The following is a 57,671-nucleotide window of genomic DNA, read 5'->3' as shown; positions in this document are numbered from 1 at the left end:
CACCGGGTCACGAGGTGTACTCTCTTTAACCGTTCCCTCTTCATTACCGTATACCGAGGTCGAACTGGTAAAGATAATGCGCGGGATATGGTGCGCCAGCGCCGAGTCTACGATCTCCTGCACCGCCTGATGGTAAAAATCTTCCCCCGGGCCACTACGACGCGCCGGTAAGGTAATCACCAGCGCATCAACGTTCATTAAGGCATCGAGGTCATCGGCCTCGCATACCAACTGTGGGTCGAGCCGCAACGGATAGCTATCAATCCCGCACATCCGTGCTGCTTCCACACCGTCCTCAGTCGTTTTACTGCCGGTCACCTGCCAGCCACGCGCCATCAACGACAGCGCTAGCGGCATACCCAGCCACCCTAAACCGACGATCGCCACTTTCTTCATTGCGCTATCTCCTGGTTCTTGCCGCACTACCTTTATAAGGCTACGCCACCACGATAAAACTGACAATTTATAGTCGCTACATGAATTGATTTAATGAATGTAAAAAGCGCTTGCGTTCAATGACAAAAGTGGTTTAGGTTAAAAGACATCAAGTGAATAGTCATTCAACGAGAAATTTATGAGCCGCGTTCAATTTAAACACCACCATCATCACCATCACCCTGACTAGTCTTTCAGGCGATGTGTGCTGGGAGACATTCAGATCTTCCAGTGGTGCATGAACGCAAGAGAGCCCCCGGAAGAGATCTTCCGGGGGCTTTTTTTTGAACCAAATTCAGCAGGGTAATGAGGAATAGAGAATGTTAGATAACAGCCGTTTACGCATAGCTATGCAGAAATCAGGTCGCCTGAGCGATGATTCACGCGAATTACTGGCCCGTTGTGGCATCAAAATCAATCTCCACACCCAGCGCCTGATTGCGATGGCGGAGAACATGCCAATCGACATCCTGCGCGTACGTGATGACGATATCCCTGGCCTGATTATGGACGGCGTCGTTGACCTCGGCATCATCGGTGAAAACGTGCTGGAAGAAGAACTGCTGAGCCGCCGCGCACAGGGCGAAGACCCGCGTTACTTTACCCTGCGTCGCCTGGACTTCGGCGGCTGCCGTCTGTCTCTCGCCACCCCGGCGGACGAAGCGTGGAACGGCCCGGCCGCGCTCGACGGCAAACGTATCGCCACCTCTTACCCGCACCTGCTGAAGCGTTACCTCGACCAGAAAGGCATCAGCTTTAAATCCTGCCTGCTGAACGGTTCCGTTGAAGTTGCCCCACGCGCTGGCCTTGCCGACGCCATTTGTGACCTGGTCTCTACCGGCGCAACCCTGGAAGCCAACGGCCTGCGGGAAGTGGAAGTGATGTTCCGCTCTAAAGCCTGCCTGATTCAGCGCGACGGCGAGATGAGCGAAGCCAAACAGCAGCTGATCGACCGCCTGTTAACTCGTATTCAAGGCGTGATTCAGGCTCGCGAATCGAAATACATCATGATGCACGCGCCAACCGAGCGCCTGGATGAAGTCATCGCCCTGCTGCCTGGCGCTGAACGCCCAACCATTCTGCCGCTGGCAGGCGATCAGCAGCGCGTCGCGATGCACATGGTGAGCAGCGAAACCCTGTTCTGGGAAACCATGGAAAAACTGAAGTCCCTGGGTGCCAGCTCTATTCTGGTGCTGCCGATTGAGAAGATGATGGAGTAATCGCCATGAGCTTCAATACCCTGATTGACTGGAATAGCTGTAGCCCCGAACAACAGCAAGCGCTGCTGATGCGCCCAGCCATCTCCGCCTCCGACAGCATCACCCGTACGGTGGCCGAGATTCTGGACAACGTCAAAACCAACGGTGATAGCGCGCTGCGTGAATACAGCGCGAAGTTTGATAAAACCGAAGTCGGTGCGCTGAAAGTCACCGCAGAAGAAATTCAACAGGCCAGCGGCCGCCTGAGCGATGAGCTCAAGCAGGCAATGCAGGCGGCGGTTCGCAATATCGATACCTTCCACACGGCGCAGATCCTGCCGCCGGTGGATATCGAAACCCAGCCGGGCGTGCGCTGCCAGCAGGTTACCCGCCCTATCGCCTCGGTTGGCCTTTATATTCCCGGCGGCTCCGCGCCGCTGTTCTCTACCGTATTAATGCTGGCCACCCCGGCACGCATCGCGGGCTGCAAAAAAGTGGTGCTCTGTTCACCACCGCCGATTGCCGATGAGATCCTGTATGCCGCGCAGCTTTGCGGCGTAGAGAACGTCTATAAAGTCGGTGGCGCGCAGGCGATTGCCGCACTGGCGCTGGGCACCGAATCCATTCCGAAGGTCGATAAAATCTTCGGGCCAGGCAACGCCTACGTTACCGAAGCGAAACGCCAGGTCAGCCAGCGCCTCGACGGCGCGGCGATTGATATGCCCGCCGGCCCGTCTGAAGTGCTGGTGATTGCCGACAGCGGCGCCACACCAGATTTTATCGCCTCTGATCTGCTGTCTCAGGCGGAGCACGGCCCGGACTCCCAGGTGATTCTGCTCACCCCAGACGCGAAGATTGCCGAAGGCGTTGCCGTAGCCGTAGAACGCCAGCTTGCCGAACTTTCCCGTGCCGACACCGCGCGTCAGGCGCTTTCCGCCAGTCGCCTTATCGTGGCAAAAGATCTGGCGCAGTGCGTGGCTATCTCTAACGCCTACGGTCCTGAACACTTAATTATTCAGACCCGCAATGCCCGTGAGCTGGTTGATGACATCACCAGCGCCGGTTCGGTCTTCCTCGGCGACTGGTCGCCAGAGTCCGCTGGCGACTACGCCTCCGGGACCAATCACGTGCTGCCGACCTACGGTTACACCTCGACCTGCTCCAGCCTTGGACTGGCCGATTTCCAGAAACGGATGACCGTACAGGAACTGTCCCGCGAAGGCTTTAGCGCTCTCGCCGCGACGATTGAAACGCTGGCCGCCGCCGAGCTGCTGACCGCCCACAAAAATGCCGTCACCCTGCGCGTAAACGCCCTGAAGGAGCAAGCATGAGCATTGAACAGTTAGCCCGCGACAACGTTCGCGCCCTGACCCCGTATCAGTCGGCCCGCCGTCTTGGCGGCAAAGGTGACGTCTGGCTGAACGCCAATGAATACCCCACGGCGGTGCCTTTCGAACTGAGCCAGCAGACGCTGAACCGCTACCCGGAGTGTCAGCCTAAAGCGGTGATTGAAAACTACGCAGCCTACGCGGGCGTGAAGCCAACGCAGGTGCTGGTCAGCCGCGGTGCGGACGAAGGGATCGAACTGCTGGTGCGCGCCTTCTGTGAGCCGGGCCGCGATGCGGTGCTCTTCTGCCCACCAACCTACGGCATGTACAGCGTCAGCGCCGAAACCATCGGCGTAGCGTGCCGCACCGTACCGGCCAAAGCCGACTGGCAACTCGACCTGCCAGCGATTGCCGATAGCCTGACCAATGTGAAAGTGGTCTACGTCTGTAGCCCAAACAACCCGACCGGGCAGATTATTAACCCGCAGGACTTCCGCACCCTGCTGGAGATGACCCGCGATAAAGCGCTGGTCGTTGCCGATGAAGCCTATATTGAGTTCTGTCCTGAGGCGACGCTGGCAGGATGGCTGGCGGAATATCCGCACCTGGTGATTCTGCGCACCCTCTCGAAAGCGTTTGCTCTGGCTGGCCTGCGCTGCGGCTTCACGCTCGCCAATGAGGAAGTGATTGCCTTGTTAATGAAGGTGATTGCTCCGTATCCACTGTCGACCCCGGTTGCCGATATCGCCGCCCAGGCGCTTAGCGCGCAGGGGATTGCCGCAATGCGCGAGCGCGTGGCGCATATCTTAAGCGAGCGCGAATACCTGGTGGAGGCGCTGCGCACCATCGACTGCGTTGAGCAGGTTTTTGATTCCGAGACCAACTACGTACTGGCTCGTATCAAAGCCTCAAGTAGCGTATTTAAATCTTTGTGGGATCAGGGCATTATCTTACGAGACCAGAATAAACAACCTTCTTTAAGCGGCTGTTTGCGCATCACTATCGGCACTCGTGCCGAGAGCCAGCGCGTGATTGACGCTTTGAAAGCGGAGACCGTATGACCCAGAAGTTTCTCTTTATCGATCGCGATGGCACCCTGATTTCTGAACCACCAAGCGACTATCAGGTAGACCGTTTTGATAAGCTGGCCTTCGAGCCGAACGCTATTCCGGTCCTGCTGCAGCTGCAAAAAGCGGGCTACAAGCTGGTGATGATCACCAACCAGGACGGGCTGGGTACCGCCAGTTTCCCTCAGGCAGACTTCGACGGCCCGCACAACCTGATGATGCAGATCTTCACCTCTCAGGGCGTGGTTTTTGACGATGTGCTGATCTGCCCGCACCTGCCGGCCGACAACTGCGAGTGCCGCAAGCCGAAAACGCAGCTGGTCACCGCCTGGCTGGCGAACGAAGTGATGGACACCGCCAACAGCTACGTGATTGGCGATCGCGCCACTGACCTTGAGCTGGCGACCAACATGGGCATTACCGGCCTGCGCTATAACCGCGACACGCTGAACTGGGCGATGATCGGCGAACAGCTGACCCGCCGCGACCGCTACGCGCACATCGAGCGTAATACCCGCGAAACGCAGATTGACGTGGAGGTGTGGCTCGACCGTGAAGGCGGCAGCAAAATCAACACCGGCGTCGGTTTCTTCGACCACATGCTGGATCAGATTGCCACCCACGGCGGTTTCCGCATGAACATCACCGTGAAGGGCGACCTGTATATCGACGATCACCACACCGTAGAAGATACCGGCCTGGCGCTTGGCGAAGCGCTGAAAGCAGCGCTCGGTGATAAGCGCGGCATTAACCGCTTCGGTTTCGTGCTGCCGATGGATGAATGCCTGGCGCGCTGCGCGCTGGATATCTCCGGCCGCCCACACCTGGAATATAAAGCTGAATTCACCTACCAGCGCGTAGGCGACCTCAGCACCGAGATGATCGAGCACTTCTTCCGCTCGCTCTCTTACGCGATGGGCATCACGCTGCACCTGAAAACCAAGGGCAAAAACGATCACCACCGCGTAGAAAGCCTGTTCAAAGTCTTCGGCCGTACTCTGCGCCAGGCGATTCGCGTAGACGGCAACACCCTTCCCTCCTCAAAAGGAGTGCTGTGATGAACGTGGTTGTCCTTGATACCGGCTGCGCGAACCTCAATTCCGTGAAGTCAGCGATTGCCCGCCACGGCTACGAGCCGGTGGTCAGCCGCGACCCGGAAGTGGTACTGCGCGCAGATAAGCTTTTTCTGCCGGGCGTCGGCACGGCGCAGGCCGCCATGGATCAAATTCGCGAGCGCGAACTGGTTGAGTTGATTAAGGCCTGTACTCAGCCGGTTCTGGGAATCTGCCTTGGCATGCAGCTATTAGGCCGCCGCAGTGAAGAGACTAACGGCGTTGACCTGCTCGGTATCATCGACCAGGACGTGCCGAAGATGGCCGATTTTGGTCTGCCGCTGCCGCACATGGGCTGGAACCGCGTCTACCCGAAAGCGGGCGACCGTCTGTTCCGCGGCATTGAGGACGGCGCGTACTTTTATTTCGTCCACAGCTACGCCATGCCGGTCAACGAGTACACCATCGCCCAGTGCAATTACGGCGAGCCGTTCACCGCCGCCGTGCAGAAAGATAACTTTTACGGCGTGCAGTTCCACCCGGAGCGCTCAGGTAGCGCAGGCGCGCAGCTGCTGAAAAATTTCCTGGAGATGTGATGATCATTCCGGCTTTAGATTTGATTAATGGCACCGTAGTGCGTCTCCATCAGGGAGATTACGGCCAGCAGCGCGACTACGGCAACGACCCGCTGCCGCGTCTGCAGGACTATGCGGCGCAGGGCGCGGAAGTACTGCACCTGGTCGATTTAACCGGCGCAAAAGACCCGGCCCAGCGGCAGATTCCCCTGCTGAAAACGCTGGTTGCTGGCGTAAAGGTGCCGGTTCAGGTTGGCGGTGGCGTACGTACTGAAGAAGACGTTGCCGCCCTGCTCGACGCAGGCGTAGCCCGCGTCGTTGTTGGCTCAACGGCAGTGAAATCACCGGAAGTGGTCAAAGGCTGGTTTAAACGTTTTGGCGCCGAGCACCTGGTGCTAGCGCTGGACGTGCGCATTGATGAAAACGGCACTAAACAGGTGGCGGTCAGCGGCTGGCAGGAAAACTCCGGCGTGACGCTGGAAGAACTGGTTGAAACCTATCTGCCGGTTGCCCTACAGCACGTGCTGTGCACCGATATCTCCCGCGACGGCACGCTGGCAGGCTCTAACGTTTCGCTGTATGAAGAAGTCTGCGCCCGCTATCCGCAGGTGGCATTCCAGTCTTCCGGCGGCATTGGCGACCTCAATGATATTGCCGCCCTGCGCGGCACCGGCGTGCGCGGCGTGATTGTCGGACGTGCGCTGCTGGAAGGTAAATTCAACGTAACGGAGGCCATCCAATGCTGGCAAAACGGATAATTCCTTGTCTTGATGTGCGTGATGGTCAGGTCGTTAAAGGCGTGCAGTTCCGCAACCACGAGATCATCGGCGATATCGTGCCGCTGGCAAAACGCTACGCTGACGAAGGCGCTGATGAGCTGGTGTTCTACGATATCACCGCTTCCAGCGATGGCCGCGTGGTCGATAAAAGCTGGGTTTCCCGCGTTGCCGAGGTGATTGATATTCCGTTCTGTGTCGCCGGTGGCATCAAGTCCATCGACGATGCCGCGCGCATTCTCTCGTTCGGTGCGGACAAAATTTCCATCAACTCCCCGGCGCTGGCCGACCCGGAGCTGATTACTCGCCTGGCAGACCGCTTCGGTGTGCAGTGTATTGTGGTGGGGATTGATACCTGGTTTGATGCCGACACCGGCAAATATCATGTTAATCAATATACCGGCGACGAAAGCCGCACCCGTGTGACCCAGTGGGAAACTCTGGACTGGGTACAGGAAGTGCAAAAACGCGGCGCGGGCGAAATCGTGTTAAACATGATGAATCAGGACGGCGTGCGTAACGGCTACGACCTGGCACAACTGAAAAAAGTGCGCGACGTCTGCCACGTCCCGCTGATCGCCTCCGGCGGCGCAGGCACCATGGACCACTTCCTGGAAGCGTTCCGCGACGCCAACGTCGACGGCGCGCTGGCCGCATCGGTGTTCCATAAGCAAATCATTAATATTGGTGAACTAAAAGCGTACCTGGCAGCACAGGGCGTGGAGATACGGGTATGTTAACTGAACAACTGGACTGGGAAAAAACCGACGGACTGATGCCCGCCGTTATCCAACACGCGGTATCCGGCGAAGTGTTAATGCTGGGCTATATGAACCAGGAAGCGCTGGCTAAAACGCAGGAAACGGGCAAAGTCACCTTTTTCTCGCGCACCAAACAGCGTCTGTGGACCAAAGGCGAAACCTCCGGTCACTTCCTGAACGTGGTCAGCATCGCGCCCGATTGCGATAATGACACGCTGCTGATTCTGGTGAACCCTATCGGCCCAACCTGCCATAAAGGCACCTCGAGCTGCTTCGGTGACACCAGCCATAAATGGTTGTTCCTGTATCAGCTTGAACAACTGCTGGCCGAGCGTAAAACCGCCGATCCGGCAAGCTCCTACACCGCCAAACTGTACGCCAGCGGCACCAAGCGCATCGCGCAGAAAGTGGGTGAAGAAGGCGTGGAGACCGCGCTGGCCGCCACGGTGCACGATAAGTTTGAGCTGAAGAACGAAGCGTCTGACTTAATGTATCACCTGCTGGTGCTGCTGCAGGATCAGGAACTGGATTTGACCACCGTTATCGATAATTTGCGCGAACGGCATCAGTAATCCCCCTCCCCGAACCCGGCCAATCCGCCGGGTTTTTCATTTAGTCCTCATTCCGATAACCCTGATGGCATATAACGATTATATTTTTTCGCTAACAGACGGTATGATCGCGCCCAGTAGGGATGTTCGCATCTGAATAGATTGAAGGATTACTATGAAATATTTGGTCACCGGCGCCGCAGGGTTTATCGGTTTTCACGTCAGCCAGCGCCTGCTTGCTGCTGGTCATCACGTTGTCGGACTCGATAATCTCAATGATTATTATGACGTCAGCCTGAAGCAGGCGCGTCTGGACCTGCTGCAATCGCCGAATTTCCATTTTGCGAAAATCGATCTCGCCGACAATGTCGCCATGGCAGAACTGTTTGCCGATGCGCAGCTTGATCGCGTCATCCACCTGGCCGCTCAGGCTGGCGTTCGCTATTCGCTGGAAAATCCGCACGCCTACGCGCAGGCGAACCTGATTGGGCATCTGAATATTCTGGAAGGCTGCCGTCACAACAAAGTCCAGCACCTGGTGTACGCCTCCTCAAGCTCGGTCTACGGTCTGAACAGCAAAATGCCGTTCTCGACAGACGACAGCGTGGATCATCCGGTATCGCTGTATGCCGCCACGAAAAAAGCCAACGAGTTGATGGCACATACTTACTCCCATCTGTACGGCCTGCCGACTACCGGACTGCGGTTCTTTACCGTCTATGGCCCGTGGGGCCGCCCGGATATGGCGCTGTTCAAGTTCACCAAAGCAATGCTGGAAGGGAAAAGCATCGATGTGTACAACTACGGTAAGATGAAGCGCGACTTCACCTACATTGATGACATCGTAGAAGCCATCATCCGCCTGCAAGACGTTATTCCTGCTGCCAATAGCGAATGGACCGTCGAGACCGGCTCCCCGGCAACCAGCTCAGCGCCATATCGGGTTTACAACGTTGGCAACAGCGCGCCGGTTGAATTAATGGACTACATTACGGCGCTCGAAGAAGCGCTGGGTATTGAAGCAAAGAAAAATATGATGCCGATGCAGGCCGGTGACGTGCTGGAAACCAGCGCAGAGACGCAGCCGCTGTACGACCTGGTGGGCTTCCGCCCGCAGACTTCGGTGAAAGAAGGCGTGAAAAACTTCGTGGAGTGGTATCGCGAGTTTTATAAAGCCTAAAAAAAACCCTCTGACGAGGGTTTTTTCTTTCGTGGCCCGGCCAAGCGCAGCGCCGCCGGGAGCGGCGCTAATACTCTCGCTTAATCATTCCCAAACAGATCGCGCGTATAAACCTTCTCTTCCACGTCCGCTAACTCTTCAGCCATACGGTTAGAGATAATGACATCGGCTTCTTGTTTAAAGGCATCAAGATCGCGCACCACGCGGGAGTTAAAGAACTCGTCTTCCTGCATTACTGGCTCATAAATAATGACCGGAATACCCTTCGCCTTGATACGCTTCATAATCCCCTGAATCGAGGACGCGCGGAAATTATCAGAACCGGACTTCATAATCAGCCGGTAAACCCCCACCACCTTCGGCTTGCGGGCCAGAATCGAGTCGGCAATAAAGTCTTTACGCGTACGGTTGGCATCAACGATAGCACCAATGATGTTGTTCGGTACCGACTCATAGTTCGCCAGCAGCTGCTTGGTGTCCTTCGGCAGGCAGTAGCCGCCATAGCCAAACGACGGATTGTTGTAGTGATTGCCAATGCGCGGATCCAGACATACACCCTCGATAATCTGACGGGAATTCAGCCCCAGGCTTTCCGCATAACTGTCCAGCTCGTTAAAGTAAGCCACACGCAGCGCCAGATAGGTATTCGCGAACAGCTTGATAGCTTCCGCTTCTGTCGAATCAGTAAACAGCGTTGGAATATCTTTCTTAACTGCGCCTTCCTGCAGCAGCGCCGCAAAACGCTCAGCGCGTTCTGAACGCTCACCGATAACAATGCGGGATGGGTGCAGGTTGTCATACAGCGCACGCCCTTCACGCAGGAACTCCGGCGAGAAGAAGACATTATCGATGCCCAGTTGCTCTTTAATGGAATTGGTAAAGCCAACCGGAATGGTCGATTTGATAATCATCACCGCTTTCGGGTTGATTTCCGTTACATCACGAATAACCGATTCTACGCTTGAGGTGTTGAAATAGTTGGTTTTCGGGTCGTAGTCGGTCGGCGTGGCGATAATCACGAAATCGGCATCACGGTAAGCGTCATGCTTATCGGTCGTCGCGCGAAAATTCAGCGACTTTGTTGCCAGATACTCTTCAATCTCTTTATCGACAATCGGCGATTTCTTCTGATTCAGCATATCGACTTTGGCCTGCACGATATCCAGCGCCACCACTTCATGGTGCTGAGCAATCAGGATGCCGTTAGACAAACCTACGTAACCTGTTCCTGAAATAGTTATCTTCATTCGTTGTGTAACTTCTTCTGGTTAAATATGTAAGGTTGAACACGTCGCCGGTAGGTTGGCGTATCGGGTCAGCATAGCGCCAGTATATCGTGATTTAGTGCAACGCAGCCTATCAGACCTGACTGAATCCCATTTTTAGACAATAAAAAAGCCCGGAGGAGCGCTCCGGGCCTGCATTTAGCGGTGAACTAATTCAGATTAATCCAGCCATTCGGTGTGGAACACACCCTCTTTATCAGTGCGTTTATAGGTATGCGCACCAAAGTAGTCACGCTGAGCCTGAATCAGGTTCGCTGGCAGTACCGCAGAGCGGTAGCTGTCGTAGTACGCGACGGCTGCAGAGAAGGTTGGAACCGGAATACCGTTCTGAACCGCATAGGCAACAACGTCACGCAGTGCCTGCTGGTATTCGTCAGCGATATTTTTGAAGTACGGTGCCAGCAGCAGGTTTGCAATGCCTTTATTCTCAGCATAGGCGTCGGTGATTTTCTGCAGGAACTGTGCACGAATGATGCAGCCCGCGCGGAAGATCTTCGCGATTTCGCCGTAGTTCAGATCCCAGTTGTACTCGTCGGACGCAGCACGCAGCTGAGAGAAGCCCTGCGCGTAGGAGACGATTTTACCCAGGTACAGTGCACGACGCACTTTCTCAACGAACTCTGCTTTATCACCAGCCAGTTTAGCCTGCGGGCCAGACAGCACTTTAGATGCTGCAACGCGCTGGTCTTTCAGGGAGGAGATGTAACGTGCGAACACGGATTCGGTGATCAGGGACAGCGGTTCGCCCAGATCCAGAGAGCTCTGGCTGGTCCATTTACCAGTACCTTTGTTCGCTGCTTCATCCAGAATCACATCAACCAGGTATTTACCTTCTTCGTCTTTCTTGGTGAAGATATCTTTGGTGATGTCGATCAGGTAGCTGCTCAGCTCACCTTCGTTCCACTCGGTAAAGGTGGTTGCCAGCTCTTCGTTAGAGAGATTCAGGCCACCTTTCAGCAGAGAGTAGGCTTCAGCAATCAGCTGCATGTCGCCGTACTCGATACCGTTGTGAACCATCTTCACGTAGTGACCTGCACCGTCGGCGCCGATGTAAGTTACGCACGGTTCGCCATCTTCAGCAACCGCAGCAATCTTAGTCAGGATCGGAGCAACCAGTTCGTACGCTTCTTTCTGGCCGCCAGGCATAATGGATGGGCCCTTCAGTGCGCCCTCTTCGCCACCGGACACACCGGTACCGATGAAGTTGAAGCCTTCAGCGGACAGTTCGCGGTTACGGCGAATGGTGTCCTGGAAGAAGGTGTTACCGCCATCAATGATGATGTCGCCTTTATCGAGGTACGGCTTCAGGGAATCGATGGCAGCATCGGTGCCCGCGCCCGCCTTCACCATTAACAGGATACGACGTGGGGTTTCAAGAGACTCGACGAACTCCTTGACCGTATAGTGAGGAACCAGCTTCTTGCCTGGGTTCTCAGCGACAACTTCTTCGGTTTTTTCACGGGAGCGGTTGAAGATGGAGACGGTATAACCACGGCTTTCGATGTTGAGCGCCAGGTTGCGCCCCATCACTGCCATACCGACTACGCCGATCTGTTGCTTGGACATTACATACTCCTGTCAGGGGATGGTCACCGCGCGAGTGGCGCACGGCTTGAAATGTGGGTTAGATGGTAACTCAGGTCACGCTTAAGTGGATAGCGGAATGTGCCTTGTTTTATGCTACTAGATTAATAAATTTGTTATGCATGTTCTGCTAAAAGCAAGGACCTTTCACAATCTGTATAAAGAATGGCTTACCATTCAGGAAATACTTTTGCATGCGTTGAATCAAACGGTCCTTCTTTCACTTCCACCATAAGTGCATTATTGGAAATACATTCAACACTATGAATATCTCCTGGTGAAAATTCGACAATACTAATTCCTGTATTTTCACCCACTAGAAAAGTATCGATAATGCCACCATGAGTGTTATACAAACATATTTTCAAACATCCTTGTATGACAATAAACATTTCCCATTGGTGTGGCAATTCATGATAGTGTGGTTCAACAAAGCTACCTTTAACAAGCGAAATAAGAAGTCGTTGTACTTTTTCTTCATGAGTATTATGCATAAGAAAATGAGATCGCAAACGTACTGATTTGGTTGCCTCTTTATGCAATAAATCTAATTGTGCCCTCTCAATTAAACGCATCGTGAAGCCTCCAAGCGCATCTCAATATTTCTTGCTGCTGACTCAACTGAGAATTCATCTTTCAGTAGTGCCCGAGCATTTTCACCATACTGGTTACGAATATCATCTTTGTTAAGAAGTAATAATGCTGAATTATAAAGCTTATCATCCTCACCATTAATATGGATGAATCCAGAGCAGCTATCATTAACTATATCAAGAAGATCATTCCCAACATTCACACTACCCAATATTGGCAACCCCTGCACCATATAGCCAAGTAATTTCCCTGGAAAATTGTGGGATGAGTGACGAGCAGAAAGAGAAAATAAACCCACATCAACTTCAGAAAGTATATACTTGAATGTGTTTTGGTCTACCGATGGTAAATAAGTATAATTACTTAACGCCCACTCCTTGGCCAGCTTATTAATTAATTGAACTTCATCACCCTGACCTATAAACAAAAAATGAGCATTTTCATGTGCTGTCATTTTACGTGCAAGTCGCATCAAATTAGCCATATCTTGAGCATGGCCAATATTTCCACCATAAAAATAAATAACTTTTTTCTCAAGACTTAATTTAGTTCTGATAGAAACATAATTATCCGGCAAAACTACTTGAGTTAATGATGCCCAATTACGAAGTACTTCACAAGGAAAGCCTTTATTTGTTTCAAGGAATATCTCAAGATTCCTCTCTGACATTAACCCTATTCTATCTGCCTGACTGTATGAGTACTGTTCAAAGAAACGAAAATACCGTTCGATCAATGTTCCTGATTTAAGCAGGCCAGCATCAATAGCCCATTGAGGAAACATATCTCTTAATATTAAATAAGATGGGCATTGGCACCTTATTTTTATTTTTTTCACCACCCCCCCCCAAAATATCGATGGTGAATAATAAATAATGCCATCAAAAGTATCTTTATCAATATGGTCTTTAATTGAACTCCATGCGCGATAAGACAATAGCGTCTCATTTATCGTACGCTTGATTTTTCCGATATCTTTTAAAGCACCACTTTTAAATCTCCAGATTTTTATACCGTCAAATGTCTCTATCTGTATTTTCTCGTCTACAGCTATATCAGGGGTTATTACTGTGACATTATTCCCGTTAATCGCTAATTCACGGGCCAACTCATGAAACATTTTAGCACCTACACGAGTGCTAAATGGTAAATAGTCATCAATAATTAATGCTAGCTTCATTAGTATTCTTTCCAAACAACCCTTTTAATATAATCCGTGTATGAATGAATAATTCTAACAACCTTATCTGATACATTTGGCATACTATAATCCTGAACTGGGCGGAGTAGACGAGTTTCCCCACGAGGTTGAGTAGATAGTATATCAAGTGCCTGTAAGACTCGGTCAGACTCGAGCCCAACCATCATTACTGATGCTTCCTCAAAACCCTCTGGGCGTTCGTGAGCTTCACGAATGTTCAAGGCAGGGAAATTCATGATTGAGGATTCTTCAGTAATGGTTCCGCTATCAGAAAGCACAGCTCGTGCATTTTTTTGGAGGTGGTTATAGTCGTGAAAACCCAAAGGTTTCAACAATTGAATATTTGAATGGAAATTGATGCCTTGAGAATCTATACGGTTTCTTGTTCTTGGATGCGTAGAGATAATGACGGGTAAATTATATTTTTCGGCAATGACATTCAGAATATTAGCTAATTTTATTAGTTGCCTTGGTGAATCAACATTTTCTTCACGATGAGCACTGACAACGAAAAAACTTCCGGCTTTTAAATTTAGTCTAGTCAAAATATCGGAAGCGTCGATTTGGGGCATATAATGAGTTAGGACCTCAAACATTGGACTACCTGTTTTTATGATCCTATCAGCTGGAATCCCTTCTGCTAAAAGATATTCTCGGGCAATATCACTGTATGTCATGTTAATATCAGCAGTATGATCAACAATACGTCTATTCGTTTCCTCTGGTACTCGTTGGTCAAAGCAGCGATTACCTGCTTCCATATGAAAAATTGGTATTTTACGACGTTTAGCCGGTATTGCTGAAATGCAGGAATTCGTATCTCCCAATACAAGCATTGCTTCTGGTGATTCGCATTCCAAAACTTCATCAAACTTTATGATTACCTGCCCTATAGTTTCCGCAGCGTTTTTTCCAGCCGCATTGAGAAAATAATCAGGTTTACGAACACCAAGGTCATTAAAGAAAACCTCATTTAACTCAAAATCATAATTCTGGCCAGTATGAACTAGTACATGCTCACAGTGCTGATCAAGTTTAGCTAGTACCCGTGATAAACGGATAATTTCGGGGCGTGTACCAACAACTGATATTATTTTCATTTTTTTCATTATAGTGGTCTCGCGATAGTATCTGGTTTTTCACGATCAAAAATCTCATTTGCCCAAAGCATTACAATGAGAACATCATCGCCAACATTTGTTATATCATGACTCCAACCTGGGGCAGTCTCAGCAACCTGAAATTCATCAGAAGAAATAATTAATTCATAACGTTCTTTTGTGACAATGTTTTCAAATCTGAACAATGCCTTACCATTGATCACCAAAAACTTCTCGTTTTTTGTATGATGATAATGTCCACCACGAGTTACCCCGGGATGGGCAGTAAAAAAAGAAAATTGCCCAGACGTATGGGTTTTCAACATTTCGCAAAAAACACCACGATGATCAGCGTATGAAGGTACCTTATAAGCGAATTGATCAGCAGGAAGATAACTTAACCATGTAGAATATAGTGCACGTACAAAACCAGATCCAACCTCGTCAATTAACAATGTTGTCCGACTTTTTTTAAACCTAATTATTAAATCAGCAACTTCACCCACAGTTTTTGTATAAACAGGTTTAATCTGTTTATACCCACTATCTGTATTCTCTGAAAGAAGGTTTACTGCATCAGAACATACATCATCAATATAAATAAGGTTTACCGATGCCTGTGGGTTATTGATCGATATGTCCATATCCCTTGCAATATTGTAGCAAAATGTTGAAACAAATGAATTATAATTAGGTTTGCACCATTTACCAAAAATATTATGATATCTATAAATATAATGTTTAGCGCCAGAAATTGAAGCATATTTTTCAATATGCTTTTCAGCTGCTGCCTTGCTTTTTCCATAAGCATTATCAAATCCAGCCTGAATGGAAGAGCTAAACATAATGGGAGTAATTTTATTGTTCTCAAACAAAATATTAACTATTCGTTTGGTGAAATCGTCATTTCCAGTAACGAATTCATTGTCGTCCTTCGGACGATTAATGCCGGCAAGATGGTAAATGAAGTCAGCCGAGCATAGTCCACTAATTAATTCATCTTCTGTCGAATTTCGTGTTATTTCAATTAGATCATTATATCCAGCCTCAAGGAGAAAAAGACTTAGATTACGGCCAATAAATCCATCTGCTCCAGTAATGAGGATTTTCATTTTATGAGTCCAATTCGTATTGTTCACCAGCACATAATGCTTGAATAAAAGGTAGTTTCAGTAACAAAATTTTCATCGCATCTACATCAAGTCGTTGTGTATTATGTGAGTTATAATCTTCAACTTCAGATATACGGCTATCACCATGTTCTACATACTTTCCGTAGTTTAAGTCACGAAGATCTGGTGGTACACAATAGTAATTTCCCATATCAACAGCAGCAACCATTTCTTCTCTACTTAATAATGCTTCATAGAGCTTCTCCCCATGACGTGTGCCGATAATATTTACCGGATGCTCCTGAACTTTTAACAGTTCTTTTAGTGCGATAGCCAATGTTTCTATTGTCGCAGCAGGTGCTTTCTGTACAAAAATGTCACCGTTTTTACCATGTTCAAATGCATATAGAACTAAATCTACTGCATCCTCTAATGTCATCATAAAACGGGTCATATTTGGGTCAGTGATAGTTAAAGGTTTTTTCTCTTTAATTAGATCAACAAACAATGGGATAACTGACCCTCTAGATGCCATCACGTTTCCATAGCGAGTACCACAAATAACTGTTTTCTTGCTATTAACATTACGAGATTTTGCAACCATAACTTTTTCCATCATGGCTTTCGAAATTCCCATTGCATTAATTGGATAAACGGCTTTGTCAGTACTCAGACAAACAACACGCTTTACTTCATTCGCGATAGCAGATTCAAGAACATTTTCTGTACCTATTACATTTGTTTTAACTGCTTCCATTGGATGGAATTCACATGATGGAACCTGTTTTAAAGCTGCCGCATGATATATATAGTCAGCACCGCGACTTGCATTAAGAACACTTAAATAATCTCTTACATCGCCAATATAAAATTTTAACTTCTCATTATTATACTTTTTCCTCATATCATCTTGTTTTTTTTCATCTCGGGAAAATATCCGAATTTCCTTTATTTCGGTATTTAAAAAACGTTCCAAGACAGCATTACCAAATGAACCAGTACCACCAGTTATCAACAAAATCTTGTCAGTAAACATTATAACTCCTTAATACAAATAATTAGGCATGCTTGGAAAGGCAAGTTAAATAATTGACCGCTCGCTCTCTAGATGAAGGGAATTTTTTATACTGTTTAATTCCATCTTCGATTTTGCCCAGAAATAATTCTTCACTACTGAATGCAGTTTTAATTTTATCGGCAATATCATTCTCATCATATGGATCAAAATAAATTGCAGCATTATGACATACCGTATGGGCAAACGATAAATCAGAGGTTAGTATAAGTCGTTCCATAAACATTGCTTCTAAATAAGACGCACTAAAACATTCTAAAAGCGTCGGCAGGAAAAGGGCATCACATAACTGATAAAGTACTGGACACTGTTTAACAGAGACAGTGTCGACAACAATAACTCTTTTTTTTAAATGTTCAGGTATCACATTGGTAAATGATGTTGGCACCGTAAGTACAAATTTAAAATTTTCTGGCAAAAGTTCAACCAGTCTACTGATCACACCTAGATTTTTATGTGGATAATTGTGGGTGATAGTTAAAAGCCATATTTCATTATCTTTTTTGGTTGGCAGTCTTTTTATTACGCTATGGTCATATGCTGATAAGTCTTTAAATATAGCATTTAGTGTATTAGAAACAGTATGTACATTGCATTCAGAAATACTTAAAAGCTTTACTACTCTATTTTTGACATCTTCCGTTTCTGTAAAAATAATATCTGCATTTTTTCTATAAAAATACGGTTGAAGAAATTTCAATAAGCGAGTTTTCATCCTTGCTGGTAATGAGAGTTTTGGCATAATTTTACTCGTATCGTAAATTAACCAAGGCAAAGCGAAACCAACTGCATGTTTTACATTTTTTGGGCTCCAATAACTAGGCCCGAAAATTGTAAATACGATTGTTATGTTATTATTCAAGACAAGAGAGTCTAGTTGCTTTCTAGCCTTAAAATTTAATATCTTTGATGGTGATGAGTCTATCAGAATGCATTTACTCTTCGACTCATCCCCCAACTGTAACATGACTATAGGAGATACAGCTGCTATAAAATCGGTTTTTATCTGCGTAAGTTCGTCGATAACAGATACAGCGACCTGCACTCCCCCACCTACATATAAGTTACTAGCATTTATCATTAATTTCATTATTCAATCCTAGCTATTTAATTTATTACTTCATTCATAAAGATCATCGCTGCAATTAAAAATAAAGTCTCATATCTATTCAAATTTACAAAGATGTCTTTTTTTATACACAGCTATTGCGATGACAGTAGTAATAAATAACTTTATTATTATACTCTTTACTTCATTTATCTCATTAAGGTATCGAACAATAAAGTAAAACAGTAATAGTAAGCTAGAAAAACCAATCAGTAAAAATATACTAATTATTCTTTTCCTAAGTATCAAGGATACAATGAAATAATGGAATAATGAAAGTGCTAGATATGAAAAGACAGTAGCCCATGCTGCACCAGAAATGCCGTACACTGGAATTAGATAGTAATTTAGGACTACATTAATCAGCATTGCACTTACTGTGCCCATAGAAATTAAAAGTGTTTTTTTCATATAAAAAGTAAAGTTCACATAACATAAATATATATGTATAAGTGCATTGCCTAAAATAATAATCGGTATAATAGAAATGCTATCCATATAAGCATTCCCAGCTAGCACAACAACCATTTCCTTTGAATAAAGCATAGCCATTAGCGTTAAAACAGCCACTACGAATGAACTTTTATAAACATTTATTCTAATATCTAAATGATTATTCGAATCTAAAAGTCTATATAATCTAGGTTGCCATGATGAATTCCATGCCATAATAACAACAATAATTCCCATAGCAATATTATAAGCAAAAGAATATATACCTGCAGCACTTGTTCCTAATTCTCTCGCAATGATCAATCTATCGGCTTGCGAAAGGAGAGAATTAGAAAGCACATGGACAATAAGTGGAGCACTAAAAGCCACTGCCGAGACAAAATATTTTATATTAAATTTGAAAACAGCAATTTTTCTTATTTTATTTATTACAAAAATAAATAATAGCAAACTCACAATCAGTTGAGATAAAACTTTTGATAAGTATTTATCGTTTTGTAAAAAAAATGCAATGATGAATATTAAAAAAACCTCAGAAACCTTACTCACAACATTTATTTTCACAAAGTCATTGCTTAATCTTGCACCTTGTAAATAACTAGTATATATGTATATGTAGCTTAACAACACACATATAATAATTACCCAATGCAAATCATACTCTGTGATTGCCAATATTTGAGATAACGGTTTAGAAAAGAATAAACATCCAATGATAAGTATAAATTGAACTATGGTAAGTCCAATTAAAACAGTTCCTAGGTAACTTGGGAAATCAACATCCTGCTTCATATAAGAATTAAGAATCGCATTCTGTAGATTCAGACTAATAAATACATATAGTATCATTACCGCTGCATTAATTAATGACATTCGCCCATAATCATCTGAACTCATGATTCTAGACAACAATGGCAATGAGAGAAACATAAATCCTTTTACGAGCAAATCACCCAAAAAATAATTATAAAAATCCTTAACAGTCTTGCTATCTCCACTCATTTAATACTACTCAAATATGAGTTAATTTGACGTTTTGCCATTATCGTACCATCATACATCGAAGCACCACAATTAAAGCGCGTATAATTATCAACCATGTTCTCAATTGCTTGTTTTAGAGAGTCTGGATTTTTTGCATCAAAGATAAGTCCATTTGTATTATCAATTAAGTCGCAGTGACATCCAACTTTATTGCTAACGATTATAGGTAATCCCGCAATTAGAGCCTCTTCTACAACCAATCCCCAAGGTTCGGAAACTGATGGAAGGATAAAACAATTATGATTTTTTAAATACGCAATTACGTTCCTATTTTCTACATATCCCTCAAATTTAATATTTTTAGTGGCTTTATTTTCGAGTGTGCTTTTCAAATCACCATCACCAATAATCGTTAATTCATATGGTAGTACTGAAAAAACATCAATGAGCATCTCAATATTTTTTTCTTTTGAGAGTCGACCTATGTATATAAATTTAAAATGTTGTTTATCGTAATATATTTTTTTATTATTATTTTGTTTTTTTTGATAATTAGTTATACCCACACCATGAGTAACGATGCTCTCTCCCTTGAAGCCAGCTTCATCTAATATTTTTTGCTGTAAAATTCCTGAAGGATATGCTTTTGACATTCGATTTATAGCTAATTTTTTCAAAAACCAAGCTAAACCTGTTATTTTAGTCTCCATAATACTACTTTCAATGACAATGGCATTTTTTTTTCGCTTACTCAAAAATGACAAAATGGTGGCCTCACGAGTCTCCCATCCAGAATAAACAATCATTTTATAATCAATAAATAATATTTTTTTTATCAAATAAAAAAATGTCTTGATTTTACTTCTGTTTTCATAGCTCTTAGAATTTAAAAAGCAATGTTCAAAATCAATATTAAAACCATAGAAATCATTTTCTCTTATGTTCGATTTTTCAGATATAAATATTACATATATATTAATTAATTTATTCAACTCGTTAAACAAATTAACTTTATAAAACGCAGGTATATTTGTTATAAATACTGCATCATATTTATTTTTTTTAGAGCTCATTTAACATTAGCCTCCATTCAGCAATAACAGCTTTTTCACTAAACCGCTCTATTGACAATATACCTTTCTCTTTCATTTCATTCCGAACATTATCATTATTCATCAAATAAGATATAGAACTTGCTAGTTCATCTATATTTCCAACAGGAACTAATATTCCATTCCCATTGTTAATAATTGTTTTTGGGCCCGCAGGACAATCATAACTAATACATGCTAAGCCATGGCTAAGGGCCTCGACCAAGACCATTCCTAAACCTTCAAACCTTGATGACAAAATAAAAATTTCAGCTTTCGCATACTGCATTTCAATTTCATTCTGAAATGGAATTATTTCATAATTCTCTATTTTCAACTTTGAAGCTTGGTTAATAAGGTTATCTTTTTCTTCCCCATCACCAATAATTCTCAAAAACCAACCATCTGTGTTAGCTCGCGCCCATGCTTCTAGCAAAAGATCAAAACCTTTTTGATATGAAAGTCTTCCAATCGCTAGAACAATTTTAGAGCTACATGTAATGGGAGAAATTCTAGAAATTACTGACTCTTGTTTATAAACTATATTAGGGATTATTTTATGTTTATTCTTTGGTAACCATGATAAATATTTAATACTATCTTCATCAGTTAATGAAACTACAGCTGATAACTTCGGGTATAACAATGTTCTTATTTTTTTTAAAATAAAATTCCCTACATCATGCTCAAAGTGTTCAATAGCTATTATTCTAGCATCATATTTTCTATTTAATCGATACAATAGAATCGACATTTTTATATCACAAGATATAAAAATATCTTTTTTTGTTATATTAATATTTAACTGATTTAACTCCTTCAGTTTTCTGTTAATATATTTAATATCAAAAAGCCCTCCTTTCAAAAAACCAAGCCTCCGATTGTACATGCTAATTTCATTTTTGTTCAGAGTCAAAACATTGACATCTTTAACTGGAAAAAATGATAATTCCTCTTGGTTTTTATATAAACTGACAATTGTTACTTCATAATGTTTAGCTAACCCATTTGCTAAAGATATGGTAACCCTCTCAACGCCTCCTTTTGCGCTAATATCACCTAAAAATAAATAGATCATAATAATTTACTATTCATCAGTTCAACAACCCTTTTACTATTTTGATCATCATTATAATAATTTATTAGCGAATTTACTTGCATTCTTTTATCCTTATATGGATCATTTGCTTTTTGCAATATAAGCAATACTTCAAGCAATGATGTCTGATTTTCAACTTTATGCCCTGGAGTCCAAAAATCAAAAGGTTCCAGTGTAAACCCACCTCTGCTTTTCCTATAATTAGCAACATCAGGAACCAAAAAAACAATTGGTCTATTTAAGATCAAATAATCAAAAAACATAGAGGAATAGTCAGTAATTAGTATATCTGCAATTGCCAACAATTGATTAACATCAATATTATGATTTAATAGCGTATTTGTTTTTATAATTGTTATATTTGATGTTAAGCTCTCTATATTTTTAAAATAGTTTTCTTCATAAGGATGTAGCTTTAGTATAAGGTGATAATCATTTTTGAGTAAAAATAAATCTAACTCTTTGATAGAAAAATCCTTTACCCGCAGGAAATTATCATCACTGATACAGTCACCATCTGAATATTTTATATTTTCATCATTTATTCTGAATGTTGGCGCATACAATAATATTTTCTTCTGGCGACTTATATTTAAACCTAGCTCTTCAATTTTTAATGGTTTAAATAGAAAATCATTCCGTGGTTGTCCAGTCACATATATTTCATTTGCTTTCTCTCTGAAACTAGCAGATATAATAGACCGCATAATTTCTGATGTTGCAATACGAGTAGCTGAATAGTCTTTCATCCCTATATAATCAAATTCACCTAAATATCCTATTTTTTTAAATGGCATACCGTGCCATAGACTAATATAAACCTGATTTTTTGAACTTGCTCCAATCATTTCATTGTGTGTTGTCACAACAATTTTACTAGTAAAGTAATAATACAGTTCTTTTATTGTTCCTTTCCTTACACATTTGAAATAATACTTATCCTTTTTATCAAAATAACAATTACCTAACGACCATATGATTTCATATGACATTTGTTTATTGTATATATAATCGCTAAGTGCTTTACCATTCCCAGCATAGTCCGGTTTACTTTTAAAAAAAACTCTATTCTTATTTTTAGGAATAAAATAGCTTATTGTGGATAAAATAAAATTTAATATAGATTTTAAATTTTCTTTCATTTTTTTTCTCGATAGCAAGCTCATTTGATATCATGACCTTGCTATAATTGATATTTTAATTCAAATTAAACTCTTTTAATATATATGTCGGTTGTATTTCACTTTTTTCAATTTCTTCACGTTTCGTATCCCCAGATAGCACTAATACTGAGTCTATCCCAGCATCTACCGCCATTCTTATATCTGTATAAAGCCTATCTCCAATCATGACCATGTTTTTTTTATCTACAGTTTTTGATATATTCTGAATCAGATCAATATTTGGCTTTCCAAATATTTTATAAGGATAAACTCCCGTAGTTGAACTCAACATATCAATAATAACTCCTGCATCTGGTATTGGCCCACATTCAGAAGGGCAGAAGACATCACAGTGAGTAGCAATATAATCTACCCCTTTGTTAATTAATCTACATGTTGTCATAAGCTTAGAATAGGTCAGTTCTGTATCATAGCCAACGATAATAAAGTCAGGGTCGTCTTCAGATATTTTATAACCTGCCTCAACTAGATCACTAATTAATCCATTGGTACCCAAGACATATACTTTTTTAGCTTCTGTACTCTTCAAAAAAGCAATCACGCTATCCGTAGATAAATTAATATCGCTAATATCACACTTTATACCAAATCCAATCAATTTCTTATAATATTCATGTTTGCTTTTGGAGGAGTTATTTGATAAAAAACGAACCATTTTCCCTTCATTTTTAATGTGATTAATTGTATTAACAACATTACTTAGTACTTTATTCCCGACATAAACAGTCCCATCTAGATCAAAGCAATAACACTGATAGTCAGCCAGTTTTTTATTTAGTTGCGAAAAAATTTTATCTGCTGCAGCCAAATCATCATAGTTATCAATTTCGACCCAGGGCATTTTATCAATATCATAGGCCTGAAAAACAAGTTCCTGCGAGCGAAATAATCTCTGCATTGCAATTTCGGTCCAATCTTTTTTATTATTTTCCTGAACTATAATTCGCTCCATTTCATCAACAAATCGACTTGATGACACTGAAGAAAATTTATAGAAATCGATTGAACAACCTATTGATAAATTGCTTTCAATGTTTTTAGATATATCTGATATGAATCCATCCTCGTTAACAGCTACTTTCATCGATTCATCATTATATAGACCTATATCAACAGCGATCAGATTATCTCGCGCATCTGAAACTAGGTTTTTAACTAGATCATCTCGAACAGCCAAATCAGCATTATTCAGTATAAATGATTTGCCTCTGATATATTTCTTTAAAAGATACAGTGAGTACATATTATTTGTATCTTCATAAATTTCATTTTCAACTATTGTAATATTTAAATCACGAATATGCTTACAATGATTCTTTATTTTTTCACCTTCATAGCCTACAATGATATATATATCTTTAATTCCTGCATTCCGGTATGAATTAAGTTGATAATCCAATATAGGCTTGCCCGCAACTGTGACCAAACATTTAGGTTTATCATTAGTCATCGGTCTCAATCGAGAACCTACTCCAGCGGCCAATATCACTCCAATCATGTTATGTTAATCTCCATAGTTCTATAGATTATATTTTTGTAATATTCTTTCAGGAAAGAAACAACACATCAACCCTTTGTAAAAGATCAACGTGTTTAAATTCTTGATTTTATCCGAACACTACATTAAATAAGATAATATCTTAGCATGATATTGCGACATTTAAAAAATCTCAATATCCTAAGATAATGAATGAAAGAAACAGCAACGCTACCGCCCCTGGCTCAAAAGCTACCAGTTCACTGCAGATGGTTACATTTTCAGGCGAAGCAAAGCTTTCTTTGGGGATGCGCTATCTTGATAGACAAATTAAATAGTCAGTGTACGATAAATCATTTACTACGCTTTAATATACTCACTCACTTATAGAAACTAAGTTATTAGCGATAGCAGCACCAAATAAATCAATATTCAAATACTGCTACCACCCATTACGTATAATAAATTTTACTAGGTTACGATTTAAGTAATTCTTCAATCCCTTTCCTGAACTTCGCCCCATCCTTCACATTCCGCAACCCATACTGCACAAACGCCTGCATATACCCCATCTTCTTCCCGCAGTCGTAGCTCTCGCCCGTCATCAGCATCGCATCAACAGACTGCTTTTTAGCCAGTTCGGCAATCGCATCCGTTAACTGAATACGGCCCCATGCCCCAGGCACGGTTTTCGCCAGCTCAGCCCAGATATCGGCGGAAAGAACATAACGCCCAACGGCCATCAGATCTGAATCCAGTTCCTGCGGTTGATCCGGTTTTTCGATGAAATCAACAATACGGCTCACCTTGCCTTCAGATTCCAGCGGCTCTTTTGTTTTGATTACAGAGTATTCAGACAGATCGCCCGGCATACGTTTTGCCAGCACCTGGCTACGTCCTGTTTCGTTGAAACGAGCCACCATTGCAGCAAGGTTATAGCGAAGCGGGTCAGCGCTTGCGTTGTCCAGCACGATATCCGGCAGCACAACCACAAATGGGTTATCGCCAACGATCGGATGGGCGCAAAGGATAGAGTGTCCCAGACCCAGCGGCTGAGCCTGACGAACGTTCATGATGGTAACGCCAGGAGGACAGATAGACTGAACTTCAGCCAGCAGTTGACGTTTTACACGTTGTTCCAGCAGCGCTTCCAGTTCGTATGAGGTGTCAAAGTGGTTCTCCACCGAGTTCTTCGATGCATGCGTTACCAGAACGATCTCTTTGATACCTGCAGCAACCACTTCGTCAACGATATACTGAACCATTGGCTTGTCGACGATCGGCAGCATCTCTTTGGGAATCGCCTTCGTGGCAGGGAGCATATTCATGCCCAGACCCGCTACCGGAATGACTGCTTTCAAATTAACCATTATCTTGTCCACCTATATTCGGTTGCTGAATTATAGCGATTAAACATGTTTAATCCACCCTGTTTTCTCATAGTATCTCTTTGGGTTAGGCGAAATCTCTGGATATAGTCCGAGAATGGGCAGGGAAGTTGCCGCTAGCGGCGCGGCAGCGTGAAATTAAGCCGTTCAGAATTAACAACATGTTGATCAATAAGGTCGATATCCACCGACGGCTGCCCCTTCTCGTTAACGGCGTTGACGTGCGCCAGCGACAGCAGCGTATCCTGTTTGGCCATAAATTTACCGCGCACATCCTTACGCAAGTCAAAGTTGAGCGACAGCGCTGGCTCACGCGCTGCTACCTGCATCACATTGATATTACGCATGAAAATATGCTGTGGCTTGTTGTGCAGCGCCAGCGAGGCATAGCGCAGATTCAGGTTGGTGATAGAAACGAAGGACTGTGCGTTGCCTGAGGAGATCTGGATCCCCCGCAGCTTAGTATCTGCCTTCTCATTATTAATCTGTATATTATTCAAACGGAAATTTTGCGGTATCGACAAATAGTTACCTTTGATAACACCATAGCCGATCAGCATTCCCGCGCTATTAACCATATCAACACCATCGATAACGAAATTATCACATCCGTAGATCGCTACGGTGGCGTTATCTATTCCCGCCTGCTTGCTGAATTCCGGGGTGATATTACTGGCCTTGACGTTGCGAATAATAAAATGCTTTCCGTTCTCAACGTGCACCAGCTGGCGGCAGTTGCTGCCGGTGATGTTGGCAACCACAAAGTGCTTAACCGCCTGGTCTTCCGGGTAGCCGTTATCGTAGGTACTGCCCGCGAGGCCAATGCCTATCCCCCAGTTTACCTTGCCGTTGGTGCAGTCGATATGGTCGATGACATGGTCAGAAATGAGGATATTGCTGTCGTTTATCGCCACGTTCCATTCGATGGCGTCGCCCTGCAGGTAGCTGAAATGGCAGTGGGTGATGCTGACGTCCTGCCACTGATTGTGGTAGCCCTGGCGGAGAATACCGTAGTTCGCTTTGGTGACGGTGAGGCGGGTAATGTTAAGATTTTGCATCTGCTGCTTGTCTTTGCCGCCGATGAATATCTGCGCCACCGGGCCGTAGCCGCTCATGGTCAGCCCTTCAATCGTGCAGTCGCCACCGCGGACGTCGAGGGTGATGTTATAGAGACTCGCCTCGCCGCTGCCGCTAATTTTACAGCCCTGTTGCAGGATAAACCGCCCGCGGCCGTTGCCCTTTAGCGCCCCAGCAACCGCCAGCGTTTTGCCCGGCGGCACGGTGATGGCGGTGTTGATATTGTCGCAGGTCACGCCAGCAGGAACGGAGACCGTATCCGCCTTGCTGAACGCCTCGTTAAACGCGCGGATCCAGTCACCGTCACGATAGAAATCACGAATATCAGCCGCTGCAGATTGCCCTGCCGCGCGGGCGCGGTCGACGGGCAGCAGCGGCAAGGCGGCCAGCGTCGCGCCGGCCGTCAGAAAGTGTCGTCGGGTTAAAGTACGCATGGCACCTCCTTAGCAAAGCGTGTACAGCAGGTGGGCGAGCTGTTGGTTGATCACCTGCTGGTTAAAATCGGTTTCCACTTTTTCACGAGCCCGCTCAAGTACGGGCTGGAGGCTCTGCGCATCCATCCGCCCTAATGCTTTCAGCTTGTCAGCCAGCGCCCGTGCGTCGTTCTCGGCCACCAGCCAGCCGGAATCCCCGGACTCAATCAGCTCCGGGATCCCACTGTGAACGGTAGAGAGCACCGGGATCCCCACGGCCATCGCCTCCATTAGCGCCACCGGAATCCCCTCCATATCGCCGTCCGCGCCGGTCACCGACGGCAGCAGGAACACGTCGGCTTCATCAAGCATCATTTTCACTTCATGACTCGGTTTAAACCCCGGCATCTCCACGCGGTCTTCCAACTGATACTGTTCAATCAGGGTTCGCAAACGCCGTTCCCACGGGCCGATGCCGAGAATGCGGTAGCGAAAGTTGACTCCCTGCGCTTTTAGCTGGCGACAGGCTTCAATCGCCACGTGCAGCCCTTTTTTCTCGGTCAACCGGGCAACGGAGATAATCTGTAGACAGTCGTCCGGCGCTTTCAAAGGCCGTAATGAGAAACGGTCCATATTCACCCCCATCCGCGAGACGGTGATTTTATCCGCCGGGCAGCCCATCGCCTGTAGCCGTTCAGCCCACAGCTGGCTAATCGGCAGCATCATGTCGCCGCGCCGAAAAAGCTGCTGATACTCCCCGCCATAGTGGCTGAGTACTTCGCGGCTGGAGATATCAATACCGTGGAAGACGGTAGCAATTTTCCCGTCAATCACCCCTAGCTCGCGCAGCTTGGCCGCCGTTACGCCCGCCGGGCCAAAGTGGGCGATAAAGATATCGGCCACAATTGGCGCCGGCGTGCGGCTACAGATGGTGGAAAGAATGAGATTGCGCGCCTCTTGCCCATAGCGACGCGTATTCAACGCCCGCCAGACGGCGGGACGGTGCAGGCCGCGCAGGGTGCTGAACGCACGGTAGCGCAGTTTTTCCAGCGCGCTGGCGGGTTCGTCCTGTAACCAGCGGACCTTCTCCGCCAGCCGGTACTGGGTGTAGGCGGTATGGGTGTTGGTGAGGTCGCCCTTTTGCAGCGCGACAATCTCTACCTCATGGCCCATATCGATAAACGCCACAATCTGGTTCAGGACGAAGGTCTCTGACGATAACGGGAATTTCAGCAGAAAGAAGCTGACTTTCATCGGCCCTCCCGAATACGGCTGAGCACCGATTCAATCATGCTAAAGCCTTTCTGACGCTCGCCTTCTACCGCCGTCGCCACCTTCTCACCCAGCGCCGGAAGCTGGTTCAGAATATCGGCCACCACGCCCTGCATGGAACCATCCAGCAGGTGGCGAATGTCGATAGCCATCTCCGGCATCCCAAGCTGCTGCATGATGCCCGCGGATTTGTGCTCATAGTTAATGGCAATTGCCGGGGTGCCAAAGTTCATGGAGATAATCGCCGAGTGCAGACGCGTGCCGATGGTCAGCTCGCAGGAGGCGAGGATCTTGCCGACCTCCACGTCGTTCAGTTCATCCATGGCGATATGGAAGTGTTCGCGGTTTTCGACGTACTGCGCCATGCGTAACGCCACCATGCGGTCATCACGGTTGTAGCGGTCGATGCTGGTACAGGTCGAGAGCGCTAATACCTGATAGCCGTCGGCAATCATCCGGTTCACCACCTCGGCAAAGGCTTTTTCGTAGGCCTGCTGGGTGGTGCCAAGGCGTGTATCGAACGGCTCCAGCTCGCGCAGCGTAATCGCGACGGTTTTGCGCTGCGCGGTCAGGTTCAGCCAATGCTGCACCGCGTAGCTCGGTTCAAAGCTGTCGTTGCGATGCTCAACCAGCCAGGCGGTATCCACGCCCTGCTCTACTTTCGAGGTATCGATCTCCGCTTTCGCCATCAGCTCACGGCTGACGGTTTCACGCAGGATCAGCGCATGAGTGCGGCCAAAGGCGTAGTTCGCCAGTTGGTTAAAGTCCGGGTTCTGGAACGGCCCAACGCTGTGGCCAATCATGTAAATCGGCTTATTGGCCATAAAGGCGCACAGCGGATACTCAAAGTGGGTCAAGCCATAGAGATCGACGTAGTTCGAGCCGCCGACCTGGATAATCGCATCGTAGTTACCGAGGAAGCGTACAAATTCATGGAACTCCGGAGCAATCTCAAAGTTCCGCAATTTGCCTTCGCCGGTCACCTTCGCCAGCAGGATCTTGTGCTGGAAGCGACGGCGCAGCACCTTCTTCACGCGCCCGCTCATCCCCCCTGCCGCCTGCTGCTTCTGGCTCAGTTGATACAACGGATCGGCGATAATCTCACGCCCCTGCAACCAGGAGGAACTGATCGGGAAACGGCTCATCACGTCCATTTCTACGTCCGGCTGTTGGCGGACGATGGCATCGAGCAGGCCGCGCATAATGGCGCTATCGCCACGGTTGCCGCAGGTGTGGTTTCCCAAAATTAATAATTTCATCATGGCCTCATCAAAGGGGTTTCAAGCAAATCAATTAGGGACGCGTAGGAGCGTCTTCAGTTTCTGGCTCCGACAGAGCGGTTTTTTAAGTTCAATCAGCAGGCTATTGCGCGACAGCACAATCACCAGCGCAAAGCTGAGTACGCCCACCAGCACCTGTAACGCCAGCAGCATCGGTAACGACACGCTGGCCGCCAGCAGTCGCCCGACGGCATAGCTGGTGATAAGCGTGGGCAGCGAAAGCCGGAACGGCAGCCACAGGCTCAGCAGGTAGTCACGGTAGCCCGGCCCCAGTACCGGTTTGATCATCACGAAGTAGCTGAGGATGGTGTTGATGATTTGCACCAGCAGGAAGCCGAGCGTCACGCCAATCGCGCCGCCCATCTCCCCGCCGACAATCACCGCGGGAATAAACAGAAAGGTTTTAAACACGTTGAATTTAAAGCTGATATCCACGCGCGCTTTGGCCATCAGCAGCGAGCCAATCGGGTTGCCTACGGAGCGCAGCAGTCCCACCACGCACAGCAGTTGCAGGATGGGTACGATGTGCATCCACTTCTCGCCAAACACCAACGGCACGAAGTTATTGCTCACCACCATCAGCCCCAGCAGCGCCGGGAAGTTGATAATCCCCACCACCGACAGCAGCTTGTAGAAGTTCACCCGCAGCTTGTCGTTGTCGTCCTGAATCTTGGCAAACGCCGGGAACAGCACGCGAGTGATAATCGGGTTAAGCTTCATTGGCGGCACCACCGCCACGTTGTAGGCCAGGTTGTACCCACCCGCAACGCTCGCCCCGAGAATACGCGCCAGCGTCAGGGTAGAGAGGTTGGTGCTGATGTAGTTAACAATGCTGTCCGCCGTTAGCCACGCGCCGAATCGCAGGTTGGGCATCACGGTGGCGAGCGAAAAGTGCAGGCCCGGGCGGTAAATTTTGCGGCCAAAGTAGCCAAACAGCAGCGTGCGCACGGTGCTGTTAACCAGATAGCCAAGGATCGCGGTCATCGCCAGCGGCCAGAAGCAGGAGCTGATCACCGTGAAGGTGAAGCCTGACAACACGGCGGCGGTCTCAATCGAACCAATTTTGTTAAACTCCAGCTCCTTTTGCATCAACGCACGGAACTGCTGGCCGTGCGGGATCACCACGAACGCCAGCGACAAGGTTTTAATCAGCGGTGCCAGGTCCGGGTTATGCAGCAGGTTCGCAATGGTGTCGCTCAGCAGATAAACCGCCGCAAACACCGCCACCCCAAGCCCGACGTTCAGCCAGTAGAGCGTGGTCAGCTCCAGTTGGCTAATCTCTTTGCGCTGAATAATCGAGTTGGCAATGCCGAAATCCGACAGCGTATCCGCCAGCGCGATAATCACCAGCGACACGGTGAGCAGGCCAAACTGGTGGCCGTCAAACAGCCGTGCCAACACGGTCATCTGCGCCAGCCCGAGGCCAATAATCACCACCGTTGCCATCGCCGACCATTTGGCGCCGTTGATGGTTTTTTCTCGTAAGCCCATGTTGCGTCCTCAATAGGCTGCTTTGTTGACGAAGCCTTTAAACACCGTCAGGAAAACAATTTTGATATCGAGCCACAGGCTCCACTCGCGGATGTATTCGAGGTCGAACTCCACCCGTTTTTCCATTTTCTCCAGGGTGTCGGTCTCGCCGCGCCAGCCGTTAATCTGCGCCCAACCGGTAATGCCAGGCTTCACTTTGTGACGCAGCATGTAGCCTTCAATCAGCTGACGGTACTGCTCGTTATGCGCCACGGCGTGCGGACGTGGGCCAACAATCGACATCCCGCCGGTGAGCACGTTGATAAACTGCGGCAGTTCATCGAGCGAGGTCCGGCGCAGGAAGTTGCCCACACGGGTCACGCGCGGGTCATTTTGCGTCGCCTGGGTCACCACCTTGTCGTTCTCCATCACCTTCATGGAGCGGAATTTCCATACCTTGATAGGCTTACCGTCCATGCCATAGCGGGTCTGGCGGAAAATAATCGGCCCAGGCGAGCTGAGCTTCACCGCCAGCGCAATACAGCACAGCGCCGGAGAGATAAGCAGCAGAATGCCGCTGGCCAGCACGATATCTTCCAGTCGTTTCAGGATGCGGTTTACGCCGGAGAGCGGGGTGTCATATAGCGGGACGACGGGAATGCCGTTCACCACTTCGACGCGGGAGTGCAGAATGTTGAAGGTGAAGACGTCCGGGATCAGCAGCACGGTACAGGTGGTGTCGGCGAGATCGCGCACCAGATTTTTGATCTGCAGCTCGTCCTGCATCGCCATGGAGATATAGACGTTGTGAATCTTGCCGCAGCGGGCGTCGTCAAGCAGTTGCTCGAAGTTGCCCATCCAGTCGGTATTCACGCCGCCCGGTTTTGCATCGTGATAGCAGCCCACTACCGCATAGCCAAGCCACGGTTGATTGCGGAAGCTCTCCAGCAGCGCCTGCCCTTCCGGCATATCGCCAGCCACCGCCACATAGCGGGTGTTGTAGCCGCGATGGCGCAGCACGCCCGCGCCGTAACGGATAAACGCCCGGCTGGCTAGCATGCCGATGGTGCTCAGCAGATACCACGCCAGCCACATGGCGAAGTTGGTGTTGAAGTCATCGTTAAACGCCAGCAGCCCAGCGGTAAAGACCAGGCTCAACGTCCAGTTTTGCAGCAGCAGTAATAGCTCGGTGGTGATACGGACGCCGCGCCATGAGCGATAAAAGTCGGTGATCCCGCCGATCATCTGGAATACCACCAGCGTGACCAGCGCCATCAGCAGATGCAGGTACAAAAACGGCAACGCGACGGCCTGACACACCAGCCACAGCCCACCTATCATGATGGTGATATCTGAAAAACGTTGCACCATGGAGATTAACGATGCATTCGTTTTGGCTCGTTCGCGCTTTTTTAGAGTCGTCATCGTTGGTCCTATTCAATGTGTTCCCTCTCACCCCGGCCCTCTCCCCACAGGGGCGAGGGAGAAAACCAGACGGTCCCCTCTCCCCTGTGGGGAGAGGGTTAGGGTGAGGGGGGAAATTGTTACTGATTAAGCAGCGCCAGAATGTCCTGCGTTCGCGCCTGCATCAGCGGCGTATTGCCGCGAGACTCCACGTTCAGGCGCACCACCGGTTCGGTGTTCGACGAACGCAGGTTGAAGCGCCAGTCGGCGAACGCCAGGCTGATACCGTCGGTACGGTCAATCTCCAGCGCGCTGCCGGCAAAATGCGCCTCTACCCGGGCAATCGCCTCAGACGGCGCTTTCAGCTGGCTATTGATCTCCCCGCTTGCCGGGAATGCCGCCATGCGGTCATGCACCAGTTGACCCAGGGTTTTGCCCTTCAGACACAGCAGTTCGCTCACCAGCAGCCACGGGATCATCCCGCTGTCGCAGTAGGCAAAATCGCGGAAATAATGGTGGGCGCTCATCTCGCCGCCGTACACCGCGTCGTCTTTGCGCATACGTTCTTTGATAAACGCGTGACCAGTTTTCGACATCACCGGCGTGCCGCCTGCGGCGGTCACCACGTCGACGGTGTTCCACGACAGGCGCGGGTCGTGGATAATGCGCGCGCCGGGGTTTTTCTCGAGGAAGGCTTCCGCTAGCAGGCCAACGATGTAGTAGCCCTCGATAAATTGCCCCTGCTCGTCGAACAGGAAGCAGCGGTCGAAATCGCCGTCAAAGGCGATGCCCATATCGGCACCGTACTTCAGCACCGCATCGCGGGTGTCATCGCGGCACTCCGGCAGCAGCGGGTTAGGAATGCCGTGTGGGAAGTTGCCATCCGGGTTGTTATGTACCTTAATCAGGCTGACCGGCACGTTCAGCGCCTTGAAGCGGGCTTCCAGCGCATTAATAACCGGGCCCGCCGCGCCGTTGCCGGAGTTAATCACCAGCTTGAGCGGGGTGAGATTTTTCACATCGATGTAGCCCAGCAGATGCTCAACGTAGGCATCGCGCAGGTTAATTTGCTGATAGCCGCCGCGTTTTGCTTCGTCCACCGGCGGGAAGAAGTTCTCTTCCGCCAGACGCTGAATATCACGCAGCCCGGTGTCACCGCTGATCGGCCGCGCGCCTTCGCGCACCAGCTTCATGCCGTTGTAGTCCATCGGGTTATGGCTGGCGGTCACTTCAATGCCGCCGTCTACGCCGAGATGGAAGGTGGCGAAGTAGATCTCTTCAGTACCGGCAAGGCCGATATCCAGCACGTCCACGCCCGCATCGCGCAGGCCGCGTGCCAGCGCCAGCTTCAACGCCTCGCTGGTCAGGCGGACATCGCCACCCAGCACCACGGTTTTCGGTTTCAGGTACTCGCCATAGGCGCGACCAATGCGGCAGGCAATCTCTTCATTCAGCTCTTCGCCCAGCTTGCCGCGGATGTCATAGGCTTTAAAACAGGTCAGCTTTTTCATGTTTTTACCTTTCTTCAGGCAACGGTTGGCCCTGACCGGTGAGGGTCATGATTTTTCATATCGTGAGTTGCCGGATGACGCAGCGCCATCGGGCAGAATAGGCGCGCTAGACGCGCCCGTAGCGGTCGGCGAATCGCACCACGTCGTCCTCTTCAAGATAGGCGCCTGAGCGCACTTCAATCAGGTCGAGCGGAATTTTCCCCGGATTTTCCAGGCAGTGTGTCACGCCCAGCGGGATGTAGATGGATTCGTTTTCACCCAGCAGGGTTATCTCATCGTTGAGGGTCACTTTGGCGGTGCCGGCCACCACAATCCAGTGTTCAGCCCGGTGGTGATGCATCTGCAGAGAGAGTCCCTCGCCCGGCTTCACGGTGATGCGCTTCACCTGGTAGCGATCGCCGGAGTCGATAGAGTCATATTTGCCCCACGGGCGATAGACTTCACGATGGATATGGTGTTCGTGGCGGCCATCGGCCTTAATTTTCTCGACCACCTTTTTCACGTCCTGCACTGCGTTGCGATCGGCGATAAGCACCGCGTCTTTGGTCTGCACCACCACCAAATCCTTTACCCCGACGGTCGTCACCAGGCCTGATTCCGCGTAGACGTAGCTGTTCTCGGTTTTATGGCTGATCACATCGCCGTGGTGCACGTTGCCTTCCGGCGTATGGTTGCTGATTTCCCACAGCGATGACCAGGAGCCGACGTCACTCCAGCCAGCGTCCATCGGCACCACAACCGCGTCGTTGGTGCGTTCCATCACCGCATAGTCGATAGATTCATCCGGGCAGCTCAGGAAAGCCTCTTCCTCGACGCGGATAAAATCGAGATCCGGGTCGGTGACGTTCATCGCTTTTTCGCAGGCGCGAAGAATGTCCGGGCGATATTTGCCCAGCTCTTCCAGGTAACGGCCGGCGCGGAACAGGAACATGCCGCTGTTCCAGTAGTACTCACCGCAGGCGACGTAGGCCTGAGCGGTATCAAGGTTCGGTTTTTCGACAAACTGCGCCACTTCAAACGCCAACGCCTCACCGGCAGCCGGGCTCACGTTGCCGCGACGAATATAGCCATAGCCGGTTTCCGGCAGGCTCGGCACGATACCGAACGTCACCAGTTTGCCGCTTTCGGCGTACGGTGTGGCATCGCGTACCGCGGCGCGGAAGGCATCTTCGTCCTGAATAACGTGGTCTGCCGCCAGCACCAGCATCAGCGGATCGTTATCCGGCTCACGGCGCATAGCAGCCAGCGCGGCCAGCGCAATTGCCGGGGCGGTGTTGCGCCCAGCGGGTTCCAGAATGATGTTTTCGGTCAGCTTGTTCAGCTGGCGCAGCTGCTCGGCGACGATAAAACGGTGCTGCTCGTTGCAGATAACCACCGGGCTCGCACATTTCACCCCTTCCAGGCGGTTAACCGTGGCCTGCAGCATGGTCATGTCCCCTTTCAGGCATAGGAACTGCTTGGGGTACAGCACTCGGGACAACGGCCACAGGCGGCTGCCCGAGCCACCGGCCATCACGACCGGGAAAAGCGTAGATTGACTCATCGTTTAACCCCGAATATCAGCAATAAATTGGTTAAGAACGTGCTCTTTTTCGAGCGAGCGTTCTGCCCAGGCGCGGGCTACCGCGTTGCGTTTTGGCATGCTCAGCGCCTGTTCAATCCCTTCCACCAGCGACGGAACCGATTCAGGCGTGACGCATACCGCGATGCCTGGGTTGTCGAGACAAAGCTGTCCAAGCTCGGTGTCCGCCTCTGCGGTGATCACCGCGTTGCCGCCCACCGCCAGAATATTGGTCAGTTTGGACGGCAGTACCGCATCCGCCGCGCCGCGCTTCTGGATAACCAGATGGCAGTCCCCCATCGCCAGCAGGGCGGGTAAATCGTCATAAGACTGCAGCGGCAGGAACTTCACGTTATCCAGCCCGCGTTCGGCGGCCATCTTTTCCAGCCGCGCTTTGCCGCCGCCCTGGCCGACAATCACAAACAGCAGCGGCTGCTCGCGGAGCTGCTCAGCGGCGGTAATGACGCTTTCCAGCCCCTGCTTTTCACCGATATTGCCGGAATAGAGCGCAATTTTTCGCTCGCCCGGCAGACCCAGACGCTGACGCAGCGCGATAATCCGCGTTTCGGACACCTCGCGAAAACGCGATACTTCAGACCAGTTAGGGAAGAAGATCACCTTCTCCGCCGGTACGCCCTTCTCGCAGGCTTTGTTCATCATCGAACGCGAGATCGTCGAGACGTTGTCGACGTTGTGCAGGCCGCTGCGCTCAAAAGCGCTGGCGAGCTTCGCCACCTTGCCGGACTTGCCTTTACCGGCCATGCCGAGACCTAGCATGGCGTCGACTTCATAATCCTGAATATGCAGCAGCGTGCGCGCCCCGGAGAGTTTGCCTAACAGGCGCATGCCCGGCGTGCAAAACAGGGTCGGTACGACGCCGATAATGCGGTCCGGCTTCCAGCGCCGCTGGGCCATCAGCGGGAAGAAGCTGCTGAGCGCAAAGCTGCCAAGATGCAGCAGGCGCTTGAGCGTCGAGGGCTGCTTCGGCACGTACAGCGGGCAGCGCCACACGGTGGCCTCACCCTCCTCCCGGCGATAGCGCCAGCTGGAGTAGTTCACGCCAACCTGCCACTCCGGGTAGTACGGCGGTGCGGTAATCACCCGTACCTCGTGGCCCTGACGCGCCATCCACTCCACCATCTCGCCGGTGTATTTGCCGATGCCGGTCAGTTCAGGCGAGTAGTTAATGCCATACACCAGAATCTTCATAAGCCCGGTACCTCGGCCATTTTGTCGACCCTGAAGTAGGCACGGCTGTTTTCGTGGACGTTGTCCGCCGCCAGCAGCGCCTTCGGGCTCATCCAGCGGTAGTCGTTATGCTGAGCCTCCGGGAGCGTGAGCGCCTCGGCGTCCACCTGCAGGCGGAACCCCAGCACGATGTAGTGGGTCGAGAAGTCCGCGTCCGAGAAGTTGTCGTCATAAAAATGCTGCCAGACGCCGTAGAAGCGGCCTGCCGTCATCGGCAGGCTCAGCCCCAGTTCCGCCAGGGTGAGGCGAGCAAACGCCTCGGCCAGCGGTTCATCTTTCTGTACCCGTCCGCCAGGGACAAACCAGTATCCCTGCGCCGGACGGTTGGTGCGTTTACCCAGCAGAAACTCGCCCTGCGCGTTCTCCACGATCAGATCGATGGAAATCAGCGGCGTAGACTGCACCACGGTGGCAAACGCCTCCTCGCTCAGAAACATGCGTTACCCCCGGAAGCGGTGCTGGTTTTCGAGGAACCACTGGTAGGTGCTGGCAAGCCCAGCCTCCAGCGAAATCTCGTGATACCAGCCCAGTTGATGCAGGCGCGATACGTCGAGCAACTTGCGCGGCGTCCCGTCCGGCTTGGTGGCGTCAAACACCACGCGGCCTTTAAAGCCCACCACTTTCGCCAGCGTCTGCGCCAGCTCGCGGATGGTGCAGTCAACGCCGGTGCCGACGTTAATGTGCGACAGCATTGGCTGGGTGTTGTCGAGCCACACGCTGCGGTCCAGCTCCATCACGTGGATGCTGGCGGCCGCCATATCATCGACGTGAAGGAACTCGCGCATTGGCGTACCGCTGCCCCACACCACCACGTCGGCATCGTTCTTCTGCACCGCCTCGTGGAAGCGACGCAACAGCGCCGGGATCACGTGGGAGTTGCTCGGGTGGAAGTTATCGTTCGGCCCGTACAGGTTGGTCGGCATCACCGAGCGATAGTCGCGGTTGTGCTGACGGTTGTAGGATTCGCACAGCTTGATCCCGGCGATTTTGGCAATCGCGTACGGCTCGTTGGTGGCTTCGAGCGTGCCCTGCAGCAGCTCGCTCTCGTGCATCGGCTGGTTGGCCATCTTCGGGTAAATACAGGATGAACCGAGGAACAACAGCTTGTTCACGTTGTGCGTATGCGCTGCGTGAATGATGTTGCTTTCAATCATCATATTTTCGTAGATGAAGTCCGCCGGGAAGGTGTTGTTGGCGACAATACCGCCCACCTTCGCCGCCGCCAGATACACCTGAGTGATATTTTCGCGGGCGAAGAAGTCATGCACCTCGCGGCTGTCCAGCAGGTTAAGCTCGTCGCGGCTGCGCAGAACCAGATCCACGTCACCGCGCAGCTCAAGCTGTCGGACGATGGCAGAGCCCACCATTCCCCGGTGGCCCGCCACAAAAATGCGTTCTCTGGTCATGCTTAAGACTCCAGCGCGATCGCCACTTCGTAACCGTGGGATTTCAGCAGGGAGTGTTTTTTCGCCGCTTCAAGGTCTTTAGCGACCATTTCAGAGACCATCTCCTGCAGGGTGATTTCCGGTTTCCAGCCCAGTTTTTCGTGCGCTTTGGTTGGGTCACCCAGCAGGGTTTCCACTTCCGCCGGACGGAAGTAACGTGGGTCAACGGCCACCATCACATCACCCGGCTTCACGCCCGGCGCATCATGACCGGTGACGGAGACTACAATCCCCTTCTCTTCCACGCCGGTGCCTTCAAAGCGCAGTTTGATACCGAGCTGTGCTGCCGCCATTTCAACGAACTGGCGCACGGAATACTGCACGCCGGTGGCGATAACAAAATCTTCCGGCTGTTCCTGCTGCAGCATCATCCACTGCATTTTGACGTAGTCTTTGGCATGGCCCCAGTCACGCAGGGAGTCCATGTTGCCAAGGTACAGGCACTTCTCCAGACCCTGGGCGATGTTGGCAATCGCGCGGGTGATTTTGCGGGTCACGAAGGTTTCGCCACGGCGCGGGGATTCGTGGTTGAACAGGATGCCGTTACAGGCGTACATACCGTAGGATTCACGGTAGTTGACGGTGATCCAGTAGGCATACAGTTTGGCAACGGCATACGGCGAGCGGGGGTAGAACGGCGTGGTCTCTTTCTGCGGGATCTCTTGCACCAGGCCGTACAGTTCAGAGGTGGACGCCTGATAGAAACGGGTTTTCTTCTCCAGGCCCAGGAAGCGGATAGCTTCCAGCAGGCGCAGCGTGCCCATCGCATCCACGTCGGCGGTATATTCCGGGGATTCAAACGACACCGCCACGTGGCTCATCGCACCGAGGTTGTACACTTCGTCCGGCTGCACTTCCTGCAGAATACGCGTCAGGTTGGAGCTGTCGGTCAAATCGCCATAGTGCAGGTGAAATTTCGGGTTACTGCTGTGCGGATCCTGGTAGATGTGATCGACACGTTCGGTGTTAAAAGAGGAAGCACGACGTTTGATCCCGTGAACTTCATACCCTTTTTCCAGCAGCAGTTCCGCCAGATAAGAACCATCCTGCCCGGTTACGCCGGTAATAAGTGCGACTTTCGACATTATATTTTCCTCAAATAGTCCCGTTTAGGGAGTAACTTTCTCAACGCGTTCACGCGTGACCACTGCGGGATTGCCACGGCAAATCACCTTTGCCGGTAGCGATTTAAAAACGCTGCTTCGTGCACCGACGATGGTGCCGTCGCCAATCGTGACGCCGGGAGCAACGAAGACATCCGTTGCCAGCCAGCATTTCTCACCGACCACAATCGGCGTGGCATTAATATCAAAATGCGCGCTCTGATAATCGTGGCTGCCGGTGCATAAATAACATTTCTGTGAGACGACTGAATTTGCCCCAAGGGTAATATCACCGAGGGTATATAACACTGCATCGTCCCCAACCCAGGCATAATCACCGATGGTTAATTTCCACGGATAGGTGATTTTTACCGAGGGGCGAATCACTACGTTTTTTCCTATTTTTGCGCCGAACAAACGCAATAAAAATACGCGCCAGCGGTAGAGTATCTGCGGGGACCAGGCAAATAATGTCGCCTGCACCGCCCACCAGAGTTGAACTTTAATGCCCCCGGCACCGCGAAAACCTTTGGGCACCGTAAAGCCAGATAATTCCTGCATCCTGATTCCTTATGCTTTGTGATATAAGGCTTTGGTTTTTCCGGTCGTCCGCAGGCGTAATAAATAAGATAATTCCGTCAGTACGGCTGGCATACGTAATATTTCTTGCTGCACTTTTTTGGCATCCTGACACAATTGCAGATTATTGGTGGTTGACACACCGCCCATTGAAAATTCCGACACCAAACCTTTAATTCGCTTAAAGGCATAGCCTGACTTATACATTCTGGCGGTCAGCGCATAATCTGACGACACCCGGTACTGCACATCATAAGGATAATTTTTCAGCCCACGCAGCGGGAAGAAAATAGCCTGATGGCTCGCCGGCAGGCTGTGGTAAATATACCAGCCCTGCTTCGCACTGCGGCGAATCTGGGTGCCATCGCCGAAGTCGAGCATCGCATCACCGAGGTACATGGCATCATCGCTTTTGCCGCGAAGCTGGCGGACAAACTGCGAGACGTCCGGGTGAAAACTGTCGCCGGAGTTAAGGAACAACACGAACTTGCCCTGCGCCATGCGAATGCCTTTATTCATCGCGTCATATAGCCCTTTATCCGGCTCACTGACGTAGCGTAACTGGTACTGTCCATTACGTTTTTCGAGAAACTCTGCAGTGCCATCTTCTGAACCGCCGTCGACCACAATCCACTCAAATGTAAGGCTCGGATCGTTCGCCAGATGGGCCAGCGAACGCCAGGTTTTCATCACGCCTTCCACGTTGCGAAACGCCACGGTCACCACACTTAACAACATGTTCCACCTCATCTGCTGTCGGCAATATTCAGCGCTTTACGCAGAATAAAAGGACACACAATTAAAAATGCATATTCCGGGCTAAATATCGAACCGGTAAAAAATAGTGATACCGGCGTGAATAAATACAGCTGCACGGCGAAATTTCGATTATTCCCAAAAGCGTTAATGAACATTTTAAACACGTAATACAGGTAGCCGATTGTTAATATCACGGCAAACCATGAAAAATAGATCATTAACAGATACAGGCCATTGTCTATGGTTTTACCGACATCCGCACCGTTAAATATTCCGAATGATGCAACATATTCGTAAAGAGAACCGAAACGCACCACCCCATCAACACTGGTTAATGAATAACCGACCATCACCAGTGGGCCAATAATACGGTAATACGATGACGAACCTTCCGTTCCCAGGTCACCAACACGTTCCGCAATATAGGGGCCAGCAAATATCAAACCAACAAAAAATGCGCCTAAAGAAATAATTGCTAACGGTAATTTCTTTCTAATCGCCTCTTTGTTCAGATACTGAAACGCCCACTCCAGCAGGTAAAACAGGATAAATGTCATTACCCCGGAGAACGATCCTGAAAGAATTATCCCTGCGAGAATCATAGCATCAGATTTTGGGGTTTTGATACCAAACTGTTTGATGCAAAGCCAAATTGAGATTAATGCCAGAGCGAAGAATGCCGGTTCAAAATAGAGCGCCGTGGTGCGCTTCCCACCGAATTTGATAAAGTTCAGTACATAGCTATTGCTGTAAATAAGATATTTCGAAATCATCTCAATCAGGCTACTGCTGCCGGAGAGAATAATTTGCACCATTTCAAGTGCCGCCAGCATCACCACGATGCCGATAACCACGTAAAAGAAGCGCAGGATCTTACGGTGGTTATGCGGCGAAATGGTTTTAAAGCGAATGCTCCAGACCATGCCAATGATGATAACGATGTAGACAAACAGCATCGTCGAGGTGACGTATTTGCTCGGATCCAGCGACTGACCGAACACGTAGTTGAACAGCGTTAACCCGACGCCCAGCCCGAGGGCAATCATCAGCTTTTTCAGGTTAATACGTTCAACAAACAGCAGCAACAGCAACGGGAGGAAGGTCACGATGGTGATGGGAAAGCTCTCGCCGAGCTGCGCCAGCTTCACGTTAACCAGCAGATAGATTAACGGCAGCAGCAAATAGCTACAGACTCTGATAGAACGAGACATATTCCTCCAGCATCTGTTGTCCGCTATAGGCCTTACGGCTGCGGGCGCTGAATGCACCGAGCGTCGTGCCAAACACCGCTTCAGCGATCTCCGCTTTTGGCCGCTGCACCAGCGAAAGCACCGCGCTTTCGTCAACCGTATGGCCGCCGGATTTTTCCAGCACCTCTTTTGCCGCCTCGCTGTGGGTGGCAATCACCGGCACGCCAATAGAGAGCGCTTCGCAGAGGATCAGCGGGTAGTTATCGACGCGAGAGCTAAACAGCAGCGCATCGAGCGGGTTGAGTTCGCTCATCAGCTGTCGCTTGTCGGTGAGAAAACCGTGGTTCACCACGTTCGCGCCTTCAAACGGTGAAAACTTACCGAAGGTATGAATTTCCACCTTATCGCCGAGCGCCATAATTTCACGCACCAGGCGCTGGTTAGTTTTACCGTCGTAGCGCAGGTCGTGGGCGACGACGGCAATTTTCGGCCGCGGCGTGGTTGCCGCCATCGGCTTCAGCTCCGCCAGAATCGCTTCGGTGGCAACATCAATGCCGTTGTTGATAATCAGGCAGCGTCCGGGGCCATACAGGCTATTAAACGCTTCGGCCACATGCTGACTCGGGGAGATAAACTGGCAGCCAAGCGCGAGCATACGGCGGAAGAGATGGCGCTTTTCCTCCACCTGCTGATGCGCACGATCGACCTTTACCGGCGGATAGTTGTCGAGCGTCGGGCACTTCAGACAGCCGTTTTTCCAGCCGTCGCAGCCGTCGAGAAACGCGCAGCGCCCGGTCACGCTCCAGTGGTCGTGCAGCGTCCAGACCAGCGTAACGTCCGCTTTGTGCGCCTTGACGCGCTCGCAGAAATCAATAATCTCCGCCAGGTTCAGCCAGTAGCTGTGCATGACGTGAAAATGCAGCACCACTGGCCCCTCGGTGCGGGTCACCTGGCGATAAAGGTTATTCAGGTTGCCAAACAGGTCGCGGTTAAACAGGCGAAACAACGCCAGGTTCGCTATCGAGGTCAGACGCGCGGTCTGCTTTACCACCTGCGGATAACGCTCGTGGCTGACGCTCTTTTTGCCGCCCTTGCCATAGCCGTAGACAAACTGCGAGGATAGCCCCTGACGCAGCGCGCGCTGATGCAGGTCCAGCGCCACGCCCGCCGCGCCGCCTTCAGCAAGACGCACGTTAAATTGCAGAATATTCATTTGATTACCTTCACTCGTGCCTTTTCGCCCACCACCAGCGCATGGTCGGGAATATCGTCCAGCACCACGCTACCCGCACCGATAGTCACCTGATTGCCAATGGTGATGCCGCCGATGATGACCACGTTGGCGCCCAGTTCCACGCCGTTACCCAACGTCGGGCAGGCCAGGCTATCTGGGCCACGGTTGCCGAGCGTGACGCCGTGGCGGATGGTGAAGTCATCCCCCGCCACCACGTTTTTATTAATCACCACCGCATAGCCGTGGTGGATGGTGAAGCGTCGGCCAATGGTCGCCGCCGCCTGAATTTCATAGCCAAAGACGCATTCGGTGATGAGGCGATAGAGCACCAGCACCGGCGCGGCCCACAGATTGTTGAGCACGTTTTTCTTTCGCCACACCGAGCAGAAATGGGCAATGCGATAAGCGGTGACCATGCAGCACGGGCGCAGACTCCAGCTATTGGCACGTAAATCTTCCAGCAGCATTATTTACTCCGTAATCCATCAACCCAGCGCTTACCGTTACGCACCGACAGCAGCGTCAGAAACGTCTTCCAGGTCATCCGCTTATTGCGAATCTGGTACAGGGTGAACAGCTGGTACTTCTTGCTGGCGCGGTCAAACTTCTCTTTATGCTTGCGATAGAAGCTGAAGTAGCCGGAGAATTTTTTCGGCGAAGAGGTTATCTGCATCTCCCCGTGGTTGATGTGCAGGATTTGTGTCGCCGCCTCAATTTTCCACGGTTCGCCGTAGGCCATCACCATGCGCAGAAAGATGTCGTAGTCCTGTGCCGCCTTCAGTTCGGTATCGAACAGGCACTCTTTAAAACGCCAGGCCCAGCTAAACACCTGATTGCCAATGATGTTGCGCTTGTAGAACAGCTCGCGAGAGAACGGTGATTTCGGGTACAGCGGCAGGCTGGCCGGTTGCGAATAGACCTCCCCTTCGCAGACGTAGTCGTTGGCGTAGAGAAACGCATGATTGGTGAGCTGTTGCTTGTCCGCCAGAAAGGTTGAGAGCCGGGTTGGCGTCCACTCATCGTCGTCGTCGATGCCGGTAATAAACTGGCCTTTAGCCTGTAAAATTGCCTGGTTGCGCACCGCGCAGGCACCGGAATTAAAGGCGTTATGGGTGTACTGCACTCGGCTATCGTTCAGTTCGGTGATGTACTGCTGGAGCTGCTCGAAGCTGCTGGAGCAGTCATCGACGATAATCATTTCCCAATGGGGATAGTCCTGACGCAGAACCGATTTGATGGCGCGAATCGCCAGCTGCTGTCGGTTCCAGGTCGGCATATAGATGGAGATCAACGGATAGTCTGTTGGCATGGGATATCCCTTATCGAGTAGCCCGGCCGAGCGAAGCGACGCCGGGAATGCCCCGGAGTCGGCGCTCACGCGCCTCGTCCGGGCTACAGGTGAGGCACTAAAATTATTTCGAATCCGACTGATACTCGTACTCGTAGTAGCCGTAATCCTGATAACCGGTAGCACGGCGGAAAATAGAGTTGAGGATCACCCCTTTCACCGCGATGCCGTTCTGCTCAAAGCGGCTCAGGCTGGTCTCCACTTCTTTGAGCGTATTGACCGCGTAACGCGTCACCATCAGCGTGGTGCCCGCATGGCGGCCCACAATCGCAGCGTCGGTGACGGCGAGAATTGGTGGGGTATCTATCAGCACCAGGTCGTAGTTCGCGCTCCCCCACTTCAGCAGTTCACTGAAACGCTCCCCCATCAGCAGTTCAGACGGGTTCGGCGGGATCTGCCCGCGAGGGACGAGGTCGAAGTTGGCTACCGACGTTTTCTTCACACAGTGCTCAATCGCCGTTTTGCCCACCAGCACCTCCGACAGGCCGTTGTCATTGGTGGTGCCGAGCAGCTCGTGGGAGTAGCCCTTACGCATATCGCAGTCGATCATCAGCACTCGCTTGTTGGTCTGGCTAATCACCGCCGCGAGGTTGGCGCAGACGAAGGTCTTACCGATTGAAGGGCTGACCCCGGTCATCATCAGCACGTTGTTTTGCGCCTGCATCATGGCGAAGTGCAGGCTGGTACGCAGGCTGCGGATGGCTTCAATGGCGAGATCGGTTGGGTTACCTACCGCCAGCAGTTGGCTCTGCTTGTAGCGTTTCACGCCGTTGACGCTCTTCACGCTATCGCGGGATTTCTGCCATTCAGAGAGCGGGATGCTGGCATACACGTTAATACCGTGCTCTTCCAGCACCTGCGGGCTTTCGATGCCGCGGTTAAACAGTGAGCGCAGCAGCACGCCAACAATCGACAGCATCAGGCCGAGAATAATGCTCCCCAGCACAATCAGCGCTTTCTTCGGCTTCACCACGCCTGGCTGGGTAATCGCCGGGTCGACGATACGCACATCGCCCACGGTGCTGGCTTTGGTAATTTTCAGCTCCTGCTGTTTGTTCAGCAGCTGCATATAGACCTGCTGACCGGACTCCACGTCACGGGTCAGACGCACAATCTCCTGCTGGGTTTTCGGCATTGCCGTCACGCGCTGGCTGAGCTTCGCTTTCTCTTCTTCCAGCGCCCGACGTTTTTCCAGCAGCGTGCGGTACGCCGGGTGGATTTTGGTGTAGAGCTTGGAAATTTCCGCCTCACGGAAAGTCAGTTCATTAAGCTGAGCATCAATGTTGACCATCGAGTCGAGCACCGACTTGGCCTCCAGCGGCAGGTCGACGGAGTCCTTCTGCTGACGGTAGGCGTTGAGTTTGTTTTCGGCGATATCAAGCTGGCTGCGCACCTGCGGCAGCTGCACTTCGAGGAACTCCAGGCTCTTCGCCGCCTCTTCCGATTTGCGCGCGACGTTCTGCGCCACATAGTTGCGGGCAATGCTGTTGAGGATTTCGCGGATCTGGTCTTTGTCTTCCCCCACCATGGTCAGCGTCAGCACGCCGGAGTCTTTGCCGTCCTCAGTGACGCTCAGGCTGTTTTGCAGGGTATTGATCATCCCCAGCGTCGAGTATTTGGTGACCGTAAAGCTGGCCCCTTCATCGGCGGCAATCCCCGCAACCATGAGCGACACGCCGCCTTTGTTGACAGGTTCACCCACTTTTCCCTCAGCGCTGAAACCACTATCGTTGCTGAAACGGAAGGTAGTTGGGCTCAGCACATCCAGCGTGAAGGTGCTGTCCGCCATTGCGGCCGGACGTTCGAAGGTGGTGACTTTGACGGTCTGGTTCTGACGCCCCATCAGGCGATCCCACCCTGCGCCCAGGACAGGGAAGGTGTTTTTGCTGACCGCAATATCGAGGTCCAGATCGTCGACGGTTTTGCCCAGCACCAGACGCGAGGTGATCATCTGAATCTCCGCCTCGGAGGCCGGTGGCTTGCTGGTTAAGGCGTTGCTGATGTCCTGCACCAGCGCGCTTCCCTGATTCTGCTCGATACGCACCAGCGCATCAGCGCTGTAGATAGGCGTGGCGAAGATGGCGTAGACAATCGCGGCGGCGGCGAACAGCGCCGTAATGCCAGCCACCCACCACTTGGCTTCAATAACGGTTCCTACCAGGCGGCCAATATCAATCTCATCGCCGCCCGAGGCCGCCGGGCTTATCTGTTTTACTTTATCAGTCATGGTTATCCCTGCTGCGCTTTCAATGCCTGCGCCCACTGGCTGGCAGACCTGTCGAGTAACTGGTACACCGCTTCAAACGCCTCGCGGCTTTTGCGATACGGATCGGGGATCTCGCGCTCGTTATCCCAATGGCCAAACAGCATCACCTTGCCGCGCATCTCCGGCGCCATTTCATGCAGGGTGGCAACGTGCCGTCTCTCCATCGCCAGAATCAGGTCATACTCCCGGCACATACGCCCGGAGATTTGTCGCGCGCAGTGCCCCTCAAGCGAAATGTCATGCACTGCCGCGACGCTGGCGGCGCGTTCATCCGCCGTTTTTCCCACCAGCGCCCCCAGCCCCGCCGAGTCAACGGTCACCGCCGGAAGATGACGGCGTAATAAACGTTCTGCCGTAGGGGAACGGCAGATGTTCCCCACGCATACCACAAGAATTTTGTTAAACATGGCGGTTACCAGGTGTGAATGTCTTTTGCCGTATCGGTCATGTAGCGAACGCCACTGATGGTCGGCAACAGTTGGTTGATCAGACGGTTCCAACGGGCAACCGGTGCGGTAGTGACGTAAACCACGTCGTAAGGCTGCAGGACAAAGTTGGTCGCCATCACCAGCGAGGTGGCATCGGACATATCCAGCTGATAGACGTTGGCCATCTTGCCGTTGTTGCCCTCTTTGGTTGGACGAATCACGAAGATGCCGCTGGCGTCTGAGGTCGTCAGGTCGATACCTTCCGCCTGGCCGAGCGCCTCGGTCAGCGTCATGCCGCTGAAGTCCATTTTGAGCGTGCTCTGTTTCTTCACTTCGCCCATCACGAACACTTTCAGATCGTCGTTGCGCGGTACGAACAGAATATCGCCCGGATAGAGCAGCCGGTTCTGGCTCAGATCGCCGTTCTGCATCAGCGCCTGTACGGAGATACGCTGCTCACGCCCGTCATGAGTGAGCACCACGTTGCGCCAGTCGGCCAGTTCACCCAGTCCGCCAGCGGCGTTAATGGCGTCCAGCACGGTCAGCGGCACGTTGGTAATCGCCTGCTGGCCGGATTTATTCACCTGACCGGAGACGTAGACTTTTTGCGAACGGAAGGCGGCAACGTTGACATCAACCTGCGGGTCGGTGATATAGGCTGCCAGGCGTTGGGTGATGGTCTGACGGATTTCCGCCAGCGTGCGCCCTTTAACCTGCACTTTGCCGATGTAGGGATAGAAGATGGTGCCATCAGGCTGAACCCAGTTGCCGGTATCGCTGGAACTACGATACTGCCCCGCCGGGGTCGTCAGTTCCGGGTGATCCCAGACGGTGACGTTCAGCACATCGCCCGACCCCACGCGGTACTGGTAATTGCTTAACTCCTGATCCAGCGACATGTTGGGCTGCGCGACGTTAGGACGCGGGCGTAATTGCTCAATCAGTCGCGGGGTCAGCGGATAAACATTCACCATTCGGCCAATGTCATAATCAGCATCCTGCTGCTTAATCACATCTTTTCCGTAGGTAGACATATTGCTGCCGGGAAGTATGGTGCAACCACTCATCAAGGTTACCGACACCAATAATGGCATCAATTTTAGTTTGGATTTCATCATTGATTATTTATCACTTTGGCAGAAAATTATCCTGTGCGAATTAAATTAATCCGTACCATTTGATTACCCGTACATCCACCATGCATTTAATTACCGGCGAATATAACTGGCATATATCCGAAAAAAGTTTGGATTCATCCGCAGGCTATTGACAGAATAATCGAGGCTTCGCTTCACGCCTTCAGGCACGCTACCGCCCTTGGCTCATAGCTACCAATTCACCTAAAAATCATGTTGTTATATGGAATCTAACCACACCAAAAATAAGAATGGAGAATATTCCTGGATATATAATGCAGAGACTTTCATTCCCGCATGACTATTTCATGACGTACATCAATGGCTATTCCATTCAGTACTGGGAGAATTGTTGCAGCTAAGCGAATAGCAGGCAAGGTTAGCCCCGCCTAAAAAATAATTTTAAGAATAAGATTAAGATCAATATCGTATGAATTTTTAGGATTTTCTTTATGTTGACAAATTAAATTACGCCACACCAAAAATATATTATCAATAATAAATTCAGGGCCATTTTTCGCTATTATTTCCTGTTGTACATTGATTTTTTGCTGCGAGAAATCGCAGCCAGACGTTGCAATTTGCCGTCGCTTTATCCATGATCAATTCGTCATATAACATAAGGTTTTAACCAACGTATGGAATGGATTGCCGATCCGTCTATTTGGGCGGGACTCGTGACGCTGGTCGTCATCAAGCTGGTTCTCGGAATTGATAATCTGGTGTTTATCGCCATCCTCGCCGAAAAACTGCCGCCAGCCCAACGCGACCGCGCGCGCGTCACCGGGCTGATTCTGGCGATGCTGATGCGCCTGCTGCTGCTAGCCTCTATCTCGTGGCTGGTCACCCTGACCAAACCGCTGTTTAGCGTCCGCGACTTCACCTTTAGCGCCCGCGACCTGATTATGCTGGTCGGTGGCTTCTTCCTGCTGTTTAAAGCCACGGTAGAGCTTAACGAGCGGCTGGAGGGGAAAGATAGCGACAATCCGACGCAGCGCCGCGGCGCGCGTTTTTGGGGCGTTGTCGCGCAAATCGTGGTGTTGGATGCGGTCTTCTCGCTTGATTCGGTGATCACCGCCGTCGGCATGGTCGACCATCTGGCAGTCATGATGGCCGCGGTCATTATTGCTATCAGCCTGATGCTGATGGCCAGCCGGGCGCTAACCCGCTTTGTGAACAGCCACCCAACGATTGTGATTCTCTGTCTGAGCTTCCTGCTGATGATTGGCTTTAGCCTGGTAGCGGAAGGTTTCGGCCTCGTCATACCAAAAGGCTATCTATACGCCGCTATCGGTTTCTCGGTAATGATCGAGTTCTTAAACCAGCTGGCTATCTTTAACCGTCGCCGCTTCCTTACCGCCAATCAGTCGCTGCGAAGCCGCACCACCGAGGCGGTGATGCGTCTACTGAGCGGCCAAAAAGAGGATGCCGAGCTTGATGCGGGTACCGCTTCACTGCTGGTAGACCAAAGCGATCAGCAGATCTTCGATCCGCAGGAGCGGCGGATGATTGAGCGCGTGCTGAACCTCAACCAGCGTACGGTAAGCAGCATTATGACCTCACGTCATGATATTGAGCACATCGACCTGAGCGCGCCGGAAAGCGAAGTGCGCGCGCTGCTGGAGAAAAACCAGCACACCCGCCTGGTGGTTACCGGCGGCGATGATGAAGAGGATTTGCTCGGCGTTGTACACGTCATCGACCTGTTACAACAATCGCTGCGTGGTGAGCCGCTGGATCTGCGGGTGTTAATCCGCCAGCCGCTGGTGTTCCCGGAAGCGCTGCCGCTGCTGTCAGCGCTGGAACAGTTCCGTAACGCCCGCACCCACTTCGCCTTCGTGGTGGATGAATTTGGTTCGGTTGAGGGGATTGTGACGCTCAGCGACGTGACGGAAACCATCGCCGGCAACCTGCCAAACGAAGCGGAAGAGATTGATGCCCGCCACGACATTCAGAAGAACGCTGACGGCACCTGGACCGCTAACGGGCATATGCCGCTGGAAGATTTAGTGCAGTACATTCCGCTGCCGCTGGACGAGAAACGTGAGTACCACACCATCGCCGGGCTACTGATGGAGCACCTGCAGCGTATTCCGAAAGCCGGTGAGGAAGTGCAGATTGGCCCGTGGACGCTCAAGACCCTGCAGGTTGAGAGCCACCGGGTACAGAAAGTGCAGATTATCCCGCCGCCGCGGGATGATGAGTGGGATTACGAAGTGTAGTGAGGAGCCCGTCCCGGCGTCGCGTTGCTCGGCCGGGCTACCGAATGCACAAATTGTAGCCCGGCCGAGCGAAGCGACGCCGGGTTTTTAACAGCTACTGCTTATTCAACAGCTTCTGCACGTCTTTGCCGGACTGGGTGTTTTTATTGCGCTCAGCCCAATCATTCAGCCGACGCTTCGCTTCATTTTGCAGCTGACGCCGCAGGATCTGATCAACCTGCAAACTGTAATTCAGCTCTGACCATTTGCCGTAAACCCGCAGTGGAATCGCAGTGCGCTTAAGCATATCCACCAGCTTGCCCTCGCCCTGCCATCCATCAGTCACCTGAATAGCGAACTGCATATCCCCCTCTTCTTTCACCAGGTCCAGCGCGCCTTTGCCGGTTAATGACATTAGCGATGACGAGCCGTTCATGTTATCGAGGGTCAGAATGCCGCTGTCGAGATCGATATCAGCGGTGAGCTTATCGAGGCGCGTCGCGCTGTCGTCGTTTTCCTTAGCGCGTACGTCGGAGCTGCGCTCCACCGCCTGCTGCACCAGTTGCTGGAAGTTGAGCCCTTCGGTACGGGTATCGTGCATTTCAATGGATGCTTGACCCTGCCAGTCGCGACGGAAATGGTTGGCATCCACCACCGAGCCGGAGAAATCCCCCGCCAGCGACATTTTACCGGCCATGTCTATCGGGTAATTAAAGGCTTTCAGCAGACTGCCTATCTCGATGTTATCGATCTTCGGCTGGAACTCAGCTTGCGGTGTGCCGTTACGAGCGTCTACCGTACCCGGCAACGAGAGCGTCCCGCCGTCGAGTTTTCCTTCAAGTTGGGCGATGTGCAGCAACCCGCGCTGGTTATCAGCCTGAATCCGCACGTCGGTAAACGGCATCTCACGCCAGATCACCTGTTTCGCCGTCATCGCCAGCGTGCCGTCAAAGCTGTTCAGCCCGCTGTATGGCACCACCTTCACGCCATTGGCGATAATCGGACGCGGCTGTTTTGGCGTCGCCTGCGCCTTTTGGACTTCACCACTGCCGCTCGGCAGAATATCCGAATGCAGCAGCAGGTTATCAAGATTGAGTTTATCGGACTGCAGATCCAGCGCCCAGATAGGGTGATCGTCGAGTATTACGCTACCCGCACCGGTCAATGAACTGTCGTTCGCCGTCAGGTTCAGGGCGCTAAAGCTGAGCTTTTTCGCCTCCTCCTGCCAGTTGGCGTTCAGGCTGCCGTTTCCGCTGATGCCCTGCGCCGGAAGGTCTGCGCCCTGGAGCTGCCAGCTAAGCTGCGACAGCTGCGCGTCCAGGCTATGCGGGTAGTCTGCAGCCTGAACCTGGGCAGAAAAACTGAGGGTTAAATCGCGCTGGTCGCGGTTGAGGCGACCGGAGAAATCGACTTCTGCTCGATGGTTGGCATCCTGTTCCATCTGCAGACGAATATCGCGCACCGTCACCTGCTCGTCGTCTTCATGCTGGAAGACCAGCACGCTATCCACGACCTGCAGTGCAGCAATATCAAAGGACCAGCCGCTACTGCCGGGCTCCTGCGGCAGCGACGTGCCTTTTGGCGCCACCGGGGCATTTTGCGCACGTTCGGCTTCGGTTTGCGGCGTTAGTTGAATCACCGCGCCTTTAAGCATCACCTGCTTTACCTGAAGCTGATGCGAAAGCAGCGGCATCAGCGCCACGTCAAGACGCATATTGTCCGCCCGTACCAGCGGCGCGCTGGCCCCCGGCGCGGTTAAGGTCATACGACCCGAGAGGATGCTCAGACGCGGCCAGACGTGCCAGCGCAACGAGCCATCAAGCTGGAGCTGATAACCACTACGTGCTTCAACCTGTTTCACCATATAGCTGCGGAAATCGTTGGGATTCACCAGCAGCACCAGCGATGATAGTCCAGCGACCAGCACCACCAGCAGGATCATCAGCGTCGTCAATATTCGTCTCATGGCACCCTCATCAGGTTCGCGGCGGATCAGTCTTTATCAATACGACTGGCGACCGCACCCTGCTGATCGCGATATTTCGCATCTTCACGACGGTTGTACGGGCGATCGGCCGGGCCAGACAGCGGCTCGAAGCTCAGCGCGCCAATTAACATCCCCGGACGCAGTGCCAGCGGCAGTTTGCCTGAATTGTAGAACTCCAGCACGATACAGCCGGACCAGCCTGGATCGATACGGTGGGCGGTCACGTGTACCATCAGCCCCAGACGCGCCAGCGAGGAGCGCCCGTCGAGCCAGCCGACCAGATCCGCCGGCAGCGTCACCGACTCCAGCGTCACCGCCAGCGCCAGTTCTCCCGGGTGCAGATAGAAAGCATCGCCCTCTGGCAGCACAATCTCTTCGCTCATGACGCGATCCAGCGCCGCGCTGACTTCCGCCTTCGGCCCGCTTAAATCAATATAGGCCGCCGTATGACCGCTGAAGGTACGAAATTTGTTACCTAAACGCACGTCAACCGTCGCGCCGTTGATACGCTCAATCGGCGGACGCGGGTTAATCGACAGTCGGCCGTCATCCAGCCAGGCTTCTATGTCTCGGTCGCACAGACGCATATCACTCTCCTTTATGTACTACCTGCCCTCTTCCGGCATGGTTGAGGGCTATTAATGCACGTTACACAATTCGCGTGAGTTATTCAAAAAACTGACTAATTTTCGCTTTCAGAATGTCGATAGCGATGCGATTTTTCCCCCCACGCGGCACGATGATGTCGGCGTACTGCTTGGACGGTTCGATAAACTGCAGGAACATTGGACGCACGGTTTTCTGATACTGAGCCATCACCGAGTCCATCGAACGCCCGCGTTCGTTAACGTCACGCTTGATACGACGCATCAGGCAAATATCCAGCGGGGTATCAACGAAAATAGAGAAGTTCATCTCTTCACGCAGGCGCGCATCCGTCAGCAGCAGGATCCCTTCAAGGATGATCACTTTTTTCGGTTCGATGTGGATCGTTTCCTGGGTACGGGTGTGCTCGACGTAACTATAGACCGGCAGTTCGATAGCGGTGCCGCGTTTTAAGGTCTGCAAATGCTGGAACAGCAGACTATGGTCCATCGCATTAGGATGGTCATAATTGGTTTTTACCCGATCTTCCATGGACAGGTGACTTTGGTCTTTGTAATAGCTATCTTCAGGGATAACACCGATATGCTCATCACCTACCTGCTCGCGTAATTCGCGATACAGCGTACTAGCAATAAGACTTTTACCTGAAGCCGATGCGCCGGCGATGCCTACAATGACGCACTGATGAGACTTATCAGTCATAAATTTTGCGACCCGATTAACCTGGATGATAGGAAGGACGGCACGGACAGACAATATTATTCAAGAGGTGAAGCTCTGAATAATCAGGTGTACCCGCGCCAAACGCGGCAATTATAGGGATTTCATAGCGACGATACCAGTCGAATGCATCGTTCTGCGGTGACAATCGGTGAAACGCTGTCGAGGCGCGTTTCGGCGCAAGTCGTTATTCACGAAGTAAATATTACACTTGTGATCAATTGCCGATTATTGTCAATAAGTGTCACCGATCCGATAAAAGGCGCGTAAGTTGGTGCATAATCAGCGGTAATGTCAGCAAGGCCGGAGTGTGTCGTTCCGGATAATCGTGGTAATGAAGAAAGAAAAACTGTACATCCCCATCGCCCTGACCTCACCGTTTCGTACGGCGCAACTCCTGTTTGGCCTCGGGTTCCTGACGTTCCTGTTCACGCTCTATTCGTTCGCGCTGATGCATCAGCCAAGTGACCTGTCGCCGGTGTGGTTCCCGACGGCGGTCATGATGGCAGGATTCTATCGTTTTAAGCGTTCCCTGTGGCCCGGTATTGGGCTGGCGAGCGTGCTGGGTATTATTACCGCAACGAGCCTCTACTCCCCGTCGGCGGTGACGCTAACTTATCCGGCGATTAACATTCTCGAGGCGCTGGTCGGCGCATTGCTGCTACGTCGCTGGCTGGTGCTCGATAACCCGCTGCAAAATCTGGTGGACTGGACCCGCATGGCGATCGCCTGCGCGCTGGTGCCAGCGTTGCTGGGCGGCATTCTGGTCGCCAGCCTCTCTCCCGGCACGAACGCATTGCAAACGCTGATAGTTTGGGTGCTTGCCGAGGCTACTGGCGCGTTAGCGCTGGTTCCGATTGGCCTGCTGCTGAAAGCCCGGTTTGCCACGCGTTATCAAAATACCGCGCTGCTGGTTTCCACGCTGCTGACCGCCGTGCTTACCCTGGCGCTAAGTATTACAGCAATGCTCTATCTACCGTGGCCGTTCACCTTCATCATGGTGTTGCTGATGTGGAGCGCCGTGCGCCTACCGCGTTTAGAGGCGTTTATCATCTCCTTGCTGACCATTATGGTGGTGCTGATGCTGACCTCTTTGCACCCGCTGGTTCAGCACATGATTGAGAACACCCTCAACAGCTATCGCCTGCACAATATGCCGGGACTGCCGTTCCTGATGGTGCTGCTGCCGACCGGCGTAATGAGCATCGCCATGTACGCCGTGCACAACGAACGCCGACATATTGCCGAGAGCGAAACTCGCTTCCGTAACGCGATGGAGTATTCCGCCATCGGCATGGCGCTGGTCGATACCTACGGGCAGTGGCTGCAGGTCAACAAATCGCTGAGCGCCTTCCTTGGCTACAGCCAGGACGAGTTGCACCGGATGACCTTCCAGCAGGTGACCTGGCCGGAAGATTTAGCTACCGATTTGGCCCAACTCGATCGGCTGAATCGCGGGGAAGTTGACAGCTATTCGCTGGAGAAACGCTACTGCACCAAGCACGGAGAGGTGGTCTGGGCGCTGCTTGCCGTCTCGGTCGTGCGCAATAACGACGGCACGCCGCTCTATTTTATTAAGCAGGTTGAAGATATCAACTCGCTGAAAAAAAGCCGCGAAGCGAATAAAGCGCTGATGGCGGAGCTCACCCAGGCCAACGAAGCGCTGTTCCAGGAAAAAGAGCGCCTGCATATCACCCTCGACTCCATTCATGATGCGGTGATCAGCACTGACAATAAGCAAAACATTATTTTCATGAATCCGGTCGCTGAAAAAATGTGCGGCTGGAAGCAGTCAGAAGCGCAAGGCAAGCCATTGCTTACCGTGTTACGTATTACCGAGGGGCCAGGTGGAGAGATACTGGAAGCCCTCAGCGCGCAGGCGGGTCCAGAAAGCGACGCCGAGTACGACAACAGCTTGAAAAACCGCTATGGCGACAGCTTTGACATCCACTACAGCATGACGCCGCTAAAAACCCTTGAGGGGGAGCATATCGGCTTCGTGCTGGTCATTCAGGACGTTACCGAATCGCGCAAACTGCTGCGCCAGCTCAGCTACAGCGCGACCCACGATGCGTTGACCGGACTGCCCAATCGTTCAAGCTTTGAAAGCCAGCTCAAAGGGCTGTTGAAAGTGCTGCCGGGCAGCCACCAGTCGCACGCGCTGATTATGCTCGACCTTGATTTCTTTAAGGCGGTCAACGACAGCGCGGGACATGCGGCAGGCGATGCGCTGCTGCACGAAATTGCCTCGTTGATGCGCTCAATGCTGCGCCCCAGCGATATTCTGGCGCGCCTCGGCGGCGATGAGTTCGGTTTTATTCTGCGCCACTGCTCCACCGAGCAGGCGGTGAACGCCACCGAGCGCGTCGTCGAGGCGATTAATCACTACGAATTTATCTGGGCAGGCCGCCTGCACCGGGTGGGCGCCAGCGCCGGGTTAACCCTGGTGCATGAGCACAACGCTAAACTGGCGGAACTGCTGGTACAGGCCGACGCCGCCTGCTACGAGTCGAAAAACAACGGACGTGGCAGAGTCACGGTCTACACGCCGGTGATTCATACCGGCGACCAGTCGTCCGTATGCCAGATATGCAATAACGCGTAAGAGCGCCAGGGTTGCCAGCGCTCGGCGTAAACGCGAATTTGCGCGGGCGTCATTCCCGGGAAACGCTGTTTGATCAGGTAATCATCCGGCAGGAAAATATCCTTCGCCTGCCAGGCACGCAGTGCGAAGTAGTTTGCCGTCCAGCGACCAATGCCGGGAAACTGCTGTAGCGTTTTAAGCGCCTGGGGAACATCCTCAGGCAGCGCTTGCGGCAGCTCGCCGTTGACCGTCGCCTGCGCGAAATAGATAAGCGCCTCCGCGCGTTTTAGCGGCATCCCCAGCGCTTTCAGCGCCAGCGGGTCGCCCGCCGCCAGACGCGCGGCGGTAGGAAACAGGAAAAAGCCCTCCTCTTCAGCCAACGGTTCGCCATAGAGCGCCACCACGCTACCTGTCAGCTTCGCCGCCATCTTCACACTCACAAGCTGGCCGAGAATCGCCCTTATCCCCTGTTCAAATGGCTCAAGTGCTCCCGGCAGACGCAGCCCCGGTCTGGCGGCAGCGAGATCGCCCAGCGCATGCTGAATTTGCTGCGGACAGCAGCGCAGGTCCAACAGCTTTTCCACGCCTGCCAGCGCCCGGTCGGCCACGGGTAAAAGCCCGGTGGAGAGCGTGACGCAAAGTCGGTTGTGCGCCGTGTCCGGCGTCATGGTGATAAGCCCGTGATGTTCGCCACAGCGCCAGCTGCGGGTGTAGCTACCGCCGTCAAAACGTTCAATACCGCTGACGGCACGCGCCTGCAGAAAGCCAAACATCCATTGCCAGTCGTACGGCGGTAACCACGGCAGTTCAAACATCGTTGCTCCTTAAGCACATAGCGATAAGCCGAGCGTAATAGCATAGCGGGTTATCACGTCAGTGACCTTGCTTTCATATTCCAGTTGCCGCCTTCGCGACATTCCGCTAAAGTCGCCCCCCTTTCTTCACTGGCATGGGGATAATTGTCGTGTTTATTGGTTTTGACTACGGGACGGCGAACTGTTCTATCGCCGTGATGCAGGATGGCGCACCGCGCATGCTGACGATGGAAAACGGCAGTACGCTGCTGCCTTCAATGCTCGCGGCGCCAACGCGCGAAGCGGTGAGCGAGTGGCTTTATCGCCACCATCAGGTGCCTGCCACCGGCGATGAAGCGCAGGCGCTGCTGCGTCGGGCGATGAACTTCAACCGC

52 protein-coding genes and 1 other annotated feature (2 of these 53 cut by a window edge) are annotated in these 57,671 nt (G+C 50.9%); of the genes, 13 read left to right on the top strand and 39 right to left on the bottom strand.

Going from position 1 to position 57,671, the window contains the following annotated elements:
• Positions 1-396 carry the 5' portion of an SDR family oxidoreductase gene (locus HII27_RS05875; protein WP_185667015.1) on the bottom strand. Its footprint begins 426 nt before the window's first position, so only the first 396 of its 822 coding nucleotides appear in the window; its start codon is at positions 394-396; the stop codon falls past the left edge of the window.
• A gap of 178 nt (positions 397-574) precedes the next feature.
• Here HII27_RS05875 and hisL point away from each other — a divergent pair, with 178 nt between their 5' ends.
• The 10 genes from hisL to HII27_RS05825 all read left to right on the top strand — a co-directional run bounded on the left by hisL (position 575) and on the right by HII27_RS05825 (position 8,924).
• Complete coding sequence (gene hisL, locus HII27_RS05870) at positions 575-625, top strand: his operon leader peptide (RefSeq protein ID WP_071594744.1); 51 nt, start codon at positions 575-577, stop codon at positions 623-625.
• Positions 601-721: a sequence feature (His leader region), on the top strand. Its footprint overlaps the gene before it by 25 nt.
• A 34-nt stretch (positions 722-755) precedes the next feature.
• The gene (gene hisG, locus HII27_RS05865; RefSeq protein ID WP_185667014.1) at positions 756-1,655 is read left to right on the top strand and encodes an ATP phosphoribosyltransferase; all 900 of its coding nucleotides are present in this window, start codon (positions 756-758) and stop codon (positions 1,653-1,655) included.
• 5 nt (positions 1,656-1,660) lie between these two features.
• Positions 1,661-2,965, top strand: coding sequence for a histidinol dehydrogenase (gene hisD, locus HII27_RS05860; protein WP_185667013.1), 1,305 nt, complete (start codon positions 1,661-1,663; stop codon positions 2,963-2,965).
• Positions 2,962-4,023, top strand: coding sequence for a histidinol-phosphate transaminase (hisC, locus tag HII27_RS05855; RefSeq protein WP_185667012.1), 1,062 nt, complete (start codon positions 2,962-2,964; stop codon positions 4,021-4,023). The genes hisD and hisC overlap by 4 nt, the downstream gene beginning before the upstream one ends.
• On the top strand, positions 4,020-5,087 hold the full coding sequence (gene hisB, locus HII27_RS05850; RefSeq protein WP_185667011.1) for a bifunctional histidinol-phosphatase/imidazoleglycerol-phosphate dehydratase HisB: 1,068 nt from the start codon (positions 4,020-4,022) through the stop codon (positions 5,085-5,087). The genes hisC and hisB overlap by 4 nt, the downstream gene beginning before the upstream one ends.
• Positions 5,087-5,677 (top strand): imidazole glycerol phosphate synthase subunit HisH, encoded by a 591-nt coding sequence (hisH, locus tag HII27_RS05845; RefSeq protein WP_185667010.1) that lies wholly within the window; start codon positions 5,087-5,089, stop codon positions 5,675-5,677. Before hisB ends, hisH begins: the two co-directional genes overlap by 1 nt.
• Entirely contained in the window at positions 5,677-6,414 is a 738-nt protein-coding gene (hisA, locus tag HII27_RS05840; protein ID WP_185667009.1) for a 1-(5-phosphoribosyl)-5-[(5-phosphoribosylamino)methylideneamino]imidazole-4-carboxamide isomerase, read from the top strand. Before hisH ends, hisA begins: the two co-directional genes overlap by 1 nt.
• Positions 6,396-7,172, top strand: coding sequence for an imidazole glycerol phosphate synthase subunit HisF (gene hisF, locus HII27_RS05835; RefSeq protein WP_185667008.1), 777 nt, complete (start codon positions 6,396-6,398; stop codon positions 7,170-7,172). Before hisA ends, hisF begins: the two co-directional genes overlap by 19 nt.
• On the top strand, positions 7,166-7,765 hold the full coding sequence (hisIE, locus tag HII27_RS05830) for a bifunctional phosphoribosyl-AMP cyclohydrolase/phosphoribosyl-ATP diphosphatase HisIE (RefSeq protein WP_123652587.1): 600 nt from the start codon (positions 7,166-7,168) through the stop codon (positions 7,763-7,765). The genes hisF and hisIE overlap by 7 nt, the downstream gene beginning before the upstream one ends.
• A 154-nt stretch (positions 7,766-7,919) precedes the next feature.
• Positions 7,920-8,924 carry an NAD-dependent epimerase gene (locus HII27_RS05825; RefSeq protein ID WP_185667007.1) on the top strand — a complete coding sequence of 335 codons (1,005 nt, stop codon included), beginning with the start codon at positions 7,920-7,922 and terminating at the stop codon, positions 8,922-8,924.
• Positions 8,925-9,004: 80 nt separating this feature from the next.
• Here HII27_RS05825 and ugd read toward each other — a convergent pair whose 3' ends face one another.
• The 34 genes from ugd to HII27_RS05655 all read right to left on the bottom strand — a co-directional run bounded on the left by ugd (position 9,005) and on the right by HII27_RS05655 (position 48,366).
• Positions 9,005-10,171: a UDP-glucose 6-dehydrogenase gene (gene ugd, locus HII27_RS05820; RefSeq protein ID WP_185667006.1), complete on the bottom strand. Its 1,167-nt coding sequence runs from the start codon at positions 10,169-10,171 to the stop codon at positions 9,005-9,007.
• A 198-nt stretch (positions 10,172-10,369) separates the two neighbouring features.
• Positions 10,370-11,776 (bottom strand): NADP-dependent phosphogluconate dehydrogenase, encoded by a 1,407-nt coding sequence (gene gndA / locus HII27_RS05815; protein WP_035897610.1) that lies wholly within the window; start codon positions 11,774-11,776, stop codon positions 10,370-10,372.
• A gap of 188 nt (positions 11,777-11,964) precedes the next feature.
• The gene (locus tag HII27_RS05810; protein ID WP_185667005.1) at positions 11,965-12,369 is read right to left on the bottom strand and encodes a WbuC family cupin fold metalloprotein; all 405 of its coding nucleotides are present in this window, start codon (positions 12,367-12,369) and stop codon (positions 11,965-11,967) included.
• Positions 12,360-13,568 carry a glycosyltransferase family 4 protein gene (locus HII27_RS05805; protein ID WP_185667004.1) on the bottom strand — a complete coding sequence of 403 codons (1,209 nt, stop codon included), beginning with the start codon at positions 13,566-13,568 and terminating at the stop codon, positions 12,360-12,362. Before HII27_RS05805 ends, HII27_RS05810 begins: the two co-directional genes overlap by 10 nt.
• Positions 13,568-14,698, bottom strand: coding sequence for a non-hydrolyzing UDP-N-acetylglucosamine 2-epimerase (wecB, locus tag HII27_RS05800; protein WP_185667003.1), 1,131 nt, complete (start codon positions 14,696-14,698; stop codon positions 13,568-13,570). Before wecB ends, HII27_RS05805 begins: the two co-directional genes overlap by 1 nt.
• Positions 14,698-15,801, bottom strand: coding sequence for a UDP-2-acetamido-2,6-beta-L-arabino-hexul-4-ose reductase (gene wbjC, locus HII27_RS05795; protein ID WP_185667002.1), 1,104 nt, complete (start codon positions 15,799-15,801; stop codon positions 14,698-14,700). Before wbjC ends, wecB begins: the two co-directional genes overlap by 1 nt.
• A gap of 1 nt (position 15,802) precedes the next feature.
• Positions 15,803-16,837: a polysaccharide biosynthesis protein gene (locus HII27_RS05790; protein ID WP_185667001.1), complete on the bottom strand. Its 1,035-nt coding sequence runs from the start codon at positions 16,835-16,837 to the stop codon at positions 15,803-15,805.
• Between the two features lie 22 nt (positions 16,838-16,859).
• A complete protein-coding gene (locus HII27_RS05785) occupies positions 16,860-17,966 on the bottom strand; it encodes a glycosyltransferase (protein ID WP_185667000.1) in 1,107 nt (368 codons plus the stop codon).
• A 75-nt stretch (positions 17,967-18,041) separates the two neighbouring features.
• Positions 18,042-19,439 (bottom strand): oligosaccharide flippase family protein, encoded by a 1,398-nt coding sequence (locus tag HII27_RS05780; RefSeq protein WP_185666999.1) that lies wholly within the window; start codon positions 19,437-19,439, stop codon positions 18,042-18,044.
• On the bottom strand, positions 19,436-20,494 hold the full coding sequence (locus HII27_RS05775) for a glycosyltransferase family 4 protein (protein WP_185666998.1): 1,059 nt from the start codon (positions 20,492-20,494) through the stop codon (positions 19,436-19,438). The genes HII27_RS05780 and HII27_RS05775 overlap by 4 nt, the downstream gene beginning before the upstream one ends.
• Entirely contained in the window at positions 20,484-21,590 is a 1,107-nt protein-coding gene (locus HII27_RS05770) for a glycosyltransferase family 4 protein (protein ID WP_191091999.1), read from the bottom strand. Before HII27_RS05770 ends, HII27_RS05775 begins: the two co-directional genes overlap by 11 nt.
• Complete coding sequence (locus tag HII27_RS05765; RefSeq protein WP_223883151.1) at positions 21,587-22,753, bottom strand: CDP-glycerol glycerophosphotransferase family protein; 1,167 nt, start codon at positions 22,751-22,753, stop codon at positions 21,587-21,589. The genes HII27_RS05770 and HII27_RS05765 overlap by 4 nt, the downstream gene beginning before the upstream one ends.
• A 55-nt stretch (positions 22,754-22,808) precedes the next feature.
• Entirely contained in the window at positions 22,809-24,293 is a 1,485-nt protein-coding gene (locus HII27_RS05760; protein ID WP_185666997.1) for an HAD-IIA family hydrolase, read from the bottom strand.
• Between the two features lie 455 nt (positions 24,294-24,748).
• A complete protein-coding gene (gene galF / locus HII27_RS05755; protein ID WP_185666996.1) occupies positions 24,749-25,642 on the bottom strand; it encodes a UTP--glucose-1-phosphate uridylyltransferase GalF in 894 nt (297 codons plus the stop codon).
• 134 nt (positions 25,643-25,776) lie between these two features.
• Positions 25,777-27,171, bottom strand: a complete 1,395-nt coding sequence (wcaM, locus tag HII27_RS05750) for a colanic acid biosynthesis protein WcaM (protein WP_185666995.1) — start codon at positions 27,169-27,171, stop codon at positions 25,777-25,779.
• A 9-nt stretch (positions 27,172-27,180) separates the two neighbouring features.
• Positions 27,181-28,404: a colanic acid biosynthesis glycosyltransferase WcaL gene (gene wcaL, locus HII27_RS05745; protein WP_185666994.1), complete on the bottom strand. Its 1,224-nt coding sequence runs from the start codon at positions 28,402-28,404 to the stop codon at positions 27,181-27,183.
• On the bottom strand, positions 28,401-29,681 hold the full coding sequence (wcaK, locus tag HII27_RS05740) for a colanic acid biosynthesis pyruvyl transferase WcaK (RefSeq protein ID WP_185667048.1): 1,281 nt from the start codon (positions 29,679-29,681) through the stop codon (positions 28,401-28,403). The genes wcaL and wcaK overlap by 4 nt, the downstream gene beginning before the upstream one ends.
• A gap of 30 nt (positions 29,682-29,711) precedes the next feature.
• Positions 29,712-31,193, bottom strand: coding sequence for an MOP flippase family protein (locus tag HII27_RS05735; RefSeq protein ID WP_185666993.1), 1,482 nt, complete (start codon positions 31,191-31,193; stop codon positions 29,712-29,714).
• Between the two features lie 9 nt (positions 31,194-31,202).
• Positions 31,203-32,597 (bottom strand): undecaprenyl-phosphate glucose phosphotransferase, encoded by a 1,395-nt coding sequence (wcaJ, locus tag HII27_RS05730; RefSeq protein WP_185666992.1) that lies wholly within the window; start codon positions 32,595-32,597, stop codon positions 31,203-31,205.
• A 119-nt stretch (positions 32,598-32,716) separates the two neighbouring features.
• A complete protein-coding gene (gene cpsG / locus HII27_RS05725) occupies positions 32,717-34,087 on the bottom strand; it encodes a colanic acid biosynthesis phosphomannomutase CpsG (protein WP_185666991.1) in 1,371 nt (456 codons plus the stop codon).
• 106 nt (positions 34,088-34,193) lie between these two features.
• A complete protein-coding gene (cpsB, locus tag HII27_RS05720) occupies positions 34,194-35,630 on the bottom strand; it encodes a mannose-1-phosphate guanyltransferase (RefSeq protein ID WP_185666990.1) in 1,437 nt (478 codons plus the stop codon).
• Positions 35,631-35,633: 3 nt separating this feature from the next.
• The gene (gene wcaI, locus HII27_RS05715) at positions 35,634-36,857 is read right to left on the bottom strand and encodes a colanic acid biosynthesis fucosyltransferase WcaI (protein ID WP_185666989.1); all 1,224 of its coding nucleotides are present in this window, start codon (positions 36,855-36,857) and stop codon (positions 35,634-35,636) included.
• The gene (locus HII27_RS05710; RefSeq protein WP_185666988.1) at positions 36,854-37,333 is read right to left on the bottom strand and encodes a GDP-mannose mannosyl hydrolase; all 480 of its coding nucleotides are present in this window, start codon (positions 37,331-37,333) and stop codon (positions 36,854-36,856) included. The genes wcaI and HII27_RS05710 overlap by 4 nt, the downstream gene beginning before the upstream one ends.
• 3 nt (positions 37,334-37,336) lie before the next feature.
• The gene (fcl, locus tag HII27_RS05705) at positions 37,337-38,302 is read right to left on the bottom strand and encodes a GDP-L-fucose synthase (protein ID WP_185666987.1); all 966 of its coding nucleotides are present in this window, start codon (positions 38,300-38,302) and stop codon (positions 37,337-37,339) included.
• Between the two features lie 2 nt (positions 38,303-38,304).
• Complete coding sequence (gmd, locus tag HII27_RS05700; protein WP_185666986.1) at positions 38,305-39,426, bottom strand: GDP-mannose 4,6-dehydratase; 1,122 nt, start codon at positions 39,424-39,426, stop codon at positions 38,305-38,307.
• A 24-nt stretch (positions 39,427-39,450) separates the two neighbouring features.
• Positions 39,451-40,005, bottom strand: coding sequence for a colanic acid biosynthesis acetyltransferase WcaF (gene wcaF / locus HII27_RS05695; protein ID WP_185666985.1), 555 nt, complete (start codon positions 40,003-40,005; stop codon positions 39,451-39,453).
• A 9-nt stretch (positions 40,006-40,014) separates the two neighbouring features.
• The gene (wcaE, locus tag HII27_RS05690; RefSeq protein WP_185666984.1) at positions 40,015-40,761 is read right to left on the bottom strand and encodes a colanic acid biosynthesis glycosyltransferase WcaE; all 747 of its coding nucleotides are present in this window, start codon (positions 40,759-40,761) and stop codon (positions 40,015-40,017) included.
• An 8-nt stretch (positions 40,762-40,769) separates the two neighbouring features.
• A complete protein-coding gene (gene wcaD / locus HII27_RS05685; protein ID WP_185666983.1) occupies positions 40,770-41,993 on the bottom strand; it encodes a colanic acid polymerase WcaD in 1,224 nt (407 codons plus the stop codon).
• Complete coding sequence (gene wcaC, locus HII27_RS05680; protein ID WP_185666982.1) at positions 41,968-43,185, bottom strand: colanic acid biosynthesis glycosyltransferase WcaC; 1,218 nt, start codon at positions 43,183-43,185, stop codon at positions 41,968-41,970. The genes wcaD and wcaC overlap by 26 nt, the downstream gene beginning before the upstream one ends.
• Positions 43,182-43,670, bottom strand: a complete 489-nt coding sequence (wcaB, locus tag HII27_RS05675; RefSeq protein ID WP_185667047.1) for a colanic acid biosynthesis acetyltransferase WcaB — start codon at positions 43,668-43,670, stop codon at positions 43,182-43,184. The genes wcaC and wcaB overlap by 4 nt, the downstream gene beginning before the upstream one ends.
• Before the next feature lie 2 nt (positions 43,671-43,672).
• Positions 43,673-44,515, bottom strand: coding sequence for a colanic acid biosynthesis glycosyltransferase WcaA (gene wcaA, locus HII27_RS05670; RefSeq protein ID WP_185666981.1), 843 nt, complete (start codon positions 44,513-44,515; stop codon positions 43,673-43,675).
• Positions 44,516-44,618: 103 nt separating this feature from the next.
• Positions 44,619-46,781 carry a tyrosine-protein kinase Wzc gene (gene wzc, locus HII27_RS05665; RefSeq protein WP_185666980.1) on the bottom strand — a complete coding sequence of 721 codons (2,163 nt, stop codon included), beginning with the start codon at positions 46,779-46,781 and terminating at the stop codon, positions 44,619-44,621.
• A 2-nt stretch (positions 46,782-46,783) separates the two neighbouring features.
• Positions 46,784-47,227 (bottom strand): low molecular weight protein-tyrosine-phosphatase Wzb, encoded by a 444-nt coding sequence (gene wzb, locus HII27_RS05660; RefSeq protein ID WP_185666979.1) that lies wholly within the window; start codon positions 47,225-47,227, stop codon positions 46,784-46,786.
• 5 nt (positions 47,228-47,232) lie between these two features.
• The gene (locus HII27_RS05655; protein WP_185666978.1) at positions 47,233-48,366 is read right to left on the bottom strand and encodes a polysaccharide export protein; all 1,134 of its coding nucleotides are present in this window, start codon (positions 48,364-48,366) and stop codon (positions 47,233-47,235) included.
• 656 nt (positions 48,367-49,022) lie between these two features.
• Here HII27_RS05655 and HII27_RS05650 point away from each other — a divergent pair.
• Positions 49,023-50,606 (top strand): TerC family protein, encoded by a 1,584-nt coding sequence (locus tag HII27_RS05650; protein ID WP_185666977.1) that lies wholly within the window; start codon positions 49,023-49,025, stop codon positions 50,604-50,606.
• 94 nt (positions 50,607-50,700) lie between these two features.
• Here the strand turns inward: HII27_RS05650 and asmA are convergent, their stop codons facing one another.
• From asmA to udk, 3 genes are all read right to left on the bottom strand, one after another.
• Positions 50,701-52,551 carry an outer membrane assembly protein AsmA gene (gene asmA, locus HII27_RS05645; protein WP_185666976.1) on the bottom strand — a complete coding sequence of 617 codons (1,851 nt, stop codon included), beginning with the start codon at positions 52,549-52,551 and terminating at the stop codon, positions 50,701-50,703.
• Between the two features lie 26 nt (positions 52,552-52,577).
• Entirely contained in the window at positions 52,578-53,159 is a 582-nt protein-coding gene (dcd, locus tag HII27_RS05640) for a dCTP deaminase (protein ID WP_185666975.1), read from the bottom strand.
• A 79-nt stretch (positions 53,160-53,238) separates the two neighbouring features.
• Entirely contained in the window at positions 53,239-53,880 is a 642-nt protein-coding gene (gene udk, locus HII27_RS05635) for a uridine kinase (protein ID WP_185666974.1), read from the bottom strand.
• Positions 53,881-54,232: 352 nt separating this feature from the next.
• Here udk and HII27_RS05630 point away from each other — a divergent pair, with 352 nt between their 5' ends.
• The gene (locus HII27_RS05630; RefSeq protein ID WP_185666973.1) at positions 54,233-56,503 is read left to right on the top strand and encodes a PAS domain S-box protein; all 2,271 of its coding nucleotides are present in this window, start codon (positions 54,233-54,235) and stop codon (positions 56,501-56,503) included.
• Here the strand turns inward: HII27_RS05630 and alkA are convergent.
• Entirely contained in the window at positions 56,455-57,297 is an 843-nt protein-coding gene (gene alkA, locus HII27_RS05625; RefSeq protein ID WP_185666972.1) for a DNA-3-methyladenine glycosylase 2, read from the bottom strand. The genes HII27_RS05630 and alkA overlap by 49 nt on opposite strands.
• Positions 57,298-57,446: 149 nt before the next feature.
• Here alkA and yegD point away from each other — a divergent pair, with 149 nt between their 5' ends.
• Positions 57,447-57,671, top strand: partial view of a molecular chaperone gene (gene yegD, locus HII27_RS05620; RefSeq protein ID WP_185666971.1) — the 5' end (the start) only. It continues 1,128 nt past the right edge of the window; only the first 225 of its 1,353 coding nucleotides appear in the window; it begins with the start codon at positions 57,447-57,449; its stop codon lies off the right edge, out of view.

Source organism: Kluyvera sichuanensis, assembly GCF_014218705.1.
Lineage (GTDB): Bacteria > Pseudomonadota > Gammaproteobacteria > Enterobacterales > Enterobacteriaceae > Kluyvera > Kluyvera sichuanensis.
The sequence above is the reverse complement of the archived record's forward strand: the minus strand, read 5'-3'. Positions and strand labels throughout refer to the sequence as shown.

Bases quoted from the DNA above. Each gene is read 5' to 3' on its own strand.
- hisG (WP_185667014.1), top strand. From the start codon at position 756: ATGTTAGATAACAGCCGTTTACGCATAGCTATGCAGAAATCAGGTCGC.
- hisD (WP_185667013.1), top strand. From the start codon at position 1,661: ATGAGCTTCAATACCCTGATTGACTGGAATAGCTGTAGCCCCGAACAA.
- hisC (WP_185667012.1), top strand. From the start codon at position 2,962: ATGAGCATTGAACAGTTAGCCCGCGACAACGTTCGCGCCCTGACCCCG.
- hisB (WP_185667011.1), top strand. From the start codon at position 4,020: ATGACCCAGAAGTTTCTCTTTATCGATCGCGATGGCACCCTGATTTCT.
- hisH (WP_185667010.1), top strand. From the start codon at position 5,087: ATGAACGTGGTTGTCCTTGATACCGGCTGCGCGAACCTCAATTCCGTG.
- hisA (WP_185667009.1), top strand. From the start codon at position 5,677: ATGATCATTCCGGCTTTAGATTTGATTAATGGCACCGTAGTGCGTCTC.
- hisF (WP_185667008.1), top strand. From the start codon at position 6,396: ATGCTGGCAAAACGGATAATTCCTTGTCTTGATGTGCGTGATGGTCAG.
- hisIE (WP_123652587.1), top strand. From the start codon at position 7,166: ATGTTAACTGAACAACTGGACTGGGAAAAAACCGACGGACTGATGCCC.
- HII27_RS05825 (WP_185667007.1), top strand. From the start codon at position 7,920: ATGAAATATTTGGTCACCGGCGCCGCAGGGTTTATCGGTTTTCACGTC.
- ugd (WP_185667006.1), bottom strand. From the start codon at position 10,171: ATGAAGATAACTATTTCAGGAACAGGTTACGTAGGTTTGTCTAACGGC.
- gndA (WP_035897610.1), bottom strand. From the start codon at position 11,776: ATGTCCAAGCAACAGATCGGCGTAGTCGGTATGGCAGTGATGGGGCGC.
- HII27_RS05810 (WP_185667005.1), bottom strand. From the start codon at position 12,369: ATGCGTTTAATTGAGAGGGCACAATTAGATTTATTGCATAAAGAGGCA.
- HII27_RS05805 (WP_185667004.1), bottom strand. From the start codon at position 13,568: ATGAAGCTAGCATTAATTATTGATGACTATTTACCATTTAGCACTCGT.
- wecB (WP_185667003.1), bottom strand. From the start codon at position 14,698: ATGAAAAAAATGAAAATAATATCAGTTGTTGGTACACGCCCCGAAATT.
- wbjC (WP_185667002.1), bottom strand. From the start codon at position 15,801: ATGAAAATCCTCATTACTGGAGCAGATGGATTTATTGGCCGTAATCTA.
- HII27_RS05790 (WP_185667001.1), bottom strand. From the start codon at position 16,837: ATGTTTACTGACAAGATTTTGTTGATAACTGGTGGTACTGGTTCATTT.
- HII27_RS05785 (WP_185667000.1), bottom strand. From the start codon at position 17,966: ATGAAATTAATGATAAATGCTAGTAACTTATATGTAGGTGGGGGAGTG.
- HII27_RS05780 (WP_185666999.1), bottom strand. From the start codon at position 19,439: ATGAGTGGAGATAGCAAGACTGTTAAGGATTTTTATAATTATTTTTTG.
- HII27_RS05775 (WP_185666998.1), bottom strand. From the start codon at position 20,494: ATGAGCTCTAAAAAAAATAAATATGATGCAGTATTTATAACAAATATA.
- HII27_RS05770 (WP_191091999.1), bottom strand. From the start codon at position 21,590: ATGATCTATTTATTTTTAGGTGATATTAGCGCAAAAGGAGGCGTTGAG.
- HII27_RS05765 (WP_223883151.1), bottom strand. From the start codon at position 22,753: ATGAAAGAAAATTTAAAATCTATATTAAATTTTATTTTATCCACAATA.
- HII27_RS05760 (WP_185666997.1), bottom strand. From the start codon at position 24,293: ATGATTGGAGTGATATTGGCCGCTGGAGTAGGTTCTCGATTGAGACCG.
- galF (WP_185666996.1), bottom strand. From the start codon at position 25,642: ATGGTTAATTTGAAAGCAGTCATTCCGGTAGCGGGTCTGGGCATGAAT.
- wcaM (WP_185666995.1), bottom strand. From the start codon at position 27,171: ATGCGTACTTTAACCCGACGACACTTTCTGACGGCCGGCGCGACGCTG.
- wcaL (WP_185666994.1), bottom strand. From the start codon at position 28,404: ATGAAAGTCAGCTTCTTTCTGCTGAAATTCCCGTTATCGTCAGAGACC.
- wcaK (WP_185667048.1), bottom strand. From the start codon at position 29,681: ATGAAATTATTAATTTTGGGAAACCACACCTGCGGCAACCGTGGCGAT.
- HII27_RS05735 (WP_185666993.1), bottom strand. From the start codon at position 31,193: ATGGGCTTACGAGAAAAAACCATCAACGGCGCCAAATGGTCGGCGATG.
- wcaJ (WP_185666992.1), bottom strand. From the start codon at position 32,597: ATGACGACTCTAAAAAAGCGCGAACGAGCCAAAACGAATGCATCGTTA.
- cpsG (WP_185666991.1), bottom strand. From the start codon at position 34,087: ATGAAAAAGCTGACCTGTTTTAAAGCCTATGACATCCGCGGCAAGCTG.
- cpsB (WP_185666990.1), bottom strand. From the start codon at position 35,630: ATGAGTCAATCTACGCTTTTCCCGGTCGTGATGGCCGGTGGCTCGGGC.
- wcaI (WP_185666989.1), bottom strand. From the start codon at position 36,857: ATGAAGATTCTGGTGTATGGCATTAACTACTCGCCTGAACTGACCGGC.
- HII27_RS05710 (WP_185666988.1), bottom strand. From the start codon at position 37,333: ATGTTTCTGAGCGAGGAGGCGTTTGCCACCGTGGTGCAGTCTACGCCG.
- fcl (WP_185666987.1), bottom strand. From the start codon at position 38,302: ATGACCAGAGAACGCATTTTTGTGGCGGGCCACCGGGGAATGGTGGGC.
- gmd (WP_185666986.1), bottom strand. From the start codon at position 39,426: ATGTCGAAAGTCGCACTTATTACCGGCGTAACCGGGCAGGATGGTTCT.
- wcaF (WP_185666985.1), bottom strand. From the start codon at position 40,005: ATGCAGGAATTATCTGGCTTTACGGTGCCCAAAGGTTTTCGCGGTGCC.
- wcaE (WP_185666984.1), bottom strand. From the start codon at position 40,761: ATGTTGTTAAGTGTGGTGACCGTGGCGTTTCGCAACGTGGAAGGCGTG.
- wcaD (WP_185666983.1), bottom strand. From the start codon at position 41,993: ATGTCTCGTTCTATCAGAGTCTGTAGCTATTTGCTGCTGCCGTTAATC.
- wcaC (WP_185666982.1), bottom strand. From the start codon at position 43,185: ATGAATATTCTGCAATTTAACGTGCGTCTTGCTGAAGGCGGCGCGGCG.
- wcaA (WP_185666981.1), bottom strand. From the start codon at position 44,515: ATGCCAACAGACTATCCGTTGATCTCCATCTATATGCCGACCTGGAAC.
- wzc (WP_185666980.1), bottom strand. From the start codon at position 46,781: ATGACTGATAAAGTAAAACAGATAAGCCCGGCGGCCTCGGGCGGCGAT.
- wzb (WP_185666979.1), bottom strand. From the start codon at position 47,227: ATGTTTAACAAAATTCTTGTGGTATGCGTGGGGAACATCTGCCGTTCC.
- HII27_RS05655 (WP_185666978.1), bottom strand. From the start codon at position 48,366: ATGATGAAATCCAAACTAAAATTGATGCCATTATTGGTGTCGGTAACC.
- HII27_RS05650 (WP_185666977.1), top strand. From the start codon at position 49,023: ATGGAATGGATTGCCGATCCGTCTATTTGGGCGGGACTCGTGACGCTG.
- asmA (WP_185666976.1), bottom strand. From the start codon at position 52,551: ATGAGACGAATATTGACGACGCTGATGATCCTGCTGGTGGTGCTGGTC.
- dcd (WP_185666975.1), bottom strand. From the start codon at position 53,159: ATGCGTCTGTGCGACCGAGACATAGAAGCCTGGCTGGATGACGGCCGA.
- udk (WP_185666974.1), bottom strand. From the start codon at position 53,880: ATGACTGATAAGTCTCATCAGTGCGTCATTGTAGGCATCGCCGGCGCA.
- HII27_RS05630 (WP_185666973.1), top strand. From the start codon at position 54,233: ATGAAGAAAGAAAAACTGTACATCCCCATCGCCCTGACCTCACCGTTT.
- alkA (WP_185666972.1), bottom strand. From the start codon at position 57,297: ATGTTTGAACTGCCGTGGTTACCGCCGTACGACTGGCAATGGATGTTT.